The sequence below is a fragment of the Bacillus sp. USDA818B3_A genome (genome assembly GCF_009928415.1).
Lineage (GTDB): Bacteria > Bacillota > Bacilli > Bacillales > Cytobacillaceae > Neobacillus.
This window is the reverse complement of sequence record NZ_JAABNN010000001.1, coordinates 27,995-85,665: the sequence shown is the minus strand read 5'-3', so window position 1 is coordinate 85,665 and position 57,671 is coordinate 27,995. Positions and strand designations below refer to the sequence as shown.

General features: G+C 38.4%; 54 protein-coding genes, 1 other RNA gene, 1 pseudogene and 2 riboswitches (1 of these 58 cut by a window edge). Of the genes and pseudogenes, 39 read left to right on the top strand and 17 right to left on the bottom strand.

The annotated features are described in order from the left end of the window. On the bottom strand, positions 1-1,050 hold the 5' portion of the coding sequence (thiC, locus tag GXK58_RS00420; RefSeq protein ID WP_160718793.1) for a phosphomethylpyrimidine synthase ThiC. Its footprint begins 735 nt before the window's first position; only the first 1,050 of its 1,785 coding nucleotides appear in the window; the start codon lies at positions 1,048-1,050; its stop codon lies beyond the left edge, outside the window. Between the two features lie 132 nt (positions 1,051-1,182). Further along, positions 1,183-1,297: riboswitch (TPP riboswitch) on the bottom strand. 165 nt (positions 1,298-1,462) lie between these two features. Here thiC and GXK58_RS00415 point away from each other — a divergent pair. Then, positions 1,463-1,630 (top strand): hypothetical protein, encoded by a 168-nt coding sequence (locus GXK58_RS00415; RefSeq protein ID WP_160718791.1) that lies wholly within the window; start codon positions 1,463-1,465, stop codon positions 1,628-1,630. 461 nt (positions 1,631-2,091) lie between these two features. Here GXK58_RS00415 and GXK58_RS00410 read toward each other — a convergent pair whose 3' ends face one another. Further along, entirely contained in the window at positions 2,092-3,318 is a 1,227-nt protein-coding gene (locus tag GXK58_RS00410; protein WP_160718789.1) for a Bcr/CflA family efflux MFS transporter, read from the bottom strand. Between the two features lie 228 nt (positions 3,319-3,546). Here GXK58_RS00410 and GXK58_RS00405 point away from each other — a divergent pair, with 228 nt between their 5' ends. From GXK58_RS00405 to GXK58_RS00395, 3 genes are all read left to right on the top strand, one after another. After that, positions 3,547-3,984: a MarR family winged helix-turn-helix transcriptional regulator gene (locus GXK58_RS00405; RefSeq protein ID WP_160718787.1), complete on the top strand. Its 438-nt coding sequence runs from the start codon at positions 3,547-3,549 to the stop codon at positions 3,982-3,984. A 242-nt stretch (positions 3,985-4,226) separates the two neighbouring features. Then, positions 4,227-5,258: an NADH:flavin oxidoreductase/NADH oxidase gene (locus tag GXK58_RS00400; protein WP_160718785.1), complete on the top strand. Its 1,032-nt coding sequence runs from the start codon at positions 4,227-4,229 to the stop codon at positions 5,256-5,258. A 39-nt stretch (positions 5,259-5,297) separates the two neighbouring features. Next, a complete protein-coding gene (locus GXK58_RS00395) occupies positions 5,298-6,122 on the top strand; it encodes an aldo/keto reductase (RefSeq protein ID WP_160718783.1) in 825 nt (274 codons plus the stop codon). A gap of 44 nt (positions 6,123-6,166) precedes the next feature. Here the strand turns inward: GXK58_RS00395 and GXK58_RS00390 are convergent, their stop codons facing one another. Then, on the bottom strand, positions 6,167-7,051 hold the full coding sequence (locus GXK58_RS00390) for a TetR/AcrR family transcriptional regulator (RefSeq protein WP_160718781.1): 885 nt from the start codon (positions 7,049-7,051) through the stop codon (positions 6,167-6,169). 194 nt (positions 7,052-7,245) lie between these two features. Between GXK58_RS00390 and GXK58_RS00385 the strand changes: the two genes are divergently transcribed. From GXK58_RS00385 to GXK58_RS00370, 5 genes are all read left to right on the top strand, one after another. Further along, positions 7,246-8,772, top strand: a complete 1,527-nt coding sequence (locus GXK58_RS00385) for a DHA2 family efflux MFS transporter permease subunit (RefSeq protein ID WP_160718779.1) — start codon at positions 7,246-7,248, stop codon at positions 8,770-8,772. 284 nt (positions 8,773-9,056) lie between these two features. After that, positions 9,057-9,185 carry a hypothetical protein gene (locus GXK58_RS27455; protein WP_272928104.1) on the top strand — a complete coding sequence of 43 codons (129 nt, stop codon included), beginning with the start codon at positions 9,057-9,059 and terminating at the stop codon, positions 9,183-9,185. Between the two features lie 338 nt (positions 9,186-9,523). After that, positions 9,524-10,699, top strand: coding sequence for a glucose-1-phosphate adenylyltransferase (locus GXK58_RS00380; protein ID WP_160718777.1), 1,176 nt, complete (start codon positions 9,524-9,526; stop codon positions 10,697-10,699). A gap of 538 nt (positions 10,700-11,237) precedes the next feature. Further along, positions 11,238-11,951 carry an SDR family oxidoreductase gene (locus tag GXK58_RS00375; protein ID WP_160718775.1) on the top strand — a complete coding sequence of 238 codons (714 nt, stop codon included), beginning with the start codon at positions 11,238-11,240 and terminating at the stop codon, positions 11,949-11,951. A 218-nt stretch (positions 11,952-12,169) separates the two neighbouring features. Next, entirely contained in the window at positions 12,170-12,460 is a 291-nt protein-coding gene (locus tag GXK58_RS00370) for a hypothetical protein (protein WP_160718773.1), read from the top strand. 102 nt (positions 12,461-12,562) lie between these two features. On the opposite strand, the gene rnpB is transcribed toward GXK58_RS00370, so the two are convergent. After that, positions 12,563-12,949: RNase P RNA component class B (gene rnpB, locus GXK58_RS00365), an RNA gene on the bottom strand. Positions 12,950-13,203: 254 nt separating this feature from the next. On the opposite strand from rnpB, the gene GXK58_RS00360 reads away from it, so the two are divergent. Both GXK58_RS00360 and GXK58_RS00355 read left to right on the top strand, forming a co-directional pair. Continuing rightward, a complete protein-coding gene (locus GXK58_RS00360; RefSeq protein ID WP_160718771.1) occupies positions 13,204-13,440 on the top strand; it encodes a hypothetical protein in 237 nt (78 codons plus the stop codon). A gap of 164 nt (positions 13,441-13,604) precedes the next feature. Further along, positions 13,605-13,688: riboswitch (cyclic di-GMP riboswitch) on the top strand. A 27-nt stretch (positions 13,689-13,715) separates the two neighbouring features. After that, positions 13,716-13,934 (top strand): hypothetical protein, encoded by a 219-nt coding sequence (locus tag GXK58_RS00355; RefSeq protein WP_160718769.1) that lies wholly within the window; start codon positions 13,716-13,718, stop codon positions 13,932-13,934. A gap of 91 nt (positions 13,935-14,025) precedes the next feature. Here GXK58_RS00355 and GXK58_RS00350 read toward each other — a convergent pair whose 3' ends face one another. The 3 genes from GXK58_RS00350 to GXK58_RS00340 all read right to left on the bottom strand — a co-directional run bounded on the left by GXK58_RS00350 (position 14,026) and on the right by GXK58_RS00340 (position 16,240). Continuing rightward, positions 14,026-14,409, bottom strand: coding sequence for a GNAT family N-acetyltransferase (locus GXK58_RS00350; protein WP_160718767.1), 384 nt, complete (start codon positions 14,407-14,409; stop codon positions 14,026-14,028). Positions 14,410-14,660: 251 nt separating this feature from the next. Then, positions 14,661-16,079: a purine-cytosine permease family protein gene (locus tag GXK58_RS00345; protein ID WP_160718765.1), complete on the bottom strand. Its 1,419-nt coding sequence runs from the start codon at positions 16,077-16,079 to the stop codon at positions 14,661-14,663. Then, positions 16,079-16,240, bottom strand: coding sequence for a hypothetical protein (locus GXK58_RS00340; RefSeq protein WP_160718763.1), 162 nt, complete (start codon positions 16,238-16,240; stop codon positions 16,079-16,081). The genes GXK58_RS00345 and GXK58_RS00340 overlap by 1 nt, the downstream gene beginning before the upstream one ends. Positions 16,241-16,475: 235 nt before the next feature. Here GXK58_RS00340 and GXK58_RS00335 point away from each other — a divergent pair, with 235 nt between their 5' ends. Both GXK58_RS00335 and GXK58_RS00330 read left to right on the top strand, forming a co-directional pair. Beyond that, positions 16,476-17,345 carry an ABC transporter permease subunit gene (locus tag GXK58_RS00335; RefSeq protein WP_160718761.1) on the top strand — a complete coding sequence of 290 codons (870 nt, stop codon included), beginning with the start codon at positions 16,476-16,478 and terminating at the stop codon, positions 17,343-17,345. Next, positions 17,342-18,352, top strand: a complete 1,011-nt coding sequence (locus GXK58_RS00330) for a hypothetical protein (protein ID WP_160718759.1) — start codon at positions 17,342-17,344, stop codon at positions 18,350-18,352. The genes GXK58_RS00335 and GXK58_RS00330 overlap by 4 nt, the downstream gene beginning before the upstream one ends. Positions 18,353-18,473: 121 nt before the next feature. Here GXK58_RS00330 and GXK58_RS00325 read toward each other — a convergent pair whose 3' ends face one another. Continuing rightward, a complete protein-coding gene (locus GXK58_RS00325) occupies positions 18,474-19,385 on the bottom strand; it encodes a LysR family transcriptional regulator (protein WP_160718757.1) in 912 nt (303 codons plus the stop codon). Positions 19,386-19,530: 145 nt separating this feature from the next. On the opposite strand from GXK58_RS00325, the gene gdhA reads away from it, so the two are divergent. From gdhA to GXK58_RS00310, 4 genes and pseudogenes are all read left to right on the top strand, one after another. Continuing rightward, the gene (gene gdhA / locus GXK58_RS00320) at positions 19,531-20,913 is read left to right on the top strand and encodes an NADP-specific glutamate dehydrogenase (protein ID WP_160718755.1); all 1,383 of its coding nucleotides are present in this window, start codon (positions 19,531-19,533) and stop codon (positions 20,911-20,913) included. 504 nt (positions 20,914-21,417) lie between these two features. Then, positions 21,418-22,235 (top strand): annotated as a pseudogene (locus GXK58_RS27670) (phosphoenolpyruvate carboxykinase (ATP)). Continuing rightward, a complete protein-coding gene (locus GXK58_RS27665) occupies positions 22,205-22,984 on the top strand; it encodes a phosphoenolpyruvate carboxykinase (ATP) (RefSeq protein WP_442862441.1) in 780 nt (259 codons plus the stop codon). The pseudogene GXK58_RS27670 and the gene GXK58_RS27665 overlap by 31 nt, the downstream one beginning before the upstream one ends. 265 nt (positions 22,985-23,249) lie before the next feature. Continuing rightward, positions 23,250-23,825: a hypothetical protein gene (locus GXK58_RS00310; protein ID WP_160718753.1), complete on the top strand. Its 576-nt coding sequence runs from the start codon at positions 23,250-23,252 to the stop codon at positions 23,823-23,825. A 142-nt stretch (positions 23,826-23,967) separates the two neighbouring features. On the opposite strand, the gene GXK58_RS00305 is transcribed toward GXK58_RS00310, so the two are convergent. From GXK58_RS00305 to GXK58_RS00295, 3 genes are all read right to left on the bottom strand, one after another. Next, positions 23,968-24,300, bottom strand: a complete 333-nt coding sequence (locus GXK58_RS00305) for a hypothetical protein (RefSeq protein ID WP_160718751.1) — start codon at positions 24,298-24,300, stop codon at positions 23,968-23,970. 100 nt (positions 24,301-24,400) lie between these two features. Next, on the bottom strand, positions 24,401-24,799 hold the full coding sequence (locus tag GXK58_RS00300) for a nuclear transport factor 2 family protein (protein WP_160718749.1): 399 nt from the start codon (positions 24,797-24,799) through the stop codon (positions 24,401-24,403). Positions 24,800-24,993: 194 nt separating this feature from the next. Continuing rightward, on the bottom strand, positions 24,994-25,185 hold the full coding sequence (locus GXK58_RS00295) for an aspartyl-phosphate phosphatase Spo0E family protein (RefSeq protein WP_160718747.1): 192 nt from the start codon (positions 25,183-25,185) through the stop codon (positions 24,994-24,996). Between the two features lie 209 nt (positions 25,186-25,394). Here GXK58_RS00295 and GXK58_RS00290 point away from each other — a divergent pair, with 209 nt between their 5' ends. The 6 genes from GXK58_RS00290 (at position 25,395) to GXK58_RS00265 (ending at position 31,991) form a co-directional block, all read left to right on the top strand. Continuing rightward, complete coding sequence (locus GXK58_RS00290; RefSeq protein ID WP_160718745.1) at positions 25,395-26,654, top strand: ATP-binding protein; 1,260 nt, start codon at positions 25,395-25,397, stop codon at positions 26,652-26,654. 95 nt (positions 26,655-26,749) lie between these two features. Next, positions 26,750-27,334: a general stress protein gene (locus GXK58_RS00285; protein WP_160718743.1), complete on the top strand. Its 585-nt coding sequence runs from the start codon at positions 26,750-26,752 to the stop codon at positions 27,332-27,334. Positions 27,335-27,688: 354 nt separating this feature from the next. Further along, positions 27,689-29,044, top strand: a complete 1,356-nt coding sequence (locus GXK58_RS00280; RefSeq protein ID WP_160718741.1) for a TrkH family potassium uptake protein — start codon at positions 27,689-27,691, stop codon at positions 29,042-29,044. 188 nt (positions 29,045-29,232) lie between these two features. After that, complete coding sequence (locus GXK58_RS00275; protein WP_160718739.1) at positions 29,233-30,192, top strand: aldolase catalytic domain-containing protein; 960 nt, start codon at positions 29,233-29,235, stop codon at positions 30,190-30,192. Positions 30,193-30,286: 94 nt separating this feature from the next. Continuing rightward, the gene (locus GXK58_RS00270; RefSeq protein WP_160718737.1) at positions 30,287-30,994 is read left to right on the top strand and encodes a DNA alkylation repair protein; all 708 of its coding nucleotides are present in this window, start codon (positions 30,287-30,289) and stop codon (positions 30,992-30,994) included. Between the two features lie 97 nt (positions 30,995-31,091). Beyond that, positions 31,092-31,991: a DMT family transporter gene (locus GXK58_RS00265; protein ID WP_160718735.1), complete on the top strand. Its 900-nt coding sequence runs from the start codon at positions 31,092-31,094 to the stop codon at positions 31,989-31,991. Between the two features lie 149 nt (positions 31,992-32,140). Here the strand turns inward: GXK58_RS00265 and GXK58_RS00260 are convergent, their stop codons facing one another. Next, positions 32,141-32,896 carry a TraR/DksA C4-type zinc finger protein gene (locus tag GXK58_RS00260; protein ID WP_160718733.1) on the bottom strand — a complete coding sequence of 252 codons (756 nt, stop codon included), beginning with the start codon at positions 32,894-32,896 and terminating at the stop codon, positions 32,141-32,143. Positions 32,897-33,100: 204 nt separating this feature from the next. Between GXK58_RS00260 and GXK58_RS00255 the strand changes: the two genes are divergently transcribed. Next, positions 33,101-33,307: a hypothetical protein gene (locus tag GXK58_RS00255; protein ID WP_160718731.1), complete on the top strand. Its 207-nt coding sequence runs from the start codon at positions 33,101-33,103 to the stop codon at positions 33,305-33,307. 55 nt (positions 33,308-33,362) lie between these two features. Here the strand turns inward: GXK58_RS00255 and acpP are convergent, their stop codons facing one another. Next, positions 33,363-33,590 carry an acyl carrier protein gene (gene acpP, locus GXK58_RS00250; RefSeq protein ID WP_160718729.1) on the bottom strand — a complete coding sequence of 76 codons (228 nt, stop codon included), beginning with the start codon at positions 33,588-33,590 and terminating at the stop codon, positions 33,363-33,365. A gap of 240 nt (positions 33,591-33,830) precedes the next feature. Between acpP and GXK58_RS00245 the strand changes: the two genes are divergently transcribed. The 4 genes from GXK58_RS00245 (at position 33,831) to GXK58_RS00230 (ending at position 40,911) form a co-directional block, all read left to right on the top strand. Then, positions 33,831-36,203, top strand: a complete 2,373-nt coding sequence (locus tag GXK58_RS00245) for a SpoIID/LytB domain-containing protein (protein ID WP_160718727.1) — start codon at positions 33,831-33,833, stop codon at positions 36,201-36,203. A 263-nt stretch (positions 36,204-36,466) separates the two neighbouring features. Then, positions 36,467-38,398, top strand: a complete 1,932-nt coding sequence (locus GXK58_RS00240; RefSeq protein WP_160718725.1) for a fructose-1,6-bisphosphatase — start codon at positions 36,467-36,469, stop codon at positions 38,396-38,398. A gap of 288 nt (positions 38,399-38,686) precedes the next feature. Beyond that, positions 38,687-39,388, top strand: coding sequence for a YoaK family protein (locus GXK58_RS00235; RefSeq protein ID WP_160718723.1), 702 nt, complete (start codon positions 38,687-38,689; stop codon positions 39,386-39,388). 155 nt (positions 39,389-39,543) lie between these two features. Then, complete coding sequence (locus GXK58_RS00230; RefSeq protein WP_160718721.1) at positions 39,544-40,911, top strand: dipeptidase; 1,368 nt, start codon at positions 39,544-39,546, stop codon at positions 40,909-40,911. Positions 40,912-41,246: 335 nt separating this feature from the next. Here GXK58_RS00230 and GXK58_RS00225 read toward each other — a convergent pair whose 3' ends face one another. After that, positions 41,247-42,755 carry an MDR family MFS transporter gene (locus GXK58_RS00225; RefSeq protein WP_237389517.1) on the bottom strand — a complete coding sequence of 503 codons (1,509 nt, stop codon included), beginning with the start codon at positions 42,753-42,755 and terminating at the stop codon, positions 41,247-41,249. A 164-nt stretch (positions 42,756-42,919) separates the two neighbouring features. On the opposite strand from GXK58_RS00225, the gene GXK58_RS00220 reads away from it, so the two are divergent. Beyond that, positions 42,920-43,351 carry a MarR family winged helix-turn-helix transcriptional regulator gene (locus tag GXK58_RS00220; RefSeq protein ID WP_160718719.1) on the top strand — a complete coding sequence of 144 codons (432 nt, stop codon included), beginning with the start codon at positions 42,920-42,922 and terminating at the stop codon, positions 43,349-43,351. 60 nt (positions 43,352-43,411) lie between these two features. Here GXK58_RS00220 and GXK58_RS00215 read toward each other — a convergent pair whose 3' ends face one another. Continuing rightward, positions 43,412-43,864: a hypothetical protein gene (locus GXK58_RS00215; RefSeq protein WP_160718717.1), complete on the bottom strand. Its 453-nt coding sequence runs from the start codon at positions 43,862-43,864 to the stop codon at positions 43,412-43,414. 136 nt (positions 43,865-44,000) lie between these two features. Here GXK58_RS00215 and purT point away from each other — a divergent pair, with 136 nt between their 5' ends. After that, positions 44,001-45,167, top strand: a complete 1,167-nt coding sequence (gene purT / locus GXK58_RS00210; RefSeq protein ID WP_160718715.1) for a formate-dependent phosphoribosylglycinamide formyltransferase — start codon at positions 44,001-44,003, stop codon at positions 45,165-45,167. An 86-nt stretch (positions 45,168-45,253) separates the two neighbouring features. Here the strand turns inward: purT and GXK58_RS00205 are convergent, their stop codons facing one another. Beyond that, positions 45,254-45,694 (bottom strand): cell wall hydrolase, encoded by a 441-nt coding sequence (locus GXK58_RS00205; protein ID WP_160718713.1) that lies wholly within the window; start codon positions 45,692-45,694, stop codon positions 45,254-45,256. 208 nt (positions 45,695-45,902) lie between these two features. On the opposite strand from GXK58_RS00205, the gene helD reads away from it, so the two are divergent. Beyond that, a complete protein-coding gene (gene helD, locus GXK58_RS00200; protein ID WP_160718711.1) occupies positions 45,903-48,206 on the top strand; it encodes an RNA polymerase recycling motor HelD in 2,304 nt (767 codons plus the stop codon). Between the two features lie 130 nt (positions 48,207-48,336). On the opposite strand, the gene GXK58_RS00195 is transcribed toward helD, so the two are convergent. Further along, positions 48,337-48,708, bottom strand: coding sequence for a VOC family protein (locus tag GXK58_RS00195; RefSeq protein ID WP_160718709.1), 372 nt, complete (start codon positions 48,706-48,708; stop codon positions 48,337-48,339). A 192-nt stretch (positions 48,709-48,900) separates the two neighbouring features. On the opposite strand from GXK58_RS00195, the gene lepB reads away from it, so the two are divergent. From lepB to GXK58_RS00155, 8 genes are all read left to right on the top strand, one after another. Continuing rightward, positions 48,901-49,449: a signal peptidase I gene (lepB, locus tag GXK58_RS00190; protein ID WP_202171254.1), complete on the top strand. Its 549-nt coding sequence runs from the start codon at positions 48,901-48,903 to the stop codon at positions 49,447-49,449. A gap of 138 nt (positions 49,450-49,587) precedes the next feature. Then, positions 49,588-50,622: a LacI family DNA-binding transcriptional regulator gene (locus GXK58_RS00185; RefSeq protein ID WP_160718707.1), complete on the top strand. Its 1,035-nt coding sequence runs from the start codon at positions 49,588-49,590 to the stop codon at positions 50,620-50,622. 502 nt (positions 50,623-51,124) lie between these two features. Further along, a complete protein-coding gene (locus tag GXK58_RS00180) occupies positions 51,125-52,144 on the top strand; it encodes a Gfo/Idh/MocA family protein (protein WP_160718705.1) in 1,020 nt (339 codons plus the stop codon). Further along, on the top strand, positions 52,141-53,391 hold the full coding sequence (locus tag GXK58_RS00175; RefSeq protein WP_160718703.1) for an ABC transporter substrate-binding protein: 1,251 nt from the start codon (positions 52,141-52,143) through the stop codon (positions 53,389-53,391). Before GXK58_RS00180 ends, GXK58_RS00175 begins: the two co-directional genes overlap by 4 nt. Before the next feature lie 41 nt (positions 53,392-53,432). Further along, a complete protein-coding gene (locus GXK58_RS00170; protein WP_160718701.1) occupies positions 53,433-54,380 on the top strand; it encodes a carbohydrate ABC transporter permease in 948 nt (315 codons plus the stop codon). Further along, the gene (locus tag GXK58_RS00165) at positions 54,377-55,207 is read left to right on the top strand and encodes a carbohydrate ABC transporter permease (protein WP_237389516.1); all 831 of its coding nucleotides are present in this window, start codon (positions 54,377-54,379) and stop codon (positions 55,205-55,207) included. Before GXK58_RS00170 ends, GXK58_RS00165 begins: the two co-directional genes overlap by 4 nt. A gap of 20 nt (positions 55,208-55,227) precedes the next feature. Next, the gene (locus tag GXK58_RS00160; RefSeq protein ID WP_160718699.1) at positions 55,228-56,190 is read left to right on the top strand and encodes a sugar phosphate isomerase/epimerase family protein; all 963 of its coding nucleotides are present in this window, start codon (positions 55,228-55,230) and stop codon (positions 56,188-56,190) included. After that, complete coding sequence (locus tag GXK58_RS00155; protein WP_160718697.1) at positions 56,178-57,389, top strand: Gfo/Idh/MocA family protein; 1,212 nt, start codon at positions 56,178-56,180, stop codon at positions 57,387-57,389. Before GXK58_RS00160 ends, GXK58_RS00155 begins: the two co-directional genes overlap by 13 nt. Positions 57,390-57,671: the final 282 nt, after the last annotated feature.

Genomic DNA, 57,671 nt, shown 5'->3' with positions numbered 1-57,671 from the left:
CACGTCGTATGCCTTCATGATTTCACATATTTCTTCAAAGTGAGTATATAAGAAGTTTTCTTTATGGTGATGCAGGCACCATTGGGCCATAATCGACCCACCGCGTGACACAATCCCGGTTAAGCGTTTCGCTGTTAACGGTACGTATCGTAAAAGAACCCCCGCATGAATCGTGAAGTAATCGACTCCTTGTTCCGCTTGTTCAATCAACGTATCACGGTATACTTCCCAAGTCAGATCTTCTGCAATTCCATTTACTTTTTCAAGGGCTTGATAAATCGGAACGGTTCCAACAGGAACGGCTGAGTTCCGAATAATCCACTCGCGGGTTGTGTGAATGTTTTTTCCTGTAGATAGATCCATGATCGTATCAGCTCCCCAGCGTGTAGCCCATGTCATTTTTTCCACTTCTTCTTCAATTGAAGAGGAAACAGCCGAGTTCCCGATGTTGGCATTAATTTTTACATGGAAATTGCGTCCGATGATCATCGGCTCTGTTTCTGGATGATTGATATTTGCAGGGATAATCGCCCGGCCCCTGGCCACTTCATCTCGAACAAATTCAGGCTTTAGGTTTTCCCTGATCGCAATGAATTCCATTTCAGGAGTGATGATTCCCTTTTTCGCATAATGGAGTTGTGTGACATTTTTCCCATTTACCGCTCGTAATGGATTACGTTTTAAACCAGGAAATACTTTATGATTGGCACGAGGGTCATTGATATCTTGATAGCCATTGTCTTCTGGCTTAATATCGCGGCCTTCATATTCTTCCACATCAGAGCGTTCCAGGATCCAGTTGCTGCGAAGGGGAGGCAGGCCTTTGGTAATGTCTGCTGAATAATTCACATCCGTGTAAGGCCCGCTCGTATCATACACTCGAACAGGGGGATTTGCTTCCTCGCCAAAGGTGTTGATTGTCGAACTTAGCTCAATTTCCCGCATAGGAACCTTAATATCAGGTCTTGAACCTTGGGCATAAACTTTTTTGCTGCCTGAAAAACTTGACATGATGGAAATGTTTTTTTCATTTAATGAGGTGGATACCATTGATCAATCTCTCCCTTAATATTTTTTAAAAGGACGAGTTCTAGAACATGGAAGGGAATTAATGAAGAACATAAAAAAGCCGGGTCCATAAATGGATGGACCCGGCTAATATATGTAGAAGTTAATATCAAAAAGATATATGTTCAACTTCCCCACGCTGGTATGATCCAGATCAGGTCCAAAGGGTCAAGAAACTTAAGCGTGTTTCTCTCTCAGCCCAAACTATTGGACTCCCCTAGTTATTTTTATTTAACTTTTTTTAGTATACAAAACTAGCTTATGAAATGAAAGGTAAATTTTTAAAAAAATGTAATATGAGGAAAAGGAAGGAGGAGTTTTTAACTACCAAGTGTATATTCTTCCACATACAAACAGAAAATAAAAGGTAAAAAAATAGTGGGAGGAATGGAAAATGGTTCGCTTTCGAAATCAACACGATCCGGAAAATAAAATGAAAATATTTAAAAATATTAATCAGTCTGCTTTAAATTATGTGCAGTCTGCGATCGAGAATCCGACAGAATCTACCGATGACGCGACTCAAAACTTAGTTAACCATACGATCAATAAGACACGTTAAGATTTGATTAGCGAAAAATTGAGAAAACAGAACTTCGAAGTAAGGATTGCAGAGCAATCCTTTTTTTTGTATAGAGACACTCTCATATACATTCATAGAGTCTAGTAAAAGGCGGATTCAGAATGGGGAAGTGGCCGAGCCAAAAAAGTAGAACGTAAATAAGAGGGTTCATAACGCCAGAATACTGAACAAAAAGAGTGTAATGGTAGATAAGGAGGGTTCATAACACCCGAAGGCCGAAACAAAAGGATGGAACGGTAGATAAGGAGCGTTTATAACGCCTGAAGACCAAGCAAAATGAGCCGTACGGTAGATAAGAACGGTTCATAACACCCAAGGGCCGAAATAAAAAAGCCAAACGGTCGATAAAGAATTGTTTCAACCACTGAGGACCTAGCAAAAAAATCATAGAGACCATAAAAAAGGCGGCAAGGAACATCCGCCTTTTTGCTGTGTTACTATCAACCCGCATGTAGTCCAATGTTTACCTTTGACGATTTCTTTTTTGTCAAAGTAAAGAAGAAAATACAACCAATCGAAGACGTTAAAAAAAGAATCGCTCCCATGGGTACAGCAGTTGTTTCATTGATCCCAACCAGAGGGGAAACTAGCGAACCAATTAATAATGGAAGCATGCCCAACACCGCACTAGCACTTCCTGCCCGAGCTCCTTGTTTTTCCATCGCAAGCGTAAATGAACTTGTTAGAATCATCCCCATCGTTGTCATGTAAATAAAAATCGGTATCACAATGGCAGCTAGCGGCCCTTCGACGACTGTCATCACCAGCAGGAAAGAAGTTGCACAAACAGCCGTAATTACAGCAGTCCGAAGCAAATTTCTTTCAGAAATAATCCCCGCAAAGCGACCGATAAGATAACTCCCTGTAATGATAGCCAGCCCATTAATACCAAATAAAATACTAAAAGCTTGAGGCGATACATCATAGATTCCCTGATACACAAAGGGAGTACCTGATACATAGGCAAAGCTGCCTCCGTGGACAAAGCCGACAATTAAGGCATACCCGATAAACGAACGGTCCTTAAACAAATTTCCAATTGTACGTAATGAATGACCTACTGAACTTGGAATCCTTTTTTCCACCGGTAAAGTTTCAGGTAAACGGAAGGCCGCAACTAACACGATAAAGATCCCCAGAAAAAATAAGAAATAAAAAATGGTATGCCAGCTCGCAAAGGGCAACAGAAGAATCGCCCCGCCTGTCATTGGAGCAATCATTGGCGCAGTTGAATTAATCACCATTAATAGCGCAAAAAATTTTGTCAGCTCTTTGCCGCTAAACACATCACGTACAACGGCCCGGGAGAGGACGATTCCGCTTGAGGCTGTGATTCCTTGTAAGAATCGGGCTGCGACCAATGTGACAATATTCGGAGCAAGTGCACAGAGGAGCGACGAAACGGCAAATAGAGAAATGGAAATGAATAATGGCTTTCTTCTCCCCCTGGCATCACTAATCGGTCCAACAATGATCTGACCAATGGCAAGCCCGATTAAACATGCAGTTAAACTTAACTGTACAAGCGAAGCACGAGTCCCAAAATCTTGTCCAATACTCGGGAAACTTGGCAAATACATATCGATATTAAAAGGACCAAGCATTCCAAGCATACTTAGCAGAAAAGCTAATCCTAACCGCTGCTTACCCGTTGGATTATGTATCATACACCACACACCATCCTTCTTCGTATATTCATGTTGTGAATATGGAAATTTTCGTAAAACTAAAAAAGACCTACACAGTATACCATAAGATTTAGTTTGAAAACGTAGATATGTTAAAAAATCAAACCGGATTATAATGAAACTCCCAGGGTAAAATTGACTAGTAAATTGATTACTTGTTAGTATAGGGATAATGAACCTTAGCAGTTCCTAGAATAGGTGGTATAAATGGAACAAAAAGATCTGATCACTAAATGGTTATCTTTCTCTAATCTTCAAGTCAAAATCACAAATACGTTAGAAAACAGTCTGCAAGAAAAACACCAATTATCACTGAACGAGTTTTACGTTCTCTTATTTTTATCTGAAGCCCCTGACAGGAAGTTAAAATTGCAGCAACTGCAAAACATGGTCGGGTTAAGCCAAAGTGCTATGTCTAGACTGGTCAGTCGTTTTGAGGCAAGGGACTGTGGAGTATTAAAAAGGAATATCTGCGTTGATGACCGCCGTGCGATCTTTACTTCTTTAACAAAGGAAGGAGAAGAGAAACTCAAACAGGCAATGGTTACGTTTCAACAAACGCTTGAAAGTACGTTCTCCCAAAAAATAATATTCGATGAATTACACCAATTAATGATTCAATTAAAGGAAAATGGGACCAGTTAAATTCCGGATCAAGGGTAAAAATGGTCTCTTTTCTTGTAATCATTTTATTTGACGAGAAGCAAATAGGCATGCTAATTTGTATGCATGCACATACATTTTATTTTAATGTGTCTCAATTTTAATAGCATTTTAATGTAAAACATGGTTAAAAAAGCGGAAAAAGTAGACGCTAACTTTGTTAACACGGTAGCAGCAAAGCTCCTACTACATGAAAAATGCTTATACATAAAGGAGTGTTTTATATGGATCATTTATTTAGCCCTTACCAGATTAAAGGACTGCAGCTAAAAAATCGTGTGGTTATGCCGCCGATGTGTCAATACTCCGTATACAATAAGGATGGGATTGCAACGGACTGGCATTACATGCATTATGTTAGCCGGGCGATTGGCGGTGCTAGTCTTATTATAATCGAAATGACCGATGTCGAGCCGGATGGACGGATTACCGACAACGATTTAGGTTTATGGTCTGACGAGCAGATTCCAGCACTAAAACGAATCGTGGATGCTTGCCATCAATATGGTGCGAAAGTGGGCATCCAAATCGCTCATGCTGGCCGTAAAGCTCAAGATGCCGAAGAACCAGTGGCAGCTTCAGCGATCCCATTTGATGAAACCTTTAAAACACCAAGAGCCCTATCAACCGAGGAAGTAAAAGATATGGTCGAGAAATTCCGTTTGGCTGCACAAAGAGCAATAAAGGCAGGAGTGGATGTGATTGAACTCCACGGGGCACACGGGTACTTAATTCACCAATTCACTTCCTCTTATACAAATAAAAGAACAGACGAGTACGGAAAGGAATTAACCAAGTTTGGAAAAGAAATCATTCAGGCAGTAAAAAGTGAAATGCCTGATGATATGCCATTAATTATGCGAATTTCTGGAACCGAGTACGTGGAAGGCGGCTATCGAATCGAAGAAGCGATTGAATTTTCAAGAGAATTTCAAAACGCTGGAGTCGATATGTTCCATGTCAGTGCAGGGGGAGAAGGCCCGATTGCCGCTGCAGGAAGACCAGGTACCCATGTAGCCTATCAAGTGCCTTTAGCCAGAGCGATCAAACAAGCTCTTAATATTCCTGTGATTGCGGTTGGCAGATTAGACGAACCGGGATTAGCTGACTCTGTCATCGGTAATGAAGATGCTGACTTAGTCGCTGTCGGAAGAGCAATGTTGAGAAACCCATACTGGGCTCTCGAAGCCGCAACAGTGCTTCACAAAGAAATAGACATTCCAACCCAGTATGAAAGAGGATTTCCCAGCCGCTAAATTTTTATAAAAAAATTAACTTGAAAAGGAGCAGACCAAATGAACTTTGTTACATTAAATAATGGTGTAAAAATGCCGCAGCTTGGTTTTGGTGTATGGCAAGTGGAGGATAATCAAGCAACGGCGGCAGTGAAAATGGCCCTGGAAGTCGGTTACCGTTCCATCGACACGGCGATGATTTATAAAAATGAAAAAGGCGTGGGAAAAGCAATTAATGAATCATCGATTCCCCGCGAGGAGTTATTCATTACAACAAAAGTTTGGAACGCTGATCAAGGCTATGAAAATACGTTACGTGCCTTCGATGAAAGCTTAGAACGATTAGGTTTAGACTATGTCGACCTTTACCTGATTCATTGGCCAACTCCTAAATTTGATCAATATGTAGAAACCTATAAAGCTTTAGAAAAGCTCTATCATGATGGTCGTGTCAGAGCCATCGGCGTGTGTAATTTTGAAATAGAACATTTAGAACGACTATTAAAAGAATGTGATGTTGTCCCCGTACTAAATCAGGTGGAATGTCATCCATATCTTGCTCAAAATGAACTGAAAGAGTTCTGTTCCAAGCATAATATTTTTCTAGAAGCCTGGAGTCCTCTTGACCAAGGCGGAGAAGTGTTACAAGATGAAGTGGTTCAAAAAATTGCTAAAACGCATGGCAAAACCCCTGCACAAACCGTATTGCGCTGGCATTTACAAAATAACACCATTGTGATCCCTAAATCAGTGACACCGTCAAGAATTGAAGAAAACTTCAATGTGTTTGATTTTGAACTTACTTCCGATGAAATGAACGAAATAAACCAAATCAATAAAAATCGACGTAAAGGTGCACATCCAAATGATTTGCATGTAAGATAAATGCAATAGAAAAAGTGCGAGACTAATTCGCACTTTTTCTATTGTTATTCGATAAGAAAGTCATTAATAATCTCTTCAAGTTTTTCTAATTCGTTCTGCCATTTAACTTCCGATATTTCTTTTAGAGTCGTAAGTGCACTTTTAATAAGAAATTTACGCGGTGTTTTGGAATGAATGACTTCCTCCTGAATAAAGTCCAACAATTCAATCGGCTCAAGCAGGTTTTCACCATCACTGATATTTTTCTTTAAGGCAGAAATAATATAAAATAATTTCTTCTCAAAAGCCAATCCAGTTTTATTGCATTCTGGCAGCCATTTGGAAAAAATTTCAGGGGCCAGAAGCTGATCTCCGCTTCTCTCCACTTCCTCTACCATGTTTACAATTCGTTCCACAGAGTAGCGAATGATATGTTTCAGACTGCTATCCATTTCATGTGCCATAAAATGATGATGAATATTATGATGAAGCATGCCGAGAAACATAATCGCACAATCCAGCAAATAAGGTTGTTTACTTTCCCCAAATAAAGCGACAAACCGGCTATAGATCCAATGAAGGTACATAAGTTGAAACCGTTTCAGAAATTGCTTTAAGGAAGGGTCATTGGAGACAAATACCTCCTCGAAAAGGGTGAGCAGTTTATTCCTCTTATTAAAAGCCATTTGCAGCTCAAGCTGCTGAATAAATATTTCTATATCCGATGGATCTTGACCGATTAGGAGCTTATTCCTCTCCTGATCAATCCTTTGACTCAAAGAAGTAAAAATCGCAATCAGCAGTTCATTTTTTGAAGAAAAATAATTATAGAATGTACCTTTTGAGATACCGCTGTATTCTAATATATCGATAATCGAAGTGGCCTGAAAACCTTTTTCGATGAATAACTGATGGGCTTTTTCGATGACATGCTGCTTTCTATCGTTCATAATAATCACCTTTAATTCCTGGTTTAGACTGACAGTACAAAAAACATTGTACCGTATTTTTTTGTTCTATTCAAATATAGCTGATGCAGCGAGATATTTTAGTTGCAAAAAATGAACCAGCAGTATATGATAATGTCTATGCAGAATAACAGTACAAAAAATTGTACCAACAGTTTACACAAGGGGGAACCACTATGGAAACACCATTAGCGAATAAACGCCCTCCATATGGAATCATCGCCATTTTGATGATTGGCGCGTTTATCTCGATGTTAAATGAAACACTATTAAATGTGGCGCTGCCATCCATCATGAAGGATTTAAATGTAAATGCTTCGACTGTTCAATGGCTTGCCACCGCCTATATGCTGGTCAATGGAATATTGATTCCCGCAACAGCGTTTTTAATCCAAAAATACTCTGTAAGAAATTTATTCCTTGTTGCAATGAGCTTATTTACGATAGGAACAATTATCGCTGGATTCTCTCATGTCTTCCCGCTATTATTAGCTGCCAGAATGATTCAAGCTGCCGGTTCAGCGATCATGATGCCTTTATTAATGAACGTCATGCTTACTAGCTTCCCGCCTGAAAAAAGGGGAGCAGCGATGGGAATGTTTGGATTAGTATTCATTTTTGCTCCAGCCGTAGGACCGACATTATCTGGATACTTAGTCGAACATCACAGTTGGAGAATTCTGTTCCACCTAGTATCGCCAATTGCCGCTGTGATTCTATTAATTGCCATTTTCTTATTAAAAGATAAGAAGGGCAAAGTGGATCTTCGTCTTGATCTTTTATCAATAATACTTTCAAGTGTAGGATTCGGAGGCTTGTTATATGGATTTAGTTCAGCTGGTGATAAAGGCTGGGATAGTCCAGAGGTATATTTAACAATAGCTATTGGGGTAATTAGCTTAGTTTGGTTTATTCTTCGTCAAAACAAACTAGATAAACCGATGCTGAATTTCCGGGTCTATAAATATCCGATGTTCGCTCTATCATCCGTAATTGCTATCGTTATTGCCATGGCGATGTTTTCAGCGATGCTGCTTTTACCGATTTATGTCCAAACGATTCGTGGTATCACGCCGTTCAAATCTGGTTTATTAATGCTTCCAGGCTCGATCTTAATGGGAATCATGAGCCCAATCACCGGAAAATTATTCGATAAATTCGGAGGCAGAGTACTTGCTGTTGTCGGTTTATCGCTTACAATCTTTACTAGCTACATGTTCAGTAAATTAACTTTAGATACAACCTATACTGAACTTATGATTTTATACTCTGTGCGTATGTTTGGTATGTCGATGGTAATGATGCCAGTCATGACAAATGGATTAAATCAGCTGCCAGCGCGTTACTATCCACATGGAACCGCAATGAACAATACCCTGCAGCAGGTATCTGGCGCGATTGGATCGGCTCTGTTGATTACCATTATGTCAAACCGTACGAAAACCCATGCGACTGAACTTGCCGATTCGGCAATGAAAAATTTAACCGCTCAACCGAGTGCAGAAGCGGCTGCACAAATCAAGCAAGAAATTGCCATGAAGGCGATGTTAGAAGGAATTAATGATTCGTTCCTTGTCTCAGTTGGAATTGCCCTTGTAGCTCTTGTTCTTGCCTTCTTTATTAAACGTGTGAAACAAGCGGAGGATCCAGAAGATTCCCAAGCTTCTCATAAAAAGATAGTAAACAAACTTGCAGAAAATTAATTAATGAGAGGATGCCCTTTGTGTGGGGCATCCTTTTTTCTTTGACCGAAATTTAATTAGTGGTGAGTCCAAGGTCCGTAGAGAAAAGCAAAAAATGCGCTGAATAACAATGACCGACTGGAAAAATGAAGATTTTCGGAATCTCTAAATTTTTTGACTTAGAACATCGAATAGCATAACCAATAAACAGCAAACTAAATGAAGGGATGCATTACGTAAACATGAATTTCATCCCAAATGAATACATTCAAATTAATACATTTAAATTAAGATGAGGTGTAAATATGACTAAAAACAAAAAAAGCAGATTTTCCAAAAATAAAAAGGGTGTCGGAGTAGCGGATGTAGAGTTTGACAGAGAAAATGGTCTTGAAAAAATATCCATAAAATCTCAACAAAACCATAACCAATAAGAAACAGGGACAGGACACCTGTCCCTGACCCCCCTTATATTAATAAAAATACATAGGCTTCATTTTACAGTAGTCATTCTTAGGTGAGAAAGTGCCAAAATAAATTTGAAAACCTTTTCTTTATTATCTTAGTAAAATGTTGGTTAGAAAAACTCACCACAAAGTTGTTATTCTGAATTTTTAGATTATTATTGAATTATAACCCGTTATTTATATCGACTTCCCTTCAAAAATAAACCTTCAAAAGTATAAAATTATCTATAATTCCTCAATTTGTCAGTTTAAAACATTTAATAAAATGGTAAATACACAATATACACGTAACAAGGAGGGACATTATGTCAAAAAAACAATGTATCGCTATGCTCCTAGCAGGCGGCCGAGGTACTAGACTAAAAGACTTAACCACTTACACGGCAAAGCCAGCCGTCCCATTCGGAGGAAAATATCGAATTATAGATTTCACATTGAGCAATTGCAGCAATTCAGGGATTGATACAGTAGGTGTGTTGACACAGTATCAACCACATACACTTCAAAATTATATTGGAGAAGGGAAGTACTGGGACTTAGATCGGAAAAATAGTGGTATCACCATACTTCCTCCTTATCAAAGTGATACAGGGGATTGCTGGTATGAGGGAACAGCTCATGCGATTTACCAGAACCTTAACTATATTGAAAGTTATAATCCAGAGGATGTACTGGTGCTATCGGGTGACCATATTTATAAAATGGATTATAGTAAAATGCTCAAACAGCATAAAGAAACAAACGCAGACGTTACCATTTCTGTCATCAATGTTCCGTGGAGAGACGCAAGCCGGTTTGGAATTATGAGCATTAATTCTGACTCGAAGAGAATAATAGATTTTGAAGAAAAACCAAAACAACCGAAATCTAACCTTGCTTCTATGGGAATTTATATTTTTAAATCGAAAATTTTAAAAAGATATTTAGAAAAAGAGGAGTCAAAAGCATTTTCATCAAAGGATTTTGGCAAGGATATTATTCCCTCTATGATTAAAGATAACCTTCAGGTCTATGCTTATCGTTTTAACGGCTACTGGAAGGATGTTGGCACAATCCAAAGTCTTTGGGAAGCAAATATGGATTTACTTTCTTATGACACCAATCCAATTTTACAAAATGAAGAGTGGGGGATTTATACGCGTGAAGCCTCCCATCAGCCATTTTATTTAGACGGAAAGGGTTCCATTAATCAATCATTAGTTTCGGAAGGCTGTAAAGTGTTTGGTAAAGTGGAAAATTCTGTTCTATATCATGGGGTAACTGTTAGCAAAGGAACAGTAATTAAGGATTCCGTCGTATTGCCTAATACGTTTATTGGTGAAAATGCAGTGATTAATCGATCGATTATTGGAAGTGATTCGTTCATTTATTCAAATGTTAACATCGGAGATAGTAATCCTTTTAGTGAAATTACTTTAATAGGAAATAACCAAATCGTCAAGAAAAGCAATATAAAGCAGATAAAAGGTAATGCTGGATAAGTTAACATAAAGTATATTATGTAAATTAAAAAACTCGCTCAAAAGAGGAGTTTTTTTTTATCTTAGGAAAAGCGAGATGATTTTGAGTAATTTGGGCAATCTAAAAAGGGAGGGTAAGCCAATGATTATCATCAACAGGTATAATATCAGCAATTAATATTGCCTCTTCTGAAAAAATACAATACATATCACAAATTGTATGGGCGAGTTCAGTACCCTGTACCAAAAATCCTTCGTATCCCTGATTATGAAGACTTTTACGGAAATCATTATTCGCTTCTTCTTTATTTAAAAGAGTAGCATGATCCCTCCAAGTAGGATTTCTTTTTTTTATCGAAAAATATTGAAAGAAGAGATAAATGTCATTTACATATATGCAAAAAAAGTAACCTACTTTCCTTCAGAGGTAAGTGGGTTACTTTTTTTTGATGTTAATAATTTTTATGAAAAACGAGGATATGTACTTTCTGTGGAGAATACCTAAAGTTGAAAGGGCTTACGTGATTACATTGTCGTGTTAAAGGGAGGATGGGTATTTATGAAAAAGACAATTTATATTACTGGGGCGGACAGAGGGTTAGGTTTGGCTCTGACAAAGGTTTTCCTTGACTCTGATTTTACAGTATTTGCTGGACAATACATGAATAATTGGCAGGAACTGGACAAATTTAAAAAGGAATATAGCGAAAATTTACATATTGTTTCATTAGATGTAACAAATCAGCAATCGGTCGATGCGGCTGCAGATTATATTAAGGAAACGGCTGGACAATTAGATATCTTGATTAATAATGCAGCCATTTATGTAGATCGATCTGAAGATATACTGGGCGAAATTAATTATGAGGATATTTTGAAACACTATAATACAAATACTTTGGGACCGTTACGCGTATCTAAATCTGTCATTCCATTATTAATGAAGGGCGAAAGCAAAATTCTCGCGAATATATCCTCTGAAGCAGGAAGTGTAGAAGATTCATGGAGAAAAAAGGAATACGCCTACTGCATGTCAAAGGCTGCTTTAAACATGCAATTAACGATCATGCAAAACCATTTAAAGGAATATGGAATCAAGGTTTTAGCCTTCCATCCAGGATTTGTGAGAACTTATATAATGGGAGATTTTAACCCGAATGCTACCATTGATGCGGTTGAATCCGCAACTGGAATTGCAAATGAAATCTTGAAATCCCCTTCAATCGAACAACACATGTTCATTGACTATCAAGGGAAAAAAATGAATTGGTAAAAACAAAATAAACTTAAATAATGAAGATATAACAGTGACGAACATTCTTGAATAAGTGTTTTATAAAAAAATAACCCCACAAAAAGCAATTCTTTTTGTGGGGATATTTATGAATTCTCTAAATTTTTTTATAAATCCTATTTAGTTAAAAATTAATTATTAATTTATTTTTCATTGGAGAAAATAAATTTGAACATTGAAAGGAAAGGGTGATTCAAATGTCATTTACATACAATCTCTACAGCACAAAAGACTTTGGATTTACAAAATCTTATCACATTAAGTGTGATATCCCGCCTCATAAATTTCGATCCATTATGATGGAGTTTCGTCAGAATGGAGAAGAAAATATGGAGGGATTTGTTAATTATATGAGGGAAACCTTTCCTGATTCGTTTCAACTTTTTGAGTATGACGATGTATTACAATATGATGCTGACCAGGAAAACTCTGCAATCCTTGCAAATCTTTTAACAAACGGGCTAGACGACTTCCATGATCGTTTATAAATACTGTTTTAGGAAGGATATGTAATAAGGAGAGGGCATTAAAGAGATTAACTCTCCCTCACTATTATTGTGCCTCGATCAACGATAATCAGCTCATGAAATGGCTGTAAGCCAGGTTCTGTACTTCCGTACTACAAACGGCAGCAAGCCTCGTACTAGAAGTTGTAGTCATATAACTATCGGTCAATGACCGATTCATCCGTTAGGTTCATTTCCCGCAGGATGATGCCCCTACCTAAATTTGGGTTGCTCGCTCGTGGGGTTTACCCGTTCCACCTTTTCCGTTTCCAGAAAAGTTTCGTCACTGTGGCACTTTCAGGTTATTCTCAGCATATCCCAAAGGACGTAGCATGATTTCACCGCCGTCAGTCGATAGGTCATCGACTGCCCACCCTTACAGATGGCACGAACACTACAGGCATCTCAGCACTGTGCGAGCCTGGACTTTCCTCAGCTCCTTAAATTAAGGAACCGCGACTACTCACCATTTCATCAAATCATTTGATCAGATGCGACAATAAATAATTTATCATCATGAGAAGGATCATTCTATAGTAGATTAATTCCAATGTTACCAGTTGTTGAAGTAAGAATTAGTAATCATTGTCGAAATTTGACGAAAAATTATTAGAATTGTATCCGTTTTCCACTGTTATCATAGTGTTATATTAAATAATTCAAATATTTCATTTGTTGCGACTACTTAAAAAGAATCATTTTAAAGAATACCAGGAGGTTTAATAATGGACCAGATACATATGTATAAAAAGGAGATGAAAGGAAGTGAAGGAAAACCTGAAAAGGTTCAATTAATCGTTGAAATCCCAGAAAGTGTAATGGAGCAATTTCAAGATGCGGTGGAAAAAAACGGAAAGACAATGAAAGATGTACTAAAGTTATATATGCAGAAATACATATGGAAACAAAGCGAATTACAAAGAAATCGCCAAAAACGTCGCCAAACCTTAGGAAATAATTAATTTCTAACTCGCTAACTAGAAAAATTAAGATAAAATTTAATGATTTTTCGATTGCTGGTTTGGTGAAAATATCTTATTATAACATTGATTACATTTTAAATTTGAAATGGAATTTGTCACGATGTTGATTGGAGTGGAAATCAACATCGAAGTTTAACGCAGCAAATAGAAAAAGGCAAACCACTCGAAAGATTGGGACGCAAAGCTACAGGTCTAAGGTTCATAACTATGACGGCTGAGCTGCCTAAAATAGACATATTTTAGGGGGCTATATGATGAATGCAGTTGTTATTAAAAAGGCACTAGTTTATGATTTTGAAAAGTTAAGTGATGAAAATGTTATAGAGGCTTATATTGCTGCAATACTGGATATGTATAACAGAAATATAAAATCGTTAGAGGAAGAATTGTTGAAAAGAAAGTTATTTTTGGTTGCTTTAGAGCAATATGATATCAAAAAAACTTTGGGGATATTGGATTCCATTCTGCTCTAAAAATATATATTGTACACAAACCCTTCCTTGCGTTATTTTTGGAAGGGTTTGTTGTATTTAGATAGGAAGTTATTTACATTCTGCGTTTCGTTTAAAGAGCATAGGCTGTGCTTTGTGATATTTTAGGGGAGATATCACACTTAACCAGAAACGATTTTGTATGCTCATCAGGAATCAAATGTGGGTCCGGATATAGATCTCTTAAGGCACTTATCATTTTTTTGCCAAGTCCTTGACCACGGTGCGACGGATTTACAGAAATATGTATGATTTGCATAAGGTCTTTCTCTACAAATAAGACACCAATTAGTCCAATAATTCCTTCTTCTTCTTTCCACAAAAAAAGTTGGCGGTTTTGTTCGGTTTCATATTCAGTCATGGTTGTCATCAGTTTTTGTAGATTCTTTTCATTTGGCATAAAAGATAATAACCCAGTCGCAATTTTATTGTACATTTTTTTGTACCGTGTTAACATATGAATCCCTCATTCTAAAAAGAAATAGATCGTTCCAGCAAACCGTTTATCTAATAAGGCAATACGACGGTAAATTCTGTTTTTTTATTATATAACAGAATTAATTATATCCAATGTACCATATTTACAGTCTCCTTTGTATTACAATTCTTTTAAAAATATATAAAAGAAGACAAATTTTTTGCAAAATTTATAGAAAACAGTCAGGGAGTGCAAAGTGAAATACACTCCCATATAGAGTTTTGTCTATATCAGCGTTTCGGTCTTTTGTTTTTTCTATACCCTCCCCAACCTGCAGGAATAATGACCAAACTGGTTATTATCCCATATACGGCCGCTGCAATGATCATGCTTGGCAGGGTGGCAGTCAAGTATTGATAGGGAGGGTGGGATTGATAAGTTAAAGGGTTTAATAGATAAAAGTAAGTGACGATACCGCCCATTAAGGCGATTAGACCAGCGGGATTCCATCCTTTCCAAAAGGAATAAGCGGAAGTGGCGGTTGAATCATACAAGTCATTCATGCTCAGCTGCTTTCTTCGAAAAACAAAGTAATCAACGATTTGTATGCCTACCATTGGAGCAAATAACACCCCAAGGAAAGCTAAGAAATTGCCAAATTTTGCGAAAAATAAATCCGGTATTAATACCGCTACTAAGGCAATTGGAATCAATGCTGTCAAGGTGGTCAAATTCCAGGATTTCTTCTTCAGAAACTCCACATTTCTTAATCCCAGACAGGAGATATACACTCCGACGACGGCAGAACCGAAGTTCGCAACTGCAATAAAGCCAAGGGCGATGCTGCCATAGAGAATTCCTCCTAGTTCAACCATCCAGGCAGTAGGGTCAGGATCACCGATTATCAGTATTGAAAAAATTCCAATATAGCTCATGACAGCGGCAGGCAGCCCTAAACCCAGCATCGAAGGCAGTGTGGTCTGACTTGCTTTTGGAGACATTCGAACGAGTCCACCCAAGTATGGCCACCACGCCATTAAACTGACCAAACCGATCTCAACTCCTGTTGTGTAATCCCAAAGCGGATGGCCAGACGAGGCAGCCGGTTTGGCAGCTGCAATGGTTTCAAAACCAAAGTTTTTTATGATGATAAAAAAGAGCCAGATTCCTACTAAAAGGATAAGGATGGTTAAAAAGGCAGATAAATGTTTAACGGCTTCCGAACCTTTGCGCAAAAGAAGGAAGATAGCGATAACGGCCGCAATCGTAAGTAAAGAAACAGTGATGGAGCTGAATGACTCGGGGATGACACCAGTTACAAGCAACAAGCGGGCTGTGGATTTTGCGAAGAAGATGAGAATAATGGAATTCCAGCCTATGACCGATAAGTATTGAAGGATCAAGGCTAGAATCCACCCACGGTTTCCGAAAAACGGTTTGGTTGAGGTAACGCTTTCAATTCCATATTTAGCGGCAGCTGGTATAACAGCAAGTGAAATAAAAAACATCCCAATCATCGAGCCAGCTGTAAGTGCGGCCATCCCCATTTTGGCATTTAAATAGGTACCCACAAAGCCGCCCATTAAAAAACACCAAGTGGCAATCGTGGTGCTGATGGAAACCATTAATAAATCCCGTTGTCGCCAAATTCGTTCATGTGGTAGTAGCGGATATGAGTCTTCTGTCTCATGTTGTTCTTGTCTAGACATTAGGACCATCCCCAAATGAGCAAAATAACAGGAAAGATGATTCCTAACGTTACATACCAAGCATAGTCACGGGCTGATAAGTCCCCGCCTTGATTCTCTTCATTCGTCATGACCTTAATTCTTTCCTCCAGCGGGATTCTATCGATTATTTTTTTTGTCATTTAGAAACTCCTCTCATTGACCTGCAACAACAATTTATTACTATTTATATGTGGATTGGGGCAGGGCGGATTGGTTTTTCACACAGTCAAAGAATTTAATCATCCTAAATCAAATTTCTTTATTCTTGAAAAAACTTAATTTTTTATTAAAAATATGAATATAAAACAACATTTGACTCGTCTAATTTATTTAGGTGAACGAAACACTGATAGATATTAAGAAAGAGGTGAAAAGTTGAAAAAGGTATTGGAGTTACCTGTAAGGTTTTTCTTAATGATTTCGGGGATTATATTTGTTTTTGCCGTCCCATCGCTGATTGGTTTAGGGGAGTCACTAACCTTTAACGTGATAACGTTTTGGACATATGTAAAAATGAGTTTTCTAAAATTAACGGAGCTGACAGATGGGCAATTCATTATTTTCTTACAGCAGCTAAATTGGATGGACAGTTATCGCTATACCATGTTCATCCTATTTATTTCCCTATTGCTAGTCATATGCATTAGCCTGGCAGGAGTAATTTTGGTCCAAACGGTTCCTAAAAAGATAGCAAAAAGTCTAAAAAGGATTATTGATTTTTTTGAAGGTGTTCCAGATTTACTGGTCATCTTTTCGTTTCATTTTTTTGTTATTACACTCTATCAATCTACAGGACTCAAATTTTTACAATTATACGGGAATTTTGGACATAAGCCCTATGTAATCCCCATCGTAACCATTTCTTTTCTCCCGGCATTTTTCTTACTACAATTCTTTATGAAAGTGCTAGAAGAGGAAGAGGCAAAAGATTATGTGCAGTATAGTTTGGCCAAAGGACTCAGCCGGTTTCGAATTCTCATGGTTCATAAGATTCGCAACCTAGTACCCCTATTAATCATCCAGCTGAGGACAAGTCTTTGGATTATACTCTCAAATATTTTTCTATTAGAGTACATGTTTAACATTCCCGGCTTTACGAAAACCTTTCAAACGGCAATGGGGAATGGAGAATTTTTGGCACTATTGATTTGTTTATTCTTGTTTACACTTCCACTGTTGATAATGGAAGCAGTGAGCCATCTGGTGATCAAGTTTTATAAAGGGAAGGAGAGTAGTAGTCTATGAGAAATTATAAAAAAACAATGTTTGGCGCGGTCATCCTTCTCCTTCTATTTCTACTGAGTTATTTGTATCCTTTGTACGGACCAGTAGATTTTAATAAAAAAATCTTAGTCACCGATGAGGCGGGCAATTATATTGGAAGGGCACCGTTTCGGCCTTCTCTAGAGCATATATTGGGAACGGACCGCAATGGGCAGGAGATGCATCTGCTGCTGTTGTATGGAGCCAAATTCACCCTGATTACAGCCATTACAGTTGCAATTCTAAGAGTACTATTGGGTGGAATCATGGGTGTATTCTTATCTGTTTATTTTCCCTATTTGACCAAGTATTTTAAAGACTTTTTTATCATATTTAGATATATACCTGCAGCATTTTTAGGCATTGTGCTAATGATGCCAGTCATGGGAAGTTTCGAGAGTCCAAGTTCCGCTGTCATAACTTATCAATTATTAATCCTAGTCTTTCTAGGTTTTCCGTCAGTTACCATTTTGGCAGCAGAGCTCACAGATGAATGGCTGAAACAATCGTTTATTCAGAGCTCTTTCTTAATGGGGGCTAGTAAAATACATATTATACGGACACATTTAATGCCGTTTTTTCGGTCCTACGGAGTGTTGTTTATTTTTCAGCAGTTAATAAGCAGCTTACAGGTAACCATGCATCTTGGGATTTTTGGCTTCTTCCTAGGCGGGGAAACAATTGGCGGAGTTTTCGGCTATGATGAACCACCGAAAGCGGCTTCTTTATCGAATGAATGGGCCGGCTTAATCGGGCAGAATTATAATGATTTCAGCAGAGCACCTTGGACGGTCTTTGCCCCTATTTTAGGATTTTTAGTGATCATTTGGATTGTCAACATGATGAAACACGAAATAGAAGCAAATATCAATGGGACCATGCAATTAAAAAAACAAAGAGAAAACAAAGAGATGCCTAAGCGAGCTATGGACCAAGCAGAGAAGCAAGGATTTGAATTTGTTAGAAGAGTTTTATCACAACAAAAGTAAAGGGGAACAAAGTTGCTTGCTTTACCGAAGCAAAAACAAAGAGGAGTGCCAAAGGAAAATGGCACTCCTGATTTTGTAGGGGTTCGCTTGCAAACAAGACCCAGCTGCTTACTGCCATTCTTTATTTACTAAACTCATTGAGTCGTTCGTAAGTTTCAAGCAGGAACTCATAAAACAAGGCTTCAGTCGGGAGCAGTTTACGCTGGGTCGGGTAAATCACACCAACTGTTCGTGTCAGAGTGGTATCTGAGATGGGAATGATGACGGTGGAACGGGGGGTATTATCTACCAAAGTCATTTCTGGCATCAATGCGACCCCCAAACCTGCAGACACTAATCCCTTTAATGCATCAATATCCTTTCCTTCAAAGGCGATTTTTGGAGAAAAGCCTGCATCATGACAGGCGCGAACCACTTGATCACGAAACACAAACCCTTCTGGAAGAACACAAAAGGGGGCTTCCCTTAGGTCTCTTAACCTAATCGATTTTCGATCAGATAAGGGGTGATGAATAGGGATGAGCGCCACAATGTCTTCGGTGAAAAGAGTCATCCCTTTTATTTTTTTCTCTTTTTCCTGATTCGGCATCGGAGCAATCATGGCTAAATTAAATTCACCATTGATTACACCATCAATTAAATCATAATAAAGGGCATTGCTCATTTGAAATTTTGCTTCTGGGTATCGTGTCCGAAAAGCATAAATGATGGACGGCAAGGTATGAGCCGCCATGCTTATCGGAAAGGCAATCCGAACAATGCCTTTTTCAGGATTTAGATATTCTTCCACTTCCCGTTTCGCATCCTCCATCATGTTCCACACTTGTTTCATCCGTTCATAAAAAATCCGGCCTAGAGGAGTTAACCTTACATTTCTACCTTCACGTATAAAGAGTTCGACACCTAACTCATCCTCTAAATTAAAAATTTGTCTGCTAACAGATGATTGGGCAACATGCAAAGCATCAGCTGCGTCTGTTACATGCTCTCGTTTTGCCACTTCTAGGAAATATTGAATTTGCCTTGTCTCCATTTTGATCACTTCCTATTGATGCGTTTTATGCATTGATTTCATCGAAAATTAATATTGAAACTATTAATTATAAAATTATAAAATGAAAACATCTTTTAGAAAAGAGAATTTTCTTAATTTTATAATACAGTAGGGGTTGAATGGGATGAAAATGCTGGACAAAGTGGAAGAGAATCAAAAGGAAATCGTGAAGGATTACGTAAATCGTTTATTGGTAAGTGTTGAAAGGCGTAATCCAAATGAATGGGAGTTCCAGCAGGCTGTGAAGGAAGTACTTGATTCTTTAGTACCTGTTTTAGTGAAAAATCCAAAATATATGAAACTAGCAGTTTTAGAACGGCTGATTGAACCAGACCGATTATTTACGTTTAGGGTTCCATGGGTGGACGATCAAGGAAATGTGAAAGTTAACCGTGGATTCCGCGTTCAATTTAATAATGCGATTGGGCCTTACAAGGGCGGACTAAGATTTCACCCTTCAGTTAATGCAAGCATTATTAAATTTCTCGGGTTTGAGCAGATCTTCAAAAACTCATTAACAGGGCAGCCCATCGGCGGCGGAAAAGGCGGTTCGGATTTCGATCCAAAAGGGAAATCTGATTTTGAAATTATGCGCTTCTGTCAAAGCTTTATGAGTGAGCTTTCCAAACACATCGGACCCGATGTCGATGTCCCTGCTGGTGATATCGGGGTAGGTGCTAGAGAAATCGGCTATATGTTCGGACAATATAAAAAGTTAAAAGGGGCATATGAAGCTGGCGTCCTAACTGGCAAAGGGCCAGGGTTTGGAGGAAGCTTAGGACGCAAAGAAGCAACTGGATATGGAACCGTCTACTTTGTAGAGGAAATGCTGAAAAGTACGGGATTAAGCTTTAACGGAAGCACGGTGGTTGTATCCGGTTCAGGAAATGTTTCCATCTATGCGATGGAAAAAGCCATGCAGTTTGGTGCAAAAGTAGTCGCATGCAGCGATTCAAACGGATATGTGTATGACCCAAATGGAATAAACCTTGATACGGTAAAACGGTTAAAAGAAGTAGAGAATAAAAGAATTTTTGAATATGTATCGGAACATCCACAGGCGACTTATCATGAAGGGTGTGCAGGCATCTGGTCCATCCCTTGTGATATTGCGTTACCATGTGCAACTCAAAACGAGTTGAGTAAGGAAGCAGCAGAAATATTAGTTTCGAATGGGGTTAAGGCAGTGGGCGAAGGTGCCAACATGCCTTCTACACAAGAAGCAGTCGATACTTTTATGGAAAATCAAGTGTTATTCGGACCTGCCAAAGCAGCAAATGCAGGTGGAGTGGCAGTTTCTGCTTTAGAAATGGCGCAAAATAGTGCCCGGGTTGCTTGGACATTTGAAGAAGTTGATTTGAAATTACAAACGATCATGAAAGATATCTACCAAAAGAGTATGGAAGCCTCAGTGGAATATGATGCACCAGGGAATCTTGTTGTCGGTGCGAATATCGCCGGATATGTAAAAGTGGCAGAGGCTATGGTTGCACAGGGAGTAATCTAATAGCAGATTTCCGTTTTACATCTTTTAAGTAATTAAAGCCTACAGTAATGTAGGCTTTTTACTAATGCAGGAGATAGTTGTAGATAGAATCAAAATTTTGTTAGATGATTCATTTTATTGATCAATAAATGAATTTCAACAAGTTAGTGACAAATTTGCACATTCACACAAATTACATATTTCTAATCCATTCATTCAACATAACTAGGAAAGTTGTATTAAATTTCTAATATTAAATGACCAAGCAAAAGAAGAAAATTGTCATAATAAAAGAAATGCAGTCGGAGACATTTCATTTTTTATCCCTCATTCCTCAGTTAAAATAATAAAAAGTAGTCATTTCATAACCATTTTCTAAGAATGTAACTTAGACCAATGAACACTTTATGAACTTTTGTGAAATGTTTCACAAATAGAATGTTAGCTGAATATATATTTATTAAGTATAAAGCATTCTCATATCTTCCTTTGTTAAAACCATTTTTTAAATAAGGTGGGTTTAAAATGGCGATAAAAAATGTAACATCACTTCAAAGTATTTTGGCTGATACTCAGGTTTATAGAAATTTGTCGGTTCCAGAACTGGTGGAAGCAGCGATTAAACGGGGAGAAGGGGTCCTAACCAATACAGGTGCTTTACGAGTAACGACAGGAAAGTATACAGGCCGGTCCCCCAAAGATAAATACATTGTCTGCGAGCCATCCATTGCTGAAAAAATTGCATGGGGAGATGTAAACCAGCCGTTTGATCAAGATAGATTTAACGATCTTTATCAAGATGTACTTGATTATTTAATCGGCAAAGAATTATTTTTATTCAACGGTTATGCAGGTGCAGAGGATTTATATTCTCTGCCAATTACGGTGATCAATGAATATGCCTGGCATAATTATTTGCTCATCAACTGTTTATCCGCCCAACCCAAGCAATGACTAATGATTGGCTAGATTCATTCACAATCATCTGTGTTCCAGGATTTCATGCGATACCGGCCATCCATGGGACAAAATCGGAAACTTTTATTATTATAAATTATGAAAAACGGCTTGTGTTAATTGGCGGTACCGAATATGCAGGTGAAATGAAAAAGTCCATATTTAGTGTCATGAACACATTGCTGCCTCAAAGAGATGTTCTCACCATGCATTGTTCTGCAAATACTGATCATAAAGACAATGCAGCCCTTTTCTTCGGCCTGTCTGGGACAGGAAAAACTACCCTTTCTGCTGACCCGGAACGTTATTTAATTGGAGATGATGAACACGGCTGGAGTGATACAGGGAATTTAACATGGAAGGTGGCTGTTATGCAAAGTGCATAGACCTTTCGGAAGAAAAGGAACCGCAAATTTATCAAGCTGTCCGTTTTGGTGCTGTTCTCGAAAATGTAATCATTAATGAGAGTACAAGAGAAGCAGATTACTCTAATCATACCTTAACGGAAAATACACGAGTGGCTTATCCGATTGAACATATTCAAAAGGCGGTTATCCCCGGAGTGGCCGGACATCCCAACGTCATCATTTTCTTAACCGCTGATGCCTTTGGAGTACTTCCTCCCATTGCTAAATTAACAAAAAAGCAGGCGATGTATCACTTCCTTTCAGGTTATACGAGTAAGCTTGCCGGTACAGAAAGAGGCATAACGAAACCTGAGGCTACATTCTCCACTTGTTTCGGTGCACCATTTTTGCCGCTCAGGGCTAGTGTCTACGCCAAACTGCTGGGTGAAAAAATTGATAAATATCAAACGAATGTTTATTTAGTAAACACCGGTTGGAGCGACGGCCCCTATGGAGTGGGCAAGCGGATGGACTTACGGTATACACGCGCGATGGTAACAAATGCCATTACAGGACAATTAGATAAATTTGACTATGAACCAGATCCGGTTTTTGGTCTGCTCATTCCAAAGTTTTGCCCTGGTGTACCCAATGATGTTTTAGTACCACGAAACACCTGGATGAATAAAACAGCTTATGATCAACAAGCATTTGAATTAGCCAACCGTTTTAAACTCAATTTTGAAAAACTTGAAAACAATGATCCTACGATAAAAGACTTATTTTAAATCATTTAGGAAAACGGCTCAAAATTCGTATTTGTGAATTTTGAGTTTTTTTCTGTTCCAAAAATCTCTGAATAACTCATACAAAAGACCTTGTCTACGACAAAAATCACCCTCGAAAATAGGTCTATTTAGTTAAAAATAGTGAAAATTGTGATTTTTAAGAGGATAAGCAGGATATTTGAGGATAAAGAATGAATATTATTATATAAATCAATGAAAGCCATTTATTCATGAATCTATCAAGGTATGAAAGAAGGTATACGAAATGATGGAAAATTTCTTTGCTGACTATAAAAACTTTGTTGTTGTACCGGAAGATGAAACGAAAGTGGTTAATGAAGTATTTGATCCCAAAAATTTTGCAGCCTATTATATACTAACTCTTACCCTATTTGATTCTCGCTTATCGACGTGGAAAGAAGCCAGTAAATTTGAAATCGATGTGGAAAAAAGCATCAAAACTGTCCTTACGAAGTTCAATCAAATGCAGCGTGAAAAGTATCATCTTCAATTACTTGAATTGGATAGGTACAAAAATTATTTTATCTTAGCTCTTTCTTCCAAAACAAAGTTTCAGCCAGAGGAAGAAAAAGACCGTATGAATTACATCGTTGAGAAGATCCTTACGAATCCTTTTTATGTGGGGCAGGGCTGGTTCAATTTCATTGGCGAAAAAGGTAGAGTAGCACGAAAACTTTTTTCCTATTCTTTTAAGGAATATGTAATGGAGCACCCAGAACAACTAGAGGGAAAGTATGAAAACATTAGTGAGTTCATCCCTAAAAATGCAGAGATCAAATTAATCAAAAGCGTCAAAACAAAGATTATCTCTAAATTGTAGAATACTTGGAGTCCATCCAAGTTTTTTTGTTTATATCAATGTGAAAGGCGAGGGAGGGTCTCAACCTCTGAAGCGGAAAGAAAGTTGGAGCTACGACAGATGAGGAGGGGGCTCAACCCCTGAAGCAGAAAGAAAGTTGGAGCTACGACAGATGAGAAGGGGTTTCATCCCCTGAAGCAGAAAGAAAGTTGGAGCTACGACAGATGAGGAGGGGTTTCATCCCCTGAAGCAGAAAGAAAGTTGGAGCTACAACAGATGAGGCAAAGCCGACTATTTTCCTATTAACTTCTGAAACCCATATAAATGAATTTTCTAGTCGGTTCTGCATCATATCGTCGTTATATGCGGCTTTTAAGAAACGTTCTTGTATCCCTAGAGGAATAATTCCTTGATATGTGCTTTTCCAACTTTCCTTAGCAACTTGCTGGACCTGGTATATATCCTCCAGCTTCATCTCGCGGATAATAAATTCCATTCAAATCAACCTTTCTTCCTAAAATTATTTCCAATCAAGACGGAAAGGGTCAACTTTCTATAGGAAAGTGACCCTTTTTTTATGCAGTTCTGAAGTCAATTTAGAACATCCCGTTCTCATTAGGTGTATCCCCTGGAATGGGCTGACCGATGTCCCATAATTCAACAATTTGGTTATCAAGGAAACGAAAAATATGTACAACAGCTACTCCACGATCCTCTGGATTCTGCTTGACATGAGATTGAACAGCAACAGTATCTCCTTCTTGAATGGCTTGTTTTACTTCAAAGATTTTATTTGGGTTTTTAACTGCATTCTCTTCCATCGCAATCATAAGTGATTCTGAATCCCCGCGAAAGTAGGGGTTGTGATGACGAAAGTCAGGACCTATGAAACTCTGATAAGCCTCGCGGACGTTCCCTTCAGCTACAAGCTGTAGAAAAGATACCGCTTTTTCCTTGTGAGTGAGGTTTGATGAAGATGTCTGGTATGTATTCATGTCAATCATCCTTTCATATCAGGAAATATCTTTATAAATAATTAATAGAAGACTAAGGTATTCCTAATCCTATGTCAATTATTATACATAAAAAATGAAGAGACCTTTACACTGGGCGTAAGGGTCTTTTCATTTTTTATGTATAATAAATCCTGGCTGGCGAAGCACGACCTGAAAATTAACCTTAAGAGCTTCTAATAGATTGATAGGTTGTTTTCAGATACCTTCTTATATTCATTAAGAAAGTAATCCAATTTCTCGCTGGCTTGAATAGTTAGTTGATGGGTTAATCCCATCTTCTGACCAATATCGATTAAGTCTTCCCTCAAGTATTCAATATATGATCGAAGCTCAAATGGACGTAAATGATTCGGTTTTTCACCCATATAGATACCTCATTTGGAAAAGTAAGTAAATCATAAAATATATATTACCAATTACTTGAAAGGCTTTCTATACGATTATTTCTATAGATATTAATCGGTTTAATAGATACGCCAATTTACAACTTATTTAAACGGTAATCGACAAAATATGGTACCGATAAAGTATAATAGTACTTAATATATAAATGAAGATGGAAAGGTAATGGAAGATGAGTATCATAAAGGATTTTTTGCTGCAAGTTTCGCTTATGATCATACCCATATTTATTTACTTTACGTTTATCACAGAAAGGATAAAGAATGGAAGAAGTAGAAAATTAATCATGTCTATTCTGTGGGGGTTATCAATCTTAATTTGCATGTCCTTTCCAGTGAATTTTGGTCAAAATGCCCGCTTGGAGTTAAGAATTATTCCTTTGTTATTCGGGACCCTATACGGCGGATTAGGGACAGGTATCTTCCTTTCGGCCATTATCATTCTTTATCGACTTTATTTGGGTTTCAATATAGGATTCTATAATACTTTTTTTGTCTTATTATTTTCATTACCTGTTATATTGTTTTTTCAGAAATCCTTTGCTATCTCGAAAAAAGAAAAAAGAGTTAAAATTGCCGTTGGCCTTGCCTTTTATTATTGCCTAATTGGTCTTGCTTTTTTTGGCGTGTTAAGAGGTTTTTCCTTCGAGAATCTTATAGTACCTATGATACATCTCATCTTTGGAGTGGCAGCTACTTGGTTCTTCACGATGCTAAATGAAACGATTAGGGAGATTCAACAGTTACGATCCGAGATGGAAAACTCGGAGAAATTAAAAGTGATAAGTGAGTTAACCAGTGTTTTCGCTCATGAAATTAGAAATCCCATGCAAGTGACCCGGGGCTTTTTGCAACTCCTTAACGAGCCGGATTTGCCTAAGAAGAAGAAGAAGGAGTATATTCAGTTATCGATTGAAGAATTAGATCGGGCAAATGAAATTATTAATGATTTTTTATCTTTCGGAAAACCCTCCACAACTAACGACGAAAGAATCAACGTTAGTTATCAGTTGTACCAAGTTGTAAATATCATCCAAGGTTATTCCCTTAACCATAGTATTGAGATTAGAACTGACTTTCGTGATAACTGTTGGATTTATGTAAATCCCCAAAAATTGAATCAGTCTTTGATTAATATCTTGAAAAATGCGATAGAGTCTATGCCCCATGGTGGAACGATTTGGGTCGCCTGTACAGCAACGGATGATGGATATATAAAAATGACCATTAAAGACCAAGGAATAGGGATGACAAAAAAACAACTAGATAGGCTTGGATCTCCTTTTTATTCCTTAAAAGAAAGCGGGACGGGACTAGGTATGATGGTAACTTATCAAATTATCCGTTCGTTCAAAGGTAAAATACTGGTGAAAAGTGAAAAGGATAAGGGGACAGAGTTTACGATACTTTTACCCAGAATCTCAAATACATAAATAACTGTGAAGCATCTTATACAGTAAAAGGAATGTTTCATTCCTCCTAATGGCGGGTATCAAATTAAAGACTACCAATCAAAGGAGGAATTTCAATGAATGAACATGAAAAACACTTGGTGGGAGTTTACGACACTGAAAATGAAGTTATTCAGGCGGTCGAAGATTTAAAACGACAGGGATATGCAGCTGAAGATATTTCTGTTATCGGGAAAAATAAAGACGAAGTACATGAAATTAATGATGCGACTGGAACGACGGAAAAAGGTGCTTTGACTGGAGCAGCAACGGGCGGTGCCGTTGGCGGGTTATTAGGTCTTTTAGCAGGCGTAGGTGCTCTCGCTATACCAGGTATAGGACCTCTTGTAGCTGCTGGACCGATAGCTGCTACCTTGACAGGGGCGGCAGCGGGCGCAGGCGTAGGCGGCTTAGCAGGAGCTTTAATTGGATTGGGCATTCCTGAAGAAGAGGCTGACCGTTATGAAGGCTATGTCAACGAAGGTAAGTTCCTAGTTGTTGTGGAACGACGAGAAAACCTTATAAGAGATGGACGAACAACTGATACAAGTGTAAATCATAACGATACAACCGGAACCATCAATACAAATGATCCATACAATACCCCGGTGGCTAACTTAAATCAAACGAATACTAACTTAAACGGCAACCGAGAGTATTAATGATTGAAAGCAAAAAGGGAATCTGCTAAACTCAGCAGATTCCCTTTTCATGTCGAGGGAGGACTTTCCGTTCTTTATTTTACGAATAAGTATCCCATTCATAAATAAAGAAACCTTTAGACAAACTCCTCGTATATATTATAAAGGAGATGATTAGCAATGCTTGAAATCTTGAGTGCTTTAGGTAACTTTTTCAGTTCAATTGCATTTGCAATGATGGGGAAAAAGGGAAAAAACGGGGCTGAATAATATTCAGTCCTGTTTTTTTGAATTTAAAAAAGCAAAAAGTGGGTAATGTAAGGAAGAGTGTATTATATTAGATATATTGTCAAAATTAGATTGAAATGGTGAAATATGAACATTTTAAAAGAGAAAAAAAAGAGCAAACTAAAACCCGCCCAAGCCATCGTTGTCTATTACTTGATAGCGGTCCTGGTTTCGACCATCTTATTAATGCTGCCAATTACACAACAGCCCCATGCTAAATTAACATTAATAGATGCCTTATTTACTGCTGTGAGTGCTGTAAGTGTAACGGGATTATCTACTGTTGCAATTAATGAGGTTCTTAGTGTTCCAGGTACATTCATCTTTGCGATTATCCTGCAATTTGGCGGCATTGGTATTATGTTTCTGGGAACAATGATTTGGTTCTTGATTGGGAGACGCATCGGAATGAGAGATCGCATGCTCATTATGACCGACCAAAACCTTCCGACTTTTGCTGGAATCGTTAAACTTGTTAGAAATATCCTTATCCTATTTATGATTACCGAATTAATCGGAGCAATTATTTTGGGAACCTACTTTTTAAAATACTTTCCAACTTGGCAAGAGGCTTACTTACAGGGTTTCTTTGCAGCTGTTAGTGCAGCAACGAATGCTGGATTTGATATTACAGGGGAATCGTTAATCCCTTTTGCTAACGATTATTTTGTGCTATTTATCACGATGGTGCTGTTAATAATAGGAGCCATTGGTTTTCCTGTCCTGATGGAAGTGGTTCAATTCTTTAAACATCGAGAGAAAATGCCCTTTAGGTTTTCTCTTTTTACAAAAATCACGACGCTAACCTTTTTTGCACTAATCGTGATAGGGACAATTCTTATCTGGTTATGTGAGTTTAATCGATTCTATTCCGACAAAACGTGGCATTCCGCTTTTGTTCATTCGCTATTTTATTCTGTATCCGCCCGGAATGGTGGATTGAATACAATGGATATAAAGGAATTTTCTACTCCCACTCATCTTATTTTAAGCATTCTAATGTTTATAGGTACATCTCCAAGCAGTGCAGGCGGGGGGATCAGAACGACTACTTTTGCCATTATGTTATTAAGTATCTACCACTTTGCTAATGGAAATATGACCATAAGGATTTTTAAAAGAGAGCTTGTCATGGAAGACGTTATTAAGTCCTATATCGTGATTGCAACAGCTATGCTGCTTTGTGGTGTAAGTTCAGTATTACTTACGATTTTGCAGCCGAATTTTTCATTAATGGAAATCATGTTTGAAGTCTCATCTGCATTTGGTACGGTCGGTCTTTCAATGGGGATTACTGAAGAATTAAGTACCATGGGTAAGATAATCATTATGATATTAATGTTTATCGGTAGAATTGGAATCTTTACCTTTTTATTATTATTAGGCGGGAAACCGGATAAAAAGAATTATCATTACCCAAAAGAGCGCATTATTATAGGATAACCATGATCTTGAACAAGGTAAAACGCTATATCTAAGTGATGTACCTTTTTGTTTAATTCTTCTAATTGCGTTTTGAACTTTCGCCATTTTTTGAAAAATAAGTTTGACACTTTGAATCAAAACATGATATAAACCATTCATATAACAAATAATATGACGAATGAGCATATGACAAGGGGAGTGGCAAAATGGTACATAACAATAAAATAGTAGACTGTACGATTCGTGATGGAGGATTAGTCAACAATTGGGATTTCAGTGTCGAATTTGTACAGGACTTATATAATGGATTAAGTGCAGCCGGTGTGGAATATATGGAAATAGGTTACAAAAATTCTGCTAAACTCCTTAATGCGACAGAACCTAATCCATGGAGATTTCTTGATGATCAATTCCTAAAAGAAATTATTCCTGAGAAAAAATTCACCAAACTATCAGCTCTAGTTGATATCGGCCGAGTGGATCCAAATGACATCCTGCCCCGCGAGCAAAGTGTATTGGATATGATTCGGGTGGCCTGCTATATCCGCGAAGTGGACAAGGGCTTAGAACTTGTACAAATGTTCCACGAATTGGGATATGAGACTTCACTCAACATTATGGCTTTGTCGAGCGTTCCTGAACATCAGCTGATTGAAGCAATGGAAATGGTAAAGGAAAGTCCTGTTGATGTTGTCTATATCGTTGACTCCTTTGGAAGCTTAGATCCTGCGGGTATTGCCCATCAAGTGAAGAAATTCCAGTCCCTGCTTCCTAACAAGCAGCTTGGAATTCATACACATAATAATATGCAGTTAGCATTTGCCAATACATTGACTGCTTTTCAAAATGGCGTAACTTACCTTGATTCATCGGTTTATGGAATGGGCCGTGCAGCGGGTAACTGTAACACAGAACTTCTCATTAGCTATATCCAAAAAACTAGCTATGAACTAAGGCCGGTCCTTGGTATAATTGAGAAGCATATGGTAGAAATGAGAGAAAAGTGGGAGTGGGGCTATATCATTCCTTACATGATCTCTGGTGTACTTAACGAACATCCTCGTGTGGCCATGGCCTACCGAAGCAGCGCTGAACGTGATAATTATGTTGATTTTTATGATAAGGTCACAACACCTGAAGCCACTTTAGCGACAACATCGAAGTAATGGTATGTCTTTATTAGCCGCCTCCTGGCGGTTTTTTACATAGAAATGAAACCCGCAGCAATATCTGATTGTTGATGGAAGGAAGTGTAAAACGATGGATTTCGAAACAGTGATGCAGGAACTTGAAGCGATCGGCAAGGAACGAACTAAAAAGATTTACTTAAGCAATGGTGCTCAAGAACCGCTTTTTGGAGTGGCTACAGGCGCAATGAAGCCGATGGCAAAGAAAATCAAAAAAAATCAGCCATTAGCCGAGCAGCTTTACGCGACAGGGAACTATGATGCCATGTATTTTGCAGGAATCATTGCGGACCCAAAGGTCATGACGGAGGCGGATTTCGAACGCTGGATCGATGCGGCGTATTTTTATATGCTGTCTGATTATGTAGTTGCCGTAACATTATCTGAAACCGATATTGCCCAAGCTGTTGCCGATCAATGGATTGCAAGCGGGGAAGAACTAAGAATGTCGGCAGGCTGGAGCTGTTACTGCTGGCTTTTAGGTAACCGCAAAGACAGCGAATTTAGTGAAAGCAAGATTGCCAGGATGCTGAAGCAGGTAGAAACTACTATTCATGAATCTCCAGATCGAACAAAATCCGCGATGAATAATTTTCTCTATACGGTCGGGGTTTCCTATTTGCCGCTCCATGATCTGGCTGTGGATACGGCAAAGGCAGTAGGACCTGTGGAAATCAGACGGGAAAAGAAAAAAAGCAGTATTTTGCTTGCTTCAGAAAATATCCAAAAGGATATAGATAAAGGAAGGATTGGTTTCAAACGCAAATATGTCAGGTGTTAGCGTTACACCGTTCATATTTGTAACAAAAGATCCAACTCTTTAAAGGAGAGAGTTGGATTTTTTGTGTGAGTGAGGACAAAAGGGGAGAAAGAAATCTATGAAAATGACAAAATCAATGGCAAACATCCTGCTATTGATTACATCCGTATTTTGGGGATCAGGATTTGTGGTAACCAAAATAGCTTTAGATGCAAATGTGTCTGCGGGTTTGATAAATTTTGCTAGAGGTTTGCTATTTGTTGTGTGTGTGCTGCTGTTTTTTTATAAAAAAATTGTTAAAATGTCCTTCAAAGACTTTAAGGTTGGCCTTATTGCCGGATTGCTTAACTTTGGCGGATTTATTACACAAACGATTGGTGTCATCTATACGACTCCATCGAATAATGCCTTTATTTCTGCAACCTATGTGGTGATCGTTCCTTTTATCGCTTGGACTATTTACGGGAAAAAGTTTCAGGCCAAGAGCTTGGTTTCTATAGGAATATGTTTAATCGGAATGGTCATTATGACGGGAATAATGAGCGAAGAGATTTCCATCAATGTTGGAGACATCTGCACCCTTATCTGTGCATTTTTTTATGCCGGTTCGATTGTTTATCTTGGATATAGTGCGAGTACAGCTGACTTTAGTGTGGTAGCGTTTATGCTGGCTGCTGTACAATCAGTAGGTGGATTCATTTTTTATTTAATAGCTGAAAAAGGTCAGTTTTCTGATATTCATTGGTCTGATGCGCTTGTTCCATTGTTATACATGGGAATCATATGTTCATTTGTCGGACAAACGTTACAGGTTATCGCACAAAAGCATACCTCTGCCACATCAGCAGGGCTGATTATGATGCTTGAATCCGTTTTTGGAAGTATTTTTTCAATCACTTTTGGGTTTGAACCATTTACCCTTAAGTTAGTTGTTGGCGGAACGATTATACTGCTTTCAATTCTTATGATGGAAGTTGAAATTAAACCAATGTTGGTAAAAAACAAGGGAACAGTTTAGTAACGCGGCACCTTAACGTTTTATGCTGCTCCCACATTTGGCAGTGAACAATAATGGCGAGGTTGTTCTTCTTTTAGAAGAGAACAACCTCGCCGTATTTTATAGTAGAGGTTATCTGGCACCTGGTGAAAACACTGCAATATAAAAAACTATTTAGTCTCTGTTTTCTTATCATCCAGATAACTATCACTGTATTTATATGGAATATCTCCAATTTTGGAATCTATCCCTTTTTTATCGAGAAGCTCTTTGTATTCATCCATCTTTCTGGAAGGCAAAACAGTTTTTTTCTTGCCATTGATGTCTGTGGCAGTATAAGTTTCGTAATCCTCTGCATAGGATTCTTCGTTTATTCCATGGTCATACATTTCATTATAACTAGTGTAATCCCCAACTAGGTCGGAGGGAGTTTCGGAGGTGCCAAACTGGGCTACTTCCTGAAAACTATCTTGTGTATCGATCACACCATTTTTCGGTTCACGACTAAAGGAATTAACCTTTGGCGGCTCTATGATGTCTTCCTCCACCGGGCGATGATTTCCGCCAGATACTTCTGGGGAGTGATCGACACAATATAGGGTTGAAGGCAGGACTTCCAGCCTTTCGAAAGGAATTTTATCCTCACAAACCTGACATTTTCCATAGATCCCTTTTTCCATTGCCTCCAGTGCGGTATTTATATTATTGAGTTCTTTATAATGATGTTCCTCTAAGGCTAAATCTCGAGCACGATCAAATAATTCTGTCCCCATGTCAGCAGGATGATTGTCATAAGCCGATAATTCACCGACCGTTTCCTGTAGGTTCGTATCCTGATCACGGTTCATATCTATTTGACTCTGTATTGTCTGTTTTTCCTCCTCGAGTCTCTTTTTTAAGCTAGTAAGCTGGTTTGCAGTAAGCATTGTTATTCACATCCTCATATATAATGGCAATTAATCTCTTAAAGTAATACCCTATATATTTTTTTATAAAACACACTTAATAGATCTCGAAATATGTAAAATGACATGATTCATCTACTGTTTTTTGGGTATATAAATGATAAATAATAGGCTAATAAAAGTAAAAGTGACAAGGAAAAGTCCATATGAAAGAGGGTAGTTTAAATGGAATTTTTAGATGTTGGGACTTGGGTTCAATATTTCTTGTTGGTCATTAGCGGTTGTTTAGCTTTGTTGCTTCTATTGTTGTTTTATACCAATAGATATACTCGAGAGAAGATTAATCAAATGAAAGAAAATGAAGAAGGGCTTGATTCTTATTCTGATTTCATTAAACCGAACTTGGACAACAAAAGAGATTATAATTATTAATAGGAAAAGGGTACCCTTCCTTAATGGATGGATACCCTTTTTCTATTGGGGAGCTTTAACGTTTTTCAATAAAATTAACAACATCTCCGACAGTTTGAAGCGTTGCTGCAACTTTGTCACTAATTTCGATTGCGAATTCATCTTCAATTTCCATCGTTAAGTTCACCATATCCAGCGAATCAGCTTCGAAATCATCTTTAAACGATGCTTCTGGTCTAATAGTCTCCATATTGACACCCAGTTGGTCTGCAATAATTGGTTTTAACTTTTCAAAAGTAGTCATAGGGCATCCTCCTATCTTTTTCATAACCACTATTATAACAATCTCCTACGAAATCTTAAACTATTTCCAATATTTGCTGTAGACATTTTATAAACAATTGATATGTAGAGAGAGCAGGGAAATTTTCCCCAAATGTGGAAAGCAATATCCATTGTTACAATCCTATTAAATTTATATATTTATAACATGATTGTTACAAAACAATTACATTAGGTTAACTAAGAGGGGGAGAATGCGAGTTTGAAGAAGGTCTTCATCATGCTATTGGGAACTCTATTACTATTTTCATCTAACAATCTCTTAATGATTGCAGATGCAAGCGAAGTCCCATTCATATCAGTTAAATTGAAAAATTATCTAGGCAGCCAGACTCAACTAACCATCCAGGTAAAAGGAGAATACACCATTACCGATGCCAACTTTTCATTAGTTGAGGGGAAAACATATACGGTAAAAGCGGAAAATAACGCGATCGCTTTGTATGAAAATGGATTACTAAAATCCACTAGTATGAAACTTTCTACGGTACCAAAACTTTACGGAACCAACAATTATATTATCATTAACAATCGTCCTTACTTAGGTAGTATGAACTTTGTAATTGAAAATAATACCTATGTTCGACCGATTAATACCCTTCCGTTAGAGGATTATTTGAAAGGTGTCGTTCCATTTGAAATGATGGCATCCTGGAATAAAGAAGCATTAAAAGCACAAGCAGTTGCAGCACGGACTTATGCGGTTCGATATCAATCAAGCACCAATATGGATGATACGGTTAACTACCAAGCGTATGGAGGCTACTCCTGGTATAGCAACAGCACAGCAGCTGTGGAAGAAACAAATTCCCAATATCTGACTTATGGCGGGAAAGCGATTGATGCATTCTACTCTGCCAGTAATGGCGGCATAACCGAATCAAATGCGAATGTTTGGGGCGGAACGCCATTACCAATGTTTCCGATTAAACAAGATCCTTACGATACAAAAGTTCCTTGGGGTTTTACTTTTAAGAAAACCCAAATTGATACAACCTCTTTAGATTTAGCAAATCCTCAAAATTGGTGGAATTCTGTTAAGGAAAATGATTCCTCCCTGATGATTAATTTTAAAAATTGGATGGTTCAAAATGGTTATTCCAATAAAGATATTAAAATCATTTCCATTCCTGCGTTCTCTTTTTCAACAAATAAAACCAGCGGAAATCGAGTAAAATACGCGAATATCAGCATACAATTCTTTTTAAAAGATAAGACAACTGGTCAATTCGTGATTGAAAATGATCAAATCAAAGTGAACACCTTATCTTATGTCAACACTAGTGCTTCAAAGATTCGAGCAATGGTCGGAATCAACAACATGAAAAGTTATCTAGTTTCTAATTTTAGCTCAAACAATACTTCCTATACAGTAAATGGTTTGGGAAATGGTCATGGTGTGGGTATGAGTCAATGGGGTGCAAAAGTAATGGCAGACCAGGGACGTAGTTACAAAGATATCCTAACGTTTTATTACCCTGGAACTTCGTTAACGAATAACGATCTGCCGGCAAGTACGGCTCCAAGTCCTTCAGATAATTCAATAGACGAAAGTAATACCACCGTAGTAAATCCTGCTCCAGTTATGGATACAATTGCACCAAGCATTTCAAATGTGAATTCTGCTTATACGGAACAGTCGAATCAAATTTCGGTTAATTACCGTGTAAATGAAGCTTCAAGGATGACTGTTTATGTGAAAAATTCACAAGGAACAATACTTTCCAATTTGTTACAAAATAGTTCGCAAAAAGCTGGGGATTTTCATTTAACTTATGATGTTTCCGCACTTCCGAATGGCGTCTATTCTTTTGGAATTATTACGATCGATTCAAGTAACAACCGTTCTTCCTATCTGCAAAATGTCTCGGTGAGTAAGGCTGCTGCAACACCTGTAAAAAATGATCCAGTAGTCGTGTCACTGCCTGCTAAAGGGTATCTCGATGCCCCTGCGAATGGAAGTGTCATAAAAGGAAATAACTTGCTTAAGGGCTGGTTCTTAGATGGCAGCGGTGTTGCTAAAGTTCAAGTACTGGTGGATGGGAAAGTCTTAGGCAGCGCAAAATATGGTAGTTATCGTGCCGATGTCAAAAAGGCGTATCCACAATATCAAAATGCAAACTCAGGCTATCAATACACTCTTAATACAACGGTTCTAACGGAAGGGTCACATACCCTTACCGTTCGAGAAACAGGGGAAAATGGCAAGGTCACAGATCTTACAAGAAAAGTAAATGTGAAAAACTTGCCAGGCAAAGGTTCTTTGGATAGCCCAGCTGCAGGATCAGCCCTGAAAGGCAATACGAATATCAAGGGATGGTATCTGGATGGCAGCGGTGTATCCAAAATAGAAGTATTCATTGATGGAAAAAGGATAGGTACAGCTAAGTATGGATATAACCGTGCGGATGTCCTAAAAAAGTATCCAAAATATAATAATGCGAATTCAGGCTACCAATATACCCTGAATACTCGAATTCTCTCCAAAGGGCAGCACCAGCTTACTGTTCGAGAGACAGGGAAAGATGGTTCTGTCACTGTTGTGAAAAGCGTAAAAATAAACGTCCGTAATTAATCGGAGCTGTTAAATCATTTGATAGAAATAATCTAAGAGCCTGTATCGTCCATTACTTTGTAATCGATGATACAGGTTCTTTTTATTACCCGAGATTCTTTCTACATACTTGATGTACTAGGGCTGTTTTCTTTTATAGCAAATAAGGACAATAAAAATATCTATGAAAATAGTAAATTTATTTTATTTTTCCCTTATAATAGAATTATTGATATTTGATAATTTAGAAAAAGACCAAGCATCTTGAAAGGAGATACATATTTTTGAACACAAAATACCTAGACTTACTGGCCCGAAAATATGATAGTGCAGAAAGTATCGTAAATGAAATTATTAATCTCGAAGCCATTCTAAATCTACCAAAGGGGACTGAACATTTTGTCAGTGATTTACATGGGGAATATCAAGCTTTTCAACATGTATTAAGAAATGGTTCAGGGAAAGTAAAAGAAAAAATCAATGACCTATTTCAATATATATTATCGGAAAACCAGAGGAATGAATTTGCTACATTAATTTATTATCCAGAAGAAAAACTGCAGTTAATAAAAAATCATTTTTATAGTGAACTAGAATTAAACAAATGGTACACAGAAATGATTGAACGCATGGTTCAGCTCATTTCTTTTGCGTCCTCTAAATATACACGCTCTAAAGTACGGAAAGCCTTACCGAGTCCGTTTGTCTATATCATTGAAGAGCTGCTTTACAAAAAAAATGATTCGACCAATAAGAATGATTATTATTCAAAGATTGTCCAACAGATTATTTCCTTAGGACAGGCTGATAAGCTGATCATTGGTCTTGCCTATACGACGCAGAGATTAGTAGTCGACCATCTCCATGTAGTAGGAGATATTTACGATCGTGGACCCGAGCCTGATAAAATTATGGATACACTAATTAATTATCACTCCGTCGATATACAGTGGGGCAATCACGATGCTCTCTGGTTAGGTGCCTTTGCTGGATCAAAGGTATGTTTAGCTAATATCATTCGTATTTGTGCGAGATACGACAATCTCGATATTATTGAAGACGTTTATGGAATCAATCTAAGACCCTTACTGAATCTGGCGGAAAAGTACTATAAAGACAATCCAGCGTTCAGACCTAAGGTTCATTCCGATAAAAAACTGTCTAGTCATGAACAGCTGCAAATTACGAAAATTCATCAAGCCATTGCGATGATTCAGTTCAAACTGGAAATCCCGATCATCAAGAGGCGCCCGAATTTTAATATGTCAGAAAGGCTATTACTAGAGAAAATAGATTATGAGAAGAACGAAATAACGATACAAGGGAAAACCTACCCACTAGTCAATACTTGCTTTGCAACCGTTAATCCAGAGCAGCCCGATCAATTATTAGAGGAAGAAAAACAAGTAATAGAAAAATTATTGTTTTCCGTACAGCATTCCGAAAAGCTGGCAAGACATATGAATTTCCTCATGAAAAAAGGCAGCCTTTATTTGAAATATAACGGAAACTTGTTGATTCATGGGTGTATTCCTTTAGATGAAGAAGGAAATTATGAAAAAATGGTGATTGAAAATAAAACGTATGCCGGCCGTGAATTACTGGATAAGTTTGAAAATTATTTACGATATGCGTTTGACCACCCGGAAATGACAGATGACCTTGCAACAGATATGGTTTGGTATTTATGGACCGGACAATATTCATCTCTGTTTGGAAAAAGAGAAATGACCACTTTTGAAAGGTACTTTATTAAGGAAAAGGAAACCCATAAGGAGAGAAAGAACCCTTACTATTATTTACGCGAGAAGGAAGAAATGTGTAAAAAGATCCTTGCTGAGTTTGATCTTGACCCTGAGCAGGGCCATATTATAAACGGCCATACTCCAGTGAAAGAGATTGAGGGAGAGGATCCGATTAAAGCGAATGGAAAAATGATTGTCATCGATGGCGGTTTCTCTAAGCCTTATCAATCGGTCACAGGTATAGCCGGATACACATTGCTATTTAATTCCTACGGAATGCAATTGGCTGCACACAAACAGTTTCATTCAAAAGAAGATGTATTATGTCATGGTACGGATGTATTGTCTGTTAAAAGAGTAGTCGATAAAGAATTGGTGAGAAAAACGGTACGAGAAACGAATATTGGCAAGGACCTATTGGAAGAGATTGCTGTTTTGAATTCTTTGAGGGAATATCGTTATCTGAATTAATAAACATTCTTATTAAAGCAGGTATTGGGCTAGAAATAGCGCAGTACCTGCTTTTTTAGCTAGTGTGATTTTAATTGTTTAAAAAATTTCACTTTTGTGATTCAATCATGTTAATATTTTTTTTTAGATAGATATGAAGGAGGATTAAGAAATTGACGGATAGATTATTTAATTTGCTTTTAGAGGAATAGTAATTTCTTGCACAGAAAAAGCTATTTAATAAAATAATAGGTTTAATGTTGGAAAAATAAGAGAAAGTACGCTGGTAAAAAGAAATAAGGTGATAAAATGAAAGTTAAAATCCCGTCGTTATCATCCAATTCCATCTATTTAGGTGTTTTGTTGGCAATCGTTGGCGGCTTTTTGGATGCTTATACGTTTATCAGCCGAGATGGAGTGTTTGCGAATGCGCAAACGGGTAATATGGTCCTGCTTGCTGTAAAAGCAGCAAATAAGGATTGGAGTGCCTCTTTGCATTTTATTCCACCCATTATGGCATTTATTATGGGAGTGTTGGTGTCAGAAATGGTTAAAATACCTCATCTGCGAGATGTATTACATAGCTATCGCAGGTCCATTCTGATTCTGGAATGTTTGGTATTAATTACTGTGGGTTTGTTGCCGAAAAGTGTTCCTAACATAGTGGTTACCGTATGTATTGCCTTTGTCTCATCCTTACAAATCTCTACGTTTAATAAAATAGACAAATGGGCTTACAATTCCACAATGACTACAGGCAACCTTCGGACGGCGACTCAAGCGGCTTATTTGGCAATAAAGGAACATAATCCTGAAGCGAGAAAACAATTTAAAGAATTTTTTGTCATTATTCTTTCATTTATATTCGGTGCGTTGGCAGGTACCTTTTCAACCACTTATATTGGGAATTCATCTATTTATATCGCTGGGGGAGTTTTAGTTGTTGCTGTTATTTTGTATCATCGGGATAAGGGATATTTGAGTGAAACCATTAAAGCGAAGTTAAGATAAAGGAAAAAATGATAAAAGAATCCATCCTTTGCTGGTTGGATTCTTTTTTTAGTAGTATGGATGTGCATTTGACAGTTGGTTGATGGTTGATATTTGTTGTACTCGCTAATTTTGGATAAAATAAGGATGGAAAATAAACGAGAAAAGGTGAAAATATGAGTCAATTATCAGAAGTCTTAGCAAAAAATCACAATGAGAATGTCGAAGAATTAAAAGAATTTCTCCGGATTCCAAGTATCAGTTCCTTATCTGAGCATAAAGAGGACATTCAAAAAGCAGCTTCATGGATTGCCAACAAACTAGAAAGTATTGGACTGGAACATGTAGAAATTATTCAGACAAAAGGCCATCCGATCATCTATGCGGATTATCTTCATCAGGAGAATGCGCCAACCGTCTTAGTATACGGCCATTATGATGTACAGCCAGTCGATCCTGTTCATTTATGGGAAACACCTCCGTTTGAACCAACCATTCGTGATGAAAAAATCTATGCAAGAGGGGCAACCGACGACAAAGGTCAGACGTTCTTACATATCAAAGCAGTCGAAACCCTTTTGAAATTAGAAGGGAAATTACCGGTAAATGTAAAATTTTGCATTGAAGGAGAAGAAGAAATTGGCAGTCCAAACCTTCCGCCATTTTTAGCTGAAAATCAAGATAAATTGGCCTGTGATGTGGTGGTAATTTCCGATTCTGATATGTGGGACCGCGGTGTCCCTGCCATTACCTATTCATTAAGAGGGTTATGTGCACTTGAAGTTTCACTAAAAACTGCAAATTCTGATTTGCATTCGGGCATGTTCGGCGGGGGAGTTCAAAACGCCAACCATCTATTGGTACAGCTGCTTTCTAGTCTTCATGATGCAAATGGTAAAGTAAATGTGGACCATTTTTACGATGATGTCGAACTGCTGACAGAATTTGAGAAGGACCAAATTAAAGCACTGGGCTTCAATGAAGAGAAGTTAAAAAAATCGTTAGGGTTAACGGAATTAACTGGAGGGGAAAACGATTATCCTTACCCTGAGAGAATCAGCTCCCGGCCTACATTAGAAATCAACGGTTTATGGGGCGGATTCCAAGGGGAAGGGACTAAAACGGTCATTCCAAACGAGGCTCATGCCAAAATCACCTGCCGTCTAGTCCACAATCAAAACCCTGAAAAGATTCAAGGGTTGATCAAAAAGCATCTTGAGGAACAGGCACCAAAGGGGTGCATGGTGAAAGTTACACTGCAAGATACGGGCAATCCATTTTTAACACCAATCGACAGTCCGATGATTCAAAAAGCGGCTGAAGCATATGAAAACGTATATGGGAAAGCACCTGTTTACAAGCGAGAAGGCGGTTCGATTCCGATTGTATCGGATTTCAACCAATCTCTAAACGCACCGGTTGTTTTAATGGGATTCGGTCTGCCAGATGAAAACCTTCATGCACCTAATGAACATTTCAACTTGGAAAACTTCGATAAAGGGATCTTAACGATTTGTTCCTTTTTCGAACTTCTTAATAAGTAAAATGGTGCCTGTCACCACCCGTTGGGTGGTGACAGGCATTTTGATTAGCACGGAAAATGGTTTTCGCTGATAAATTTAAAATTTCGCTGATAAGTCGTTGAAAAGTGATGATAAACTTATGGAAACCGCCGATAAATCACTAAAAACCGCTGATAAGGGTATTGAACCTTTATTAAATATTCATTGAGCAGGATGAATTGGCTGTAAAATAAGAGATATAAAAATAAAAAGGTGATAATAAACAAGAAGTTATAAAAAATTTTAAAAGTTTGATATTTTTTAATTCCTTATTCCCACCAATGCAAATAAAAGCCGCCAAAATGGCGGCTTTACGTTTAATGTTGTACTTGCTTTTGTTGCTCCATTACCCTCTTATGTGAAGGAAGGAAGAAAGTAGCGAGAAGGTTTGCAACCCCGAGAAAGAATACAAGAATAAACACTAGGTGCATACCATGGGCGAGCCCCTCGTGAATCATATTAATCACACCTGCCGGCAGCTTATTAATAGTTTCCGAGCTTAGGGCATTACTAATATTACCACTTCCACTCCAGCCTCCAGCATGTTCTTTTCCGTAGGTAATCAATGAGTTGTTAAAAATCGTACCAAAGACTGCAACCCCAACCGTTTGGCCAATGGATCGAGTAAAGGAATTGGATGCGGTTGCCGCACCACGCATTTGCCAGCCAACAGCCGATTGAACAAGAACGGTGGTTGGAGTGGTCGCATAACCCATACCAAGACCAATGACAATCATAATCCCCACAAAATACCAATATGGTGAATCAAGTTCCACAGCCAGCAGCCATGTCCCCCCGAGTGCAATCAACACCGCACCAACGATGGCGGTTAATTTAGAACCAATTTTATACATATAACGTCCGGCAAAGGTAGCACCTAAAGGCCATGCGATCGACATCGGCATAAGGGTAAGTCCTGAGCTCGTCGCACTGTGTCCAAGAATCGTTTGAATCCACATTGGTAAATAAACATTCACACCAATTAAAACAGAACTTGCTAGAAAACCAATAAAATTAGATACAAGAATCACTGGGATCTTAAATAATGATGGTGGAAGCATCGGCTCCTTCACTTTGGTTTCAATATAGCCGAACAGCACGATAAAGATCACCGCAACAGCAAATAGGGTATAAATGGCTGTTGAATCCCATGCATATTTCTGCCCAGGACCTGCATTTAAAAGAGCATATAATAGTGTAGAAATACCAATAGTAAACGTAATCGCTCCAAGATAATCGATTTTACGGTCCTTTTTCAATTCAACGGTTTCGTGGAAGAAGACTGTGATTAATACAAGCGACACTAAACCGACCGGCAAATTAATATAGAAAATCCAGCGCCAGCTGATTTGGTCGACAAAGAATCCGCCAACTAATGGGCCAAGCAGACCGGCAATTCCCCAGACCGCACTAAATACCCCTTGCATTTTGGCGCGTTGTTCACCAGGATAAAGGTCTCCAATAATCGTAAAGGTGAGCGGCATGACCGCACCGGCACCAATTCCCTGGAAAGCACGGAACCAAATTAATTGAGTCATTGTGTGTGCAGCACCTGATAACATCGAACCTGCTACAAACAAAATAACCCCTGTGATAAAGATTTTCTTTCGGCCGAATAAATCGGCTAATTTTCCGTAAATGGGTGTCGTTACAGAAGTGGTAAGCGTATAGATGGCAAATACCCAGCTGATTAATTTTAATCCGCTAAGGTCACTGACAATCTGCGGCATGGCGGTACTGACGACTGTGACATCTATCGCGACTAAGAGAATCGCTACCAGCATTGCAACAGTAACCATTTTACGATTGGTAGTTGTTTGAGGCATGTTTACTCTCCTTTTTTAAAATAGAATAATAAGTATGGAAAAATCCTTATATTTGTCAACAGGTTGACTAAATTAGTTTAAGTTATCCTTGCAAGATAGTCAACAAGTTGACTATTATTTTTCTTTGCATTAAGATAATCATAATCTTTGACGCGGAGGTTTGTATGGAAGAGGTAAAAACAAACATTACGTTAGATATCATTAGGCTGTCCAATCTCTTAAGCAGATATGGAGCAAAGATCGTTGCAAATGTGGGTCTGAATAGCATCCAGCAGTGGGTCATACTAAGAACCATTATTGAAAGAGAGGACATTTCGATTGGTGAACTAAAAGAAGAAATGCTAGTGACGAAACAAAATATGACCGGGATGATCAATCGCTTGGAGCAATCAAATTTAGTTACCTTGTTTCAAGACCCTGAAGATAAGAGACGAACTCGGGTGAAAATAACAGACGAGGGGATCCGTGTTTATGAGCAATTAAAATCCTTGCGAAATGAGTTTAATGCCAAGACCTATCATATTTATAATGATCAGGAAATAATCATTTTAAATGATTTACTTGGCCGACTGGTTGAGCATTTAAAAGAGGAGTAATTAGTAGAGATAACAAATAAGTTGAAGGAAGTATTTATCAGCACAAAATAACCGGCAGTTTTATAGCAGCTGCCGGTTGAGATCTTTATTAAAGGGCAAATTAGCGATAGATAAAATTAACCCGATGATTAAAGTTAAAAAAGGAAAAATGAATGGGAAAAATAGGGTAGGATACGCTTCCCAAGCGTTCGTGTAATATTCTATTCGGTATGGACCCACAACCCCGGCATTCAGTAATTCGGTTTGTAAAGCATCTGGTTCCGAAAAATTAAAAGAATCACTTTCAACATTTCCTCTTTCATCAATAGCAAAAAGCGTATATTTCAACTTTTTCTCCGGAACCGACCCAACTATATCTCCATTAGGCATTTCCCTTTGTAATTCTCTCGTTTTCTTTAAAAGTACCACAAACTTAGTTTGGTCGATTTCTTTTTCAGTTCCAATAATAAGTAAATTTATAATATTTTTCATCTTTAGATAGAAAAAAACAGTGAGATTTCTTCTGCGTTTCAATGCCATTATGCTTTTATTTACGAATGAAATGTTAAAATATATTTATAATGTTCGTGTTTAATGTAAAACTATCACTTGTAAGAAGAAAATATATAAGTTAATATATTAAAAGACAAACAATAAGGGGCTGTATAAAATGTTTGGTACCCAGACAAAAAAAGTGATGTTACTCGGTTCTGGCGAACTAGGTAAAGAAATTATTTTCGAGGCTCAGCGTTTAGGGCTCGAGACGATAGCTGTAGACAGATATGAAAACGCGCCTGCGATGCAGGTAGCCCATCGTTTCTATGTAGTGGATATGCTGGATGGAGAAGAACTGCGCAAAGTAATAGAACAAGAGAAACCAGATTTCGTCGTTCCTGAAATAGAGGCGATTGCAACGGAAACCTTAATCGATCTTGAAAATGAAGGATTGCGTATTGTACCGACTGCTAAAGCAGTGAACTTGACGATGGATAGAGAAGGAATTCGGCGTTTGGCGGCTGAAGTACTGGGGATTCCTACCGCGAAATATGCGTTTGCAAACACACTTGAGGAATTAAGGGATGCTGTCGCTGAAATCGGGCTACCATGCGTGATTAAACCCATCATGAGTTCATCTGGCAAAGGACAGACCGTTTGCCGTTCCATAGAGGATATAGAGTCGTCATGGAACGAGGCTATTTCAGGCGGAAGAGGTAAAAAAGCGCGGGTGATTGTGGAGGAATTTATCCATTTTGAATCGGAGATTACACTATTAACAGTCCGTTCCGTTTCAGGAACCACCTACTGTGCACCAATCGGACATGTCCAAAAAGATGGGGACTATATTGAATCCTGGCAGCCGCATAACATGTCAACTGAACAAATCATTCAATCGCAAGATATCGCCAAAAAAATCACCGATGCACTTGGCGGGTATGGACTTTTTGGAGTGGAATTATTCCTTTCTCCACAAGGTGTTTACTTTAGTGAAGTGTCGCCACGTCCGCATGATACCGGAATGGTTACAATGGCAACGCAGGACCTATCCGAATTCGCTTTACATGTAAGAGCCATTTTAGGGTTCCCGATTCCATCAGTTCGGTTATTAAGATCTGGCGCAAGTCATACAATTAAAGCAGCCAAAGAAAGCAAGACTTATCAAATAGCTGGAATAGCTGAAAGCTTATCCATCCCTGATACACAGGTTAGGGTGTTTGGAAAACCGGAAACAAAAGTGGGGCGGCGTATGGCTGTTGTGTTGAGCAGCGGAGAAACTGTTGAAGAGGCAAGAGAGCGGGCAGCAGAAGCCGCTGACCATATTATTGTAACTCACGACTAAGGACCAGTTGAAAAGATGCCTAGAAATTTTTATGGAGAAGGGTAATTTCACCTTCTCCATAAAATTATTTGAAAAAAATTAAATCCTTATCCCCTATAAACACTATCACATGTTCCAGGTTTTGGTTCATAAAAACAATGTTCTTTAAATTGTCCAGATTGTGGTTGATCATACCATGTAGGAGGGCATGGAGCATGTGGATTAAAATACCAAAGGGCATATTTCCCTGGGTGTTGTCTCCAATAATCCAAATTCTGTTTGGCTAATCTTCTTTCAGCCGTTCTCGATCTTTGATAAAAGACATTTCCTTTTTGAACCGCTTCAAAGGAATAATTTCCCCCTTGTACCTGATAAATAACCTGGTTAATGTTTCTTAAACCTTTAAAGTCTAAACAATCTGCCACAAGCCGATTAACTATGACATTTCCCACGTATAACATTCCCTGTTTTCCTTCACCTTCGGCTTCTGCTCTCATCATCCTTGCCATTAAATCAACGTCCGAACTTCGGTAATTTGCTCTTGGCAATTTTTTCACCTCCAAAATAAAGTATGAAAAAGAGCCTACATTGTTGTAGAATTTTTAAAATAAATTTAACTTCATGAGACTTTTGAAAAGCTTTTAAAAAAGTATGGTTAAAATCAATGGGATAGAACTTGACGAGGATAAAAGTTTTAGTTTATTCTGAGTATCCCATGCTTTTTGGAAATGTATAGAGAGGTGAGGTGTGAAGAGGATGAGTGCCAATGATCAAGTGTCTGTCCGCGGTCATAAAGACTATCAAAGAGAAGTGGAGCGCTTAGAGTTTACCAAAGAATATATTCGTACCGTTCTAGACATTTCGAAGGAGAATAAAGAACTAGTCGTTGAAAATATGAAACAATCATTTGCTGAGCTGAATTCTAGGGATAGTAGTACGAGTTACACGGATCTCCTCGCAAATGCAAATTATCTTGAATTGGCTGAAAGTGAACTGAAACGGTTAGAAAGCGTGATCGGCAAACCTTATTTTTCAAGGATTGACTTTACTAGCAATAGTACCAATACAGAAGAAGTTTTATACATAGGCAAAGTATCATTGTTTGACCGTGTGACACAGCAGCCGATTATTGTGGATTGGAGGTCACCGATTGCCAATGTCTACTATGACGGCCGGCTTGGAGAAGTGTCTTACGAAGCATACGGAGAAACACAAACGGGTTACTTATCATTAAAAAGGCAATATGAGATTGCCGGTGGATTATTAAAAGAAATTAGAGACATCGATCTGACCACCCACGATGAACTATTACAGAAATCTTTGTCAGGTAAAGCAGACAACCGCTTAACCGAAATCGTCGCGACCATTCAAAATGAGCAAAATGAAGTAATACGGGCATCTCTCACACACCCGATTATCGTCCAAGGGGCCGCCGGAAGCGGGAAAACAACGATCGCACTCCACAGAATCTCCTACTTTCTCTATTCCTTTGGGTATAGATTTCCTCCAGAAAAATTAATGATTCTCGCACCAAACCGACTGTTTATTGATTATATCTCGGCGGTCTTACCGGAATTAGGCGTCAACAAGATTAATCAAACAACCTATATTGATTTTATGAAAAGCTGCTTAGGTAAGATAAAACTATTTTCACCAAATTCCAAGCTGATGAAGCTTCTAGAAGGGAACGGTGCCAAAAATTCGGTACAATGGATTTCCAGCTTCAAGGGTTCACTTGAATTTAAGGAGATCATCCATCGATATATCAATGAATTGGAAAAGAATCTAGCCCCAAAAGAGGATTTTGTCGTTGAAAAATCCGTATTATTGAAGGGGATAAAACTCAAGAAGCTCTTTTTAAAAGAATACACCTACCTGCCAATCTATAAAAGAATGGAAAAAATAAAAAACCTTTTGGAAGATGATTTAAAAAAGAAAAAATCAATGATGTTATCGAACCTCAACAAAAAATATGATGAAGCACTCGATAAAGTCCTTTATAACACGAAGATGAATCCAGAAAAAAGGAAGCAAATCGTGGTTTCCCTCATGGACCGAAAAGAAGAGAGAAAAAAGACAGTGGAACAGGAGTCAAAGGCGGCGGTAAAAAAATATTTGAATTCGTTTGTCATGAAGGATATTTTTACCCTTTATAAGGAACTAATGACTTCACCGGAATCACTTAAAAAGTATTCCTCAACACTTACCGATCAAGAATGTAAGCTTCTCAGTAAATATTGTCAGAGGATTTTTGAACGGGGTGCATACGAACTGGAGGACTTAGCTCCTATTTTTTTGATGAAGGCAAAGCTGGAAGGCATCGATGATCAATATAAAATGCGCAGTATTTTCATTGATGAAGCACAGGACTACAGCTATTTCCAATTTGCTGCACTAAAGGAAGGCTTTGAGACGGACTTGTTTACGATCGTTGGTGATTTAGCCCAAGGGATACATTCTTATCGAGGGTTGAATAGCTGGACGCCTGTAATGAAAGAGATCTTTCCGAATGCCAATTACCAGACCTTACAAAAAAGTTACCGAACAACCGTTGAAATCATGAATCTGGCAAACGAAATCTTGAAGTTAATGGATCAAGAGTTGCCGCGGGTAGAACCCGTTATTCGTCATGGTCAGAAACCCTTGTTTAAAACGATTAATCCTACTAATCTTGAACAGGTTAGGCATCAGCTGGAACAAGACATTTCCTCCTTGAAAAAAGAAGAGCTTCACTCGATCGCGATAATTGGACGGACAGATAGAGAATGTCAAAAAATTGATCAACTCTTTGAAAATAGTGACTTGCCGATTCAATTGTTAGAGGAGAAACAAGAAATGAAGAAGGGGCACATCGTGATATTACCTTCTTATTTATCAAAAGGGCTGGAGTTTGATGCGGTTTTGATCGTCTGTCTTGAAGAACCCTATTCAAAAGCAGACCTGGACATCAAACTGTTGTATGTATCGATGACGAGGCCGATGCATCGATTGTATTTATACGGGAACGACCCGGCAGACTTTTTATTAAATAGTACGGACTCTAGTTATTATGTAAGGTAAATAATTAGGGCTTCCTTTTTTGGATGACCAAGTGCCTGACCCAAGATGGTGAAAGTTTTTCATCTTGGGTCAGGCATCTTTTCTATCAATTGCAGTCGGCACTTGGGTTATATTACGAACAGTTAGAATATCATCGGTGTTGATCCAATAGAATCTGATTCCCGTCAGGATCTTCAATGGTAACGTATGCAGGTCCTTCACTGGATTCATCTGCTTCTGACAGTATATTTATTCCTTTTTCCTTAAGTTGCTTTTGAAGGTCTCGAATGTCGGTAAACGAATCGAGGTTTTTCGCATTTTGATCCCAGCCAGGATTAAAAGTCAGGATGTTCTTTTCAAACATCCCTTCAAATAATCCGATCACGCAACCTTCATTCTTCATAATCAGCCACTTTTGGGTAAGATCTCCACCAAAGGTTTGAAATCCTAATTTTTCATAAAAAGATTTCGAGTCATTAATGTTTTTCACATTCAAACTAACAGAAAATGCGCCAAGTTCCATATTTCATCCACCCTTTCATTCTTTAAAATTCAGTTCTTTGATTATAGTTAAAGTATAAAGAAGCTCTTTGAAATAAACAATATTTACCACCTTGGGTCTTTTACTATTTTTTTAAAAATTAGGATAGTTGAACACGAAAGGTTCGTAACCTAATAGGAAAAGAAATATAATAGGGAAAGAGGAGGGATAATCTTGAAAGATCGTACAAAAATAGAAGTTTATTCTTGGTTAAAATCCATTGCCTTTGCATTTATTATTTCTGTACTTTGCAGACAATTTATTTTCACACCAACAACCGTCTTTGGAGAATCGATGTCACCTGCATTTCAAGAAAATGATGGACTGATAGTGAGTAAAATGTCTGAAATACAACGATTTGATATCATTGTGTTCGATGCCCCAGATAGTAAAGGTGAACATTATATTAAGAGAGTAATCGGTCTTCCGGGTGATCGCATGGAAATGAAAAATGATGTCCTTTATATAAATGGAAAGGCGTTACCAGAACCATACTTAATAGAAAACAAAAAAGAAAATATATTTAATAAACTGACAGAGGATTTTTCATTGCAAGAAAGAACGGGGGTATCTAAAGTACCTGAAGGGATGTTATTTGTGATGGGGGATAATCGCTTGAAAAGTAAGGATAGCCGATCTTTCGGGTATATTTCTTACGATTCAGTTATTGGAGAAGTAAAATTTCGAATTTATCCATTACAAGAAATAGGCATACCTCAATAATATCGTTAGAAGATAAATGAAACAGACTACCTTTAAAGGATTGTATTAAATTATAAGAAAAATGCGAATTTTTTATAGCGGAAATGCTTCTTGGTATGTTATATCTAAATTACAATAATATTAAGGTTGTGGTCTGGCATGAAAGTAACTGCAAAAATGATCGCGAAAGAATTAGGTATATCAACAGCCACCGTCGATCGGGTATTAAATAACAGAAGTGGTGTGAGTGAAAAGACAATCAGAAGAGTAAAAGAAAAAGCAGCCGAATTAGGCTACAGACCTAATGCCGCAGCCAAATACTTAGCCACACAAAAAAGTATGGATGTTGCCTTCGTTTTGCCTGTCATCCCTTGCTATTTCTGGGACGAATTAGAACGGGAGATTATTAGCTCCGCCAGACTTTATGAAGATTTTGGATTGAAGGTACAAATTTTCCGGGTGGATGCGATCCCAAAAGAGAATCAAATCAATTTTATCAAGAATATGCTTGATCAGAATATTTTTGATGCATTTGTTATTTCTCCTCATGACGCTGATCCTTATGTTGAGATAATAAATGAAGGGATACGAAAAGGGATACCGATATTCACTTTAAATAACGATGTGCCCAACAGCAGCAGAATCTCGTTTGTTGGCACGGATTACTATTCTGCTGGATATTTAGCCGCGGAGCTTATTCAATCATTTACAAAGGACTTAAGAAATGTTGTCATTATTAGAGAAGATGAGAATACCTATCAAATGATGAATAAGGAAAAAGGTTTTAGGGATTATTTCGCAAAATGTAAGAGGAAAATGAATATCCAGACCATCCCAATCATGAGTGATAACATCCAGCTTTCAGAGGAATGGAAAAGCAAAATGCTTCATGGTTGTGATGCCATTTATGTGGCGAATGGCGTACTTGGTGAAATGGCCGATTATATTGATGATAAAAACTACGAAAATAACAAAATCGTTATTGGCCATGATATGAGCAAAAAAGTTCATCATTACCTTCAGAATGATGTAATTAAATCGGTCATTTGTCAGGATCCATCGAGTCAAGCAAGGTGGACGGTTCAAAAGGTATTTGAATATGTGGTCCTAGAAGATAGAAGTGAGCAAAGTGATACGATTATAAAGTTAGAAATAGTAACAAAGGCAAATGCAAAGTACTATATTAACTATTAATTTATAAAAAAATGATTGACGTACCTCATTTATGCCATTAAGATAGATTTATAAATCAACCCAATATTCAGAATTTATTGGTTTATAAGACTATCTCTTCAACAAATCAGTGGGAGGTGGAACCAATGCGATAAGTAAGAATTATTTGTTTATCCTTCTGTAAATGAACTAATACAAATCTCTCCATCCCATCTAGATTTACATAATTGGAAAGAGCACTTTTAATAACCTTAAAATGAAAGCGTTTCATTATGGAGATCCATTCCAACATCTCTCTCTAGAAAATACATAAGTGATGCATGAACTATTCTCCCTAAGATAACAGACAAGAACCCATTTATTTTCGTATAAAATGATGAACGTACATCAATCGTTTTTTTACTAATTTCAATATATCAATTGAAATTTATTTAGCCATTATTAAAAAGATTTGTTCATACTTCGGCATGAAATGATGTACGTTACTCAAATATTGGAAAATTCGGATAAAAGGAGACAGACAATGGAAAAATTAAAGGCGATACAAGTTGGAACAGGGGGATTTGGAACCTCTTGGCTTGAAATTTTGGATAAGTTTCAGGAGATCGAATTAGTTGCAATAGTTGATGTTAATCCTGAAAATCTTGAAAACGCAAAACAGTTTATCCATAAGAATTCCGTTCAATACTACACGGACCATATAGAAGCATTTGCTAATAGTAAGGCGGACATTGCTGTGATTGTCACTCCGCCACAAACACACAAGAAGCTAGCGCTTGATGCCTTGGCATATGACCTGTATGTTTTTATGGAAAAACCGATTGCACAAAAGTTTGAAGACGCCAAAGAGCTGTTAGAAAAGTCCAAAACATACGAGAAGTTTATTATGATTAGCCAAAATTATCGCTGGAGACCGGAAATACAAGCCGTTAAAAAAGCACTGGACGAAGATATCATTGGAAAAGTGGAATACGTGGAATGGAACTTTCGCCGGGCAACCAAGTTCGGAGGCTGGAGAGATCAATACTCTGAAATTCTAATTGAGGATATGAGCATTCATCACTTTGACTTAATGAGGTACCTGCTTAGTGCTAATCCTTCCACCGTTTTTGCTAAAAGCCTTAAACCATCTTGGAGCTGGTTCAATGGGAATAGTGCCGCAAGTTTAACCATGAGCTTTGAGGATATTCTGATTAATTACTTTGGAAGTTGGGTGACAAGAGGGAAAGAGACCTCTTGGAATGGTGATTTTAAGCTAGTAGGGGAAAAGGGCGTCATTGAATTAAATGACAATTGTCCTTCGGTTACCCTGGAAAACGGAGAAACCAGATCACTTGAGTTAGTGCAAATGGAATATGAGGACCGGGAGTATTCCATCTACGAAATGGTATCTGCCATTAAACAAGGAAGACAACCATCAACGGTTCTTTCGGATAATATTCAAAGCTTCGCCATAATAGGGTCAGCCTTACAATCCATCCAACAAAAGAAAGAAATTGATGTTCAAGAAATGCTTGGAATAAGGAGTGTAATTTCTAGATGAAAAACAAAATTCTAATTTTCGCTAGTATTCTCATGCTTATTTTAATAGCGGCTTGCAGCAATTCATCCAGTTCATCCTCTGAAGCCACCACGAAAGATGGAAAAGTAGTCATTAAAATCTGGGATTACCTGGCACCTGACTCCTCATCAGAACGCGAGCAGCTGGCATTGATTGAAAAATATGAAAAAGAAAATCCAAATATCAAGTTTGAAAGAACCTATATCCCTTTTGCTGATTTGAAGACGAAGTTACTTCAAGGGGTAGCAGGCAATGAATTGCCGGATATTGTGGTAATTGATAACCCGGATCATCAGGCTTTTGCAGAAGCTGGCGTGTTTGCTGATATTACGAAGGAAGTTGAAGCATGGGGAGAGGCGGATAAATATTTTCAAGGACCGATGGATTCCGCCAAACTCAATGGCAAGTATTATGGGATTCCTAACAACAGCAACGCCTTAGCGATCTATTACAATAAGGACCTATTTAGCCAGGCGGGAATCACGGAATTACCTAAGACTTGGGACCAATTTTCAGAAATCGCTAAGAAGTTAACAAATGGCGATGTCAAAGGGTTTGCGATGGCTGGGAAGAAAAGCGAAGAAGGGACCTTCCAGTTCTTGCCTTGGTTATGGTCAGCCGGAGCTGATATCAATTCCTTTGATAGTGCAGAAGCCCAAAAAGCAATGGGTTATATCCAAAGCCTTGTGAAGGACGGTTCATTATCGAAAAATATGATCAACTGGGATCAGTCGGATGTATTGGTACAGTTCCAAACAAAAAAAGCGGCAATGATGGAAAATGGACCTTGGCAGATTCCTATGCTAAACGAAAAATCTAAAGACATCAATTGGGGTGTATTCCTAATGCCAGGCGATAAGCAATCCACTTCCGTCCTTGGAGGAGAAAACTGGGCCATTACTGCTAATTCTTCAAATAAAAAAGAAGCATGGGATTTCCTTAAGTGGACACAGAAGCCGGAAGTTTTAGGACCAATGCATGAACTAGGCGGCAGATTGCCAAGCAGAGAGGATGTCGCATCTGATACTCAATATGAATGGGCAAAGGACGAGAACGTGAAGATTTATATGGAACAACTAAAAACCGCCAAACCGCGTGCTTACGGAACAAAGTATCCTGAGATTTCCACCTCCATCCAAGAAGCCATTCAACGTAACATCACAGGGGAAAATGTAAAGAAAATAATGGGATCTACGGCAGATAAAATTAATCCGTTATTACCGAAGTAATAAATGGGAGAGTTTGACTCTCCCGTTTAAGGGGGTTGAGTATGTACAGTCCAACAAAAACCGAAACCATCACAACGACTGAGGCCGGCAAAAGCATGGTAAGGCTCGCTTTGTTGAAGAAAAGCTTGCCGCTTTATCTCTTTATCATCCCTGCCGTCATTTTCATCATATGCTTTATGGTGTACCCAATCATCTATAACATTGTTGTTAGTTTTCAGGAACTGACCATACTTAATTTAAAAACGGGCGGCACTTTTATAGGATTGGAGAATTACATCGAAGTATTCAAATCTGAAAAGTTTGGGATTGCTTTTAAAAATACGTTTATTTACACAGGTGTGTGTATTGTTTTTCAAGTTGTGTTCGGATACCTATTAGCTGTCTTTTTTAATCAGCAATTTCCTTTCCGCAATTTCTTTCGATCTATATTTCTATTAGCTTGGATGACACCTTTAGTCATCACTGGTACTTTATTTAAATGGTTATTCGATGTAGACTATGGTGTCATTAATGAACTTCTCATGAATTTACATTTCATCAAACAACCGGTCAATTGGCTGGGACAAGAAAGTACAGCGTTAGCCGCTGTTATTGTGACAAACATTTGGATTGGTATCCCTTTTAATATGATCCTGATTTTATCTGCCCTGCAGGCGCTTCCTCTCGATGTGTATGAAGCTGCAAAAATAGATGGGGCAAACAAATTCCAGACGTTCCGGAAAATCACCTTGCCGCTCTTAAAGCCAACACTTTTCGTCATCCTAGTATTAGGCATTATTTATACTTTTAAAGTGTTTGATATTATTTTAGTCATGACGGGCGGCGGGCCGGTGAACGCGACCCAGGTGCTGCCATTCTTTGGTTATGAGCAGGCGTTTATCAACTTTAACTTCGGTGCAAGCGGTGCCGTTGCAACAATTATTCTTGTTATCTTGATGTGTTTTTCACTCGTTTACTTGTATTTGGTTAAGAAGGAGGAGTCGGCGTGAAGAAGTATACGGCTAGGCAGTATTTATTGCTTCTTGCGGCAATCCTGATAACCATCATCTTTCTATTTCCGATTTACTGGATGGTGACAACATCGATTAAGCCCATTCAAGATGTATTTGCTACACCACCTATGATTATCCCGGAAACGATTCGATTTGATGCTTATGTAAAAAATCTAATCGAAGATCAAAGTCTTTTGCCATATCTAAAGAACTCGTTTATTGTGGCGATTGGTACAGCGCTATTGACGTTACTTCTTAGCTTGCCATGTGCCTATGCGATTGCTCGTTTCCGCTTAAAGGGAGCATCGATTCTTTTATTAGTTTTACTAGTTACGCAAATGATCCCTGGCATCATGACCGCCATGCCTCTATTTATTTTGTTTACGAAACTGGGTCTATTAAATAGTTATATGGCTTTGATTATTGGGAATACAACCACCGCGCTGCCATTTGCGATTGTGGTCATGAGGCCTTTCTTCTTATCAATTCCAAAGGGGTTGGAGGATGCGGCAGTTGTCGATGGTTGCAACCGATTTACCGCATTTTTACGAATTATTTTACCTTTAACGAAACCTTCAGTTCTAACTGTAGGAACATTTAGCTTCTTGTTCGCATGGGGCGACCTTATCTTCGCGTTAACCTTGGCAACCGATGAAAAAATTAGACCGCTGACCATGGGCTTAACGAAGTTTATTGGTCAGTATGGAACACAATGGGATAATTTGATGGCGGTTTCTACCATTGCGGCCGCACCAATTATTCTCTTATTCTTGCTGCTGCAAAAGTATATAGTAAGCGGAATTACAGCAGGTTCCGAAAAATAATTTATAGGAGTGGAGAAACGATGAAACTAGGAGTATTTGCAGTTTTATTTTCTAAAATGTCTTTAGGGGAAATGTTGGATCACGTAAAGAATAGCGGGTTGGACACAGTTGAAATTGGCACAGGAGGCTATGTCGGTAATGCCCACTGCAATCCTAAGGAATTACTGGAAGACCGAAACAAACTGGCTCAATTTAAACAAGCATTCGAATCAAGAGGCATCAAGATCAGTGCATTAAGCTGCCATGGAAACCCGCTTCACCCAAACACAGAGATCGCCTTTGAACACCATGACGTATTTGTTGATACAGTGAAGCTTGCTTCTGTCTTGGGGGTAGAAAATGTGGTTACCTTCGCAGGATGTCCAGGCGAATCAGACTTTTCCCAACACCCAGTTTGGATCACGAATCCTTGGCCGGATGACTTTTCCAAAGTGGTTCAGTGGCAGTGGGAAAAGAAGGTCATTCCTTATTGGAAGAGACAGGCGGAACTTTTAGAAGAGTGTAATGTTCGCGTGGCTATCGAACCACACCCAGGATTTGTTGTCTATAATACGGAAACTGCCTTGCGGTTACGTAAGGAGTGCGGTGACCGTATCGGCATTAACTTTGATCCAAGCCACTACTTCTGGCAAGGAATGGACCCGGCTGCGAGCATCCGTGCGTTAGGGGATGCAATCGTCCATTTCCATGCGAAAGACACGAAAATCGATAATCAAAACTGTCTGTTGAACGGGGTGCTGGATACCAAATCCTACCGTGATATCGCCAACCGTTCCTGGGTATTTAGAACAGTCGGGTACGGCCATGGGGAAGATGTATGGAGGGAGATTATTAGTGCACTTCAAGTCGTCGGGTATGAAGGGGCGATTAGCATTGAACATGAAGACGGCCTTATGAGTGTCGAGGAAGGGTTTAGTAAAGCAGTGTCATTCCTTAAGGATATGGTGATTCAAGAGGGGGCTAAGGAATTATGGTGGGCGTAAAGAAAGAAGTCAGAATCGGACTTGTAGGCTATAAATTTATGGGGAAGGCTCATTCCCATGCCTATCAAGGTCTGTCCACCTTCTTTCAACTAGGGGTAAAACCTGTTAAACAAGCGATTTGTGGTAGAAATGAACAGGGAGTTCGGGAAGCGGCAGAGCAATTCGGATGGAATAGTTATGAAACCGATTGGAGGGAATTGATTGCCAGGGACGATATCGACTTAATTGATATTGTCACTCCAAATAACAGCCATGCTGAAATTGCGATTGCAGCAGCTGAAGCGGGGAAGCATGTCTTTTGCGAAAAACCGCTTTCGCTGACGCTCGACGAATCAAAGAGAATGCTCGAAGCGGTAAAGAAAAATAACGTCATTCATATGGTGAATTATAATTATCGGTTTGTGCCGGCAGTACAGTATGCGAAGAAACTGATCGATGAAGGCAAGCTGGGCAAGATTTATCATATACGTGCTAACTATCTTCAAGATTGGATTATGGATCCTAACTTCCCACTGGTTTGGAGATTGGATAAATCAGTTTGCGGTTCCGGGTCACATGGTGATTTAGCCGCTCATTTAATCGATCTGGCGCGTTTCCTAGTGGGAGAGTTCGAGGAGGTTTCGGGTATGCTGGAAACCTTTATTAAAGAACGTCCGGCTGTGGCGGACAGTTCTGGCTTAAGTGGTGTGGCTTCCACTGATGAATTCAAAAAAGTCGAAGTGGATGATGCGAGTATTTTTGTGGCAAGATTCAAGAATGGAGCCTTGGGCACATTTGAGGCCACTCGATTTGCAGCAGGTAATAAAAATGCAAATAAATTTGAAATCAATGGGGAGAAGGGCTCGGTTAAATGGAATGCCGAAAATTTAAACGAGTTAGAAGTTTATCTCGCCTCTGACGAGACTGGATTACAAGGTTTCCGGAAAATCAATTGTACCGAGGAGCCGCACCCATTTGCGGGAGCCTATTGGCCTGCCGGTCATATCATTGGATACGAGCATACCTTTATTAACTTGATTGCTACGTTGATGAATGGAATTGGAAAAGGAGAAACGCCTTCTCCAAATTTTGAGGATGGCTACATTGCGCAAGCGATTATGGAGGCGGTTGAGAAGTCATCGAAACATAGGAGCTGGGAACAAATCGATAAGTATATCGATCAGGAAGTGGTGGAGAAAGAGAAACAAACTCTTGTGTAGATCCACTTTTCTGTCAGAAAAATAATATATTATAGGTAAATGAATTTGGAGGATTTGACCACCGATGCATCTTGATTTAATCAGTCTTCAGGACTGAATCAAGATGCATTTTTTTGTTTTTATATATTTCAATAGAGTTATTGACAACCGAATATTGGGAAAATGAGGGAATAAGGTAGCCAATAGAGCTTATTGACGACTGAGCAAGTGAACAAAGAGAGGCCTGGGTAGCCAATAGAGCTTATTGACGACTGAGCAAGTGAACAAAGAGAGGCCTGGGTA

Bases quoted from the DNA above. Each gene is read 5' to 3' on its own strand.
- GXK58_RS00300 (WP_160718749.1), bottom strand. From the start codon at position 24,799: ATGAATACATACCAGACATCTTCATCAAACCTCACTCACAAGGAAAAA.
- GXK58_RS00295 (WP_160718747.1), bottom strand. From the start codon at position 25,185: ATGGGTGAAAAACCGAATCATTTACGTCCATTTGAGCTTCGATCATAT.
- GXK58_RS00265 (WP_160718735.1), top strand. From the start codon at position 31,092: ATGAAAATGACAAAATCAATGGCAAACATCCTGCTATTGATTACATCC.
- GXK58_RS00255 (WP_160718731.1), top strand. From the start codon at position 33,101: ATGGAATTTTTAGATGTTGGGACTTGGGTTCAATATTTCTTGTTGGTC.
- GXK58_RS27455 (WP_272928104.1), top strand. From the start codon at position 9,057: ATGACTAAAAACAAAAAAAGCAGATTTTCCAAAAATAAAAAGGGTGTC.
- GXK58_RS00415 (WP_160718791.1), top strand. From the start codon at position 1,463: ATGGTTCGCTTTCGAAATCAACACGATCCGGAAAATAAAATGAAAATA.
- acpP (WP_160718729.1), bottom strand. From the start codon at position 33,590: ATGACTACTTTTGAAAAGTTAAAACCAATTATTGCAGACCAACTGGGT.
- GXK58_RS00380 (WP_160718777.1), top strand. From the start codon at position 9,524: ATGTCAAAAAAACAATGTATCGCTATGCTCCTAGCAGGCGGCCGAGGT.
- GXK58_RS00230 (WP_160718721.1), top strand. From the start codon at position 39,544: ATGAGTCAATTATCAGAAGTCTTAGCAAAAAATCACAATGAGAATGTC.
- gdhA (WP_160718755.1), top strand. From the start codon at position 19,531: ATGAAAATGCTGGACAAAGTGGAAGAGAATCAAAAGGAAATCGTGAAG.
- GXK58_RS00155 (WP_160718697.1), top strand. From the start codon at position 56,178: ATGGTGGGCGTAAAGAAAGAAGTCAGAATCGGACTTGTAGGCTATAAA.
- GXK58_RS00330 (WP_160718759.1), top strand. From the start codon at position 17,342: ATGAGAAATTATAAAAAAACAATGTTTGGCGCGGTCATCCTTCTCCTT.
- GXK58_RS00370 (WP_160718773.1), top strand. From the start codon at position 12,170: ATGTCATTTACATACAATCTCTACAGCACAAAAGACTTTGGATTTACA.
- helD (WP_160718711.1), top strand. From the start codon at position 45,903: ATGAGTGCCAATGATCAAGTGTCTGTCCGCGGTCATAAAGACTATCAA.
- GXK58_RS00280 (WP_160718741.1), top strand. From the start codon at position 27,689: ATGAACATTTTAAAAGAGAAAAAAAAGAGCAAACTAAAACCCGCCCAA.
- GXK58_RS00340 (WP_160718763.1), bottom strand. From the start codon at position 16,240: ATGACAAAAAAAATAATCGATAGAATCCCGCTGGAGGAAAGAATTAAG.
- GXK58_RS00220 (WP_160718719.1), top strand. From the start codon at position 42,920: ATGGAAGAGGTAAAAACAAACATTACGTTAGATATCATTAGGCTGTCC.
- GXK58_RS00175 (WP_160718703.1), top strand. From the start codon at position 52,141: ATGAAAAACAAAATTCTAATTTTCGCTAGTATTCTCATGCTTATTTTA.
- GXK58_RS00170 (WP_160718701.1), top strand. From the start codon at position 53,433: ATGTACAGTCCAACAAAAACCGAAACCATCACAACGACTGAGGCCGGC.
- GXK58_RS00350 (WP_160718767.1), bottom strand. From the start codon at position 14,409: ATGTTAACACGGTACAAAAAAATGTACAATAAAATTGCGACTGGGTTA.
- GXK58_RS00290 (WP_160718745.1), top strand. From the start codon at position 25,395: ATGAGTATCATAAAGGATTTTTTGCTGCAAGTTTCGCTTATGATCATA.
- GXK58_RS00270 (WP_160718737.1), top strand. From the start codon at position 30,287: ATGGATTTCGAAACAGTGATGCAGGAACTTGAAGCGATCGGCAAGGAA.
- GXK58_RS00225 (WP_237389517.1), bottom strand. From the start codon at position 42,755: ATGCCTCAAACAACTACCAATCGTAAAATGGTTACTGTTGCAATGCTG.
- GXK58_RS00285 (WP_160718743.1), top strand. From the start codon at position 26,750: ATGAATGAACATGAAAAACACTTGGTGGGAGTTTACGACACTGAAAAT.
- GXK58_RS00260 (WP_160718733.1), bottom strand. From the start codon at position 32,896: ATGCTTACTGCAAACCAGCTTACTAGCTTAAAAAAGAGACTCGAGGAG.
- GXK58_RS00360 (WP_160718771.1), top strand. From the start codon at position 13,204: ATGGACCAGATACATATGTATAAAAAGGAGATGAAAGGAAGTGAAGGA.
- GXK58_RS00405 (WP_160718787.1), top strand. From the start codon at position 3,547: ATGGAACAAAAAGATCTGATCACTAAATGGTTATCTTTCTCTAATCTT.
- GXK58_RS00385 (WP_160718779.1), top strand. From the start codon at position 7,246: ATGGAAACACCATTAGCGAATAAACGCCCTCCATATGGAATCATCGCC.
- GXK58_RS00185 (WP_160718707.1), top strand. From the start codon at position 49,588: ATGAAAGTAACTGCAAAAATGATCGCGAAAGAATTAGGTATATCAACA.
- GXK58_RS00410 (WP_160718789.1), bottom strand. From the start codon at position 3,318: ATGATACATAATCCAACGGGTAAGCAGCGGTTAGGATTAGCTTTTCTG.
- GXK58_RS00355 (WP_160718769.1), top strand. From the start codon at position 13,716: ATGAATGCAGTTGTTATTAAAAAGGCACTAGTTTATGATTTTGAAAAG.
- GXK58_RS00160 (WP_160718699.1), top strand. From the start codon at position 55,228: ATGAAACTAGGAGTATTTGCAGTTTTATTTTCTAAAATGTCTTTAGGG.
- GXK58_RS00325 (WP_160718757.1), bottom strand. From the start codon at position 19,385: ATGGAGACAAGGCAAATTCAATATTTCCTAGAAGTGGCAAAACGAGAG.
- GXK58_RS27665 (WP_442862441.1), top strand. From the start codon at position 22,205: ATGGAAGGTGGCTGTTATGCAAAGTGCATAGACCTTTCGGAAGAAAAG.
- GXK58_RS00400 (WP_160718785.1), top strand. From the start codon at position 4,227: ATGGATCATTTATTTAGCCCTTACCAGATTAAAGGACTGCAGCTAAAA.
- GXK58_RS00180 (WP_160718705.1), top strand. From the start codon at position 51,125: ATGGAAAAATTAAAGGCGATACAAGTTGGAACAGGGGGATTTGGAACC.
- purT (WP_160718715.1), top strand. From the start codon at position 44,001: ATGTTTGGTACCCAGACAAAAAAAGTGATGTTACTCGGTTCTGGCGAA.
- GXK58_RS00195 (WP_160718709.1), bottom strand. From the start codon at position 48,708: ATGGAACTTGGCGCATTTTCTGTTAGTTTGAATGTGAAAAACATTAAT.
- GXK58_RS00235 (WP_160718723.1), top strand. From the start codon at position 38,687: ATGAAAGTTAAAATCCCGTCGTTATCATCCAATTCCATCTATTTAGGT.
- GXK58_RS00275 (WP_160718739.1), top strand. From the start codon at position 29,233: ATGGTACATAACAATAAAATAGTAGACTGTACGATTCGTGATGGAGGA.
- GXK58_RS00345 (WP_160718765.1), bottom strand. From the start codon at position 16,079: ATGTCTAGACAAGAACAACATGAGACAGAAGACTCATATCCGCTACTA.
- GXK58_RS00310 (WP_160718753.1), top strand. From the start codon at position 23,250: ATGATGGAAAATTTCTTTGCTGACTATAAAAACTTTGTTGTTGTACCG.
- GXK58_RS00375 (WP_160718775.1), top strand. From the start codon at position 11,238: ATGAAAAAGACAATTTATATTACTGGGGCGGACAGAGGGTTAGGTTTG.
- GXK58_RS00305 (WP_160718751.1), bottom strand. From the start codon at position 24,300: ATGGAATTTATTATCCGCGAGATGAAGCTGGAGGATATATACCAGGTC.
- GXK58_RS00390 (WP_160718781.1), bottom strand. From the start codon at position 7,051: ATGAACGATAGAAAGCAGCATGTCATCGAAAAAGCCCATCAGTTATTC.
- GXK58_RS00395 (WP_160718783.1), top strand. From the start codon at position 5,298: ATGAACTTTGTTACATTAAATAATGGTGTAAAAATGCCGCAGCTTGGT.